Source organism: Janthinobacterium sp. EB271-G4-3-2, from assembly GCF_020858035.1.
GTDB classification, from domain to species: domain Bacteria; phylum Pseudomonadota; class Gammaproteobacteria; order Burkholderiales; family Burkholderiaceae_D; genus Janthinobacterium; species Janthinobacterium aestuarii.
In genome coordinates this window covers 506-52,156 of the sequence record NZ_JACYMG010000021.1, presented here as the reverse complement: position 1 = coordinate 52,156, position 51,651 = coordinate 506, and the positions used below count along the sequence as shown (strand labels likewise).

General features: G+C 64.2%; 53 protein-coding genes. 26 read left to right on the top strand and 27 right to left on the bottom strand.

All coding sequences use genetic code 11. From position 1 onward, the window contains the following. Positions 1-160: 160 nt before the first annotated feature. Positions 161-1,624, bottom strand: coding sequence for a cryptochrome/photolyase family protein (locus tag IGS55_RS27535; protein WP_230519435.1), 1,464 nt, complete (start codon positions 1,622-1,624; stop codon positions 161-163). A gap of 386 nt (positions 1,625-2,010) precedes the next feature. Between IGS55_RS27535 and IGS55_RS27530 the strand changes: the two genes are divergently transcribed. The 6 genes from IGS55_RS27530 (at position 2,011) to IGS55_RS27505 (ending at position 6,749) form a co-directional block, all read left to right on the top strand. Continuing rightward, complete coding sequence (locus IGS55_RS27530) at positions 2,011-2,613, top strand: YqgE/AlgH family protein (RefSeq protein WP_230519437.1); 603 nt, start codon at positions 2,011-2,013, stop codon at positions 2,611-2,613. Further along, positions 2,610-3,008 (top strand): Holliday junction resolvase RuvX, encoded by a 399-nt coding sequence (gene ruvX / locus IGS55_RS27525; protein ID WP_230519434.1) that lies wholly within the window; start codon positions 2,610-2,612, stop codon positions 3,006-3,008. The genes IGS55_RS27530 and ruvX overlap by 4 nt, the downstream gene beginning before the upstream one ends. A 39-nt stretch (positions 3,009-3,047) precedes the next feature. Next, positions 3,048-3,572: a bifunctional pyr operon transcriptional regulator/uracil phosphoribosyltransferase PyrR gene (gene pyrR, locus IGS55_RS27520; protein ID WP_034746692.1), complete on the top strand. Its 525-nt coding sequence runs from the start codon at positions 3,048-3,050 to the stop codon at positions 3,570-3,572. Beyond that, positions 3,565-4,530, top strand: coding sequence for an aspartate carbamoyltransferase catalytic subunit (locus tag IGS55_RS27515; RefSeq protein WP_034746695.1), 966 nt, complete (start codon positions 3,565-3,567; stop codon positions 4,528-4,530). The genes pyrR and IGS55_RS27515 overlap by 8 nt, the downstream gene beginning before the upstream one ends. 24 nt (positions 4,531-4,554) lie before the next feature. After that, positions 4,555-5,856 carry a dihydroorotase gene (locus IGS55_RS27510; RefSeq protein ID WP_230519433.1) on the top strand — a complete coding sequence of 434 codons (1,302 nt, stop codon included), beginning with the start codon at positions 4,555-4,557 and terminating at the stop codon, positions 5,854-5,856. A 146-nt stretch (positions 5,857-6,002) separates the two neighbouring features. Next, positions 6,003-6,749, top strand: coding sequence for a lysophospholipid acyltransferase family protein (locus IGS55_RS27505; RefSeq protein ID WP_230519432.1), 747 nt, complete (start codon positions 6,003-6,005; stop codon positions 6,747-6,749). Here the strand turns inward: IGS55_RS27505 and IGS55_RS27500 are convergent. From IGS55_RS27500 to IGS55_RS27470, 7 genes are all read right to left on the bottom strand, one after another. Next, the gene (locus IGS55_RS27500) at positions 6,746-7,510 is read right to left on the bottom strand and encodes an ABC transporter permease (RefSeq protein WP_230519431.1); all 765 of its coding nucleotides are present in this window, start codon (positions 7,508-7,510) and stop codon (positions 6,746-6,748) included. The two genes, IGS55_RS27505 and IGS55_RS27500, sit on opposite strands and share 4 nt — an antisense overlap. 2 nt (positions 7,511-7,512) lie before the next feature. Beyond that, positions 7,513-8,757, bottom strand: coding sequence for an ABC transporter substrate-binding protein (locus IGS55_RS27495; RefSeq protein WP_230519430.1), 1,245 nt, complete (start codon positions 8,755-8,757; stop codon positions 7,513-7,515). A gap of 17 nt (positions 8,758-8,774) precedes the next feature. Beyond that, a complete protein-coding gene (locus IGS55_RS27490) occupies positions 8,775-9,569 on the bottom strand; it encodes an ABC transporter ATP-binding protein (protein WP_230519429.1) in 795 nt (264 codons plus the stop codon). Further along, complete coding sequence (locus IGS55_RS27485) at positions 9,566-10,651, bottom strand: acyl-CoA dehydrogenase family protein (RefSeq protein WP_230519428.1); 1,086 nt, start codon at positions 10,649-10,651, stop codon at positions 9,566-9,568. Before IGS55_RS27485 ends, IGS55_RS27490 begins: the two co-directional genes overlap by 4 nt. Position 10,652: 1 nt before the next feature. Further along, entirely contained in the window at positions 10,653-11,207 is a 555-nt protein-coding gene (locus IGS55_RS27480; RefSeq protein ID WP_230519427.1) for a carboxymuconolactone decarboxylase family protein, read from the bottom strand. A 129-nt stretch (positions 11,208-11,336) separates the two neighbouring features. After that, positions 11,337-12,257, bottom strand: a complete 921-nt coding sequence (locus IGS55_RS27475) for an AraC family transcriptional regulator (RefSeq protein ID WP_230519426.1) — start codon at positions 12,255-12,257, stop codon at positions 11,337-11,339. Between the two features lie 93 nt (positions 12,258-12,350). Further along, on the bottom strand, positions 12,351-13,190 hold the full coding sequence (locus IGS55_RS27470) for a symmetrical bis(5'-nucleosyl)-tetraphosphatase (protein ID WP_230519425.1): 840 nt from the start codon (positions 13,188-13,190) through the stop codon (positions 12,351-12,353). A 408-nt stretch (positions 13,191-13,598) separates the two neighbouring features. Here IGS55_RS27470 and IGS55_RS27465 point away from each other — a divergent pair, with 408 nt between their 5' ends. The 4 genes from IGS55_RS27465 to waaA all read left to right on the top strand — a co-directional run bounded on the left by IGS55_RS27465 (position 13,599) and on the right by waaA (position 17,706). After that, positions 13,599-13,907: an H-NS histone family protein gene (locus IGS55_RS27465; protein ID WP_077408468.1), complete on the top strand. Its 309-nt coding sequence runs from the start codon at positions 13,599-13,601 to the stop codon at positions 13,905-13,907. Between the two features lie 96 nt (positions 13,908-14,003). Then, positions 14,004-15,386 carry a phosphomannomutase/phosphoglucomutase gene (locus tag IGS55_RS27460; protein ID WP_230519424.1) on the top strand — a complete coding sequence of 461 codons (1,383 nt, stop codon included), beginning with the start codon at positions 14,004-14,006 and terminating at the stop codon, positions 15,384-15,386. Positions 15,387-15,390: 4 nt separating this feature from the next. Further along, on the top strand, positions 15,391-16,413 hold the full coding sequence (waaC, locus tag IGS55_RS27455; RefSeq protein WP_230519423.1) for a lipopolysaccharide heptosyltransferase I: 1,023 nt from the start codon (positions 15,391-15,393) through the stop codon (positions 16,411-16,413). Between the two features lie 18 nt (positions 16,414-16,431). After that, a complete protein-coding gene (gene waaA / locus IGS55_RS27450) occupies positions 16,432-17,706 on the top strand; it encodes a lipid IV(A) 3-deoxy-D-manno-octulosonic acid transferase (protein ID WP_230519422.1) in 1,275 nt (424 codons plus the stop codon). A 112-nt stretch (positions 17,707-17,818) separates the two neighbouring features. On the opposite strand, the gene IGS55_RS27445 is transcribed toward waaA, so the two are convergent. The 11 genes from IGS55_RS27445 to miaB all read right to left on the bottom strand — a co-directional run bounded on the left by IGS55_RS27445 (position 17,819) and on the right by miaB (position 29,393). Continuing rightward, positions 17,819-18,742 (bottom strand): M48 family metallopeptidase, encoded by a 924-nt coding sequence (locus tag IGS55_RS27445; RefSeq protein ID WP_230519421.1) that lies wholly within the window; start codon positions 18,740-18,742, stop codon positions 17,819-17,821. 44 nt (positions 18,743-18,786) lie between these two features. Continuing rightward, on the bottom strand, positions 18,787-19,527 hold the full coding sequence (locus IGS55_RS27440) for a lysophospholipid acyltransferase family protein (protein ID WP_034746739.1): 741 nt from the start codon (positions 19,525-19,527) through the stop codon (positions 18,787-18,789). A 16-nt stretch (positions 19,528-19,543) separates the two neighbouring features. Continuing rightward, complete coding sequence (gene gmhB, locus IGS55_RS27435; RefSeq protein ID WP_152253092.1) at positions 19,544-20,131, bottom strand: D-glycero-beta-D-manno-heptose 1,7-bisphosphate 7-phosphatase; 588 nt, start codon at positions 20,129-20,131, stop codon at positions 19,544-19,546. Then, positions 20,131-22,233, bottom strand: a complete 2,103-nt coding sequence (gene glyS, locus IGS55_RS27430; protein WP_230519420.1) for a glycine--tRNA ligase subunit beta — start codon at positions 22,231-22,233, stop codon at positions 20,131-20,133. Before glyS ends, gmhB begins: the two co-directional genes overlap by 1 nt. Positions 22,234-22,270: 37 nt before the next feature. After that, complete coding sequence (gene glyQ / locus IGS55_RS27425; protein WP_230519419.1) at positions 22,271-23,185, bottom strand: glycine--tRNA ligase subunit alpha; 915 nt, start codon at positions 23,183-23,185, stop codon at positions 22,271-22,273. 146 nt (positions 23,186-23,331) lie between these two features. After that, a complete protein-coding gene (lnt, locus tag IGS55_RS27420) occupies positions 23,332-24,921 on the bottom strand; it encodes an apolipoprotein N-acyltransferase (RefSeq protein ID WP_230519418.1) in 1,590 nt (529 codons plus the stop codon). Between the two features lie 16 nt (positions 24,922-24,937). Then, a complete protein-coding gene (locus IGS55_RS27415) occupies positions 24,938-25,816 on the bottom strand; it encodes an HlyC/CorC family transporter (RefSeq protein WP_034746750.1) in 879 nt (292 codons plus the stop codon). 117 nt (positions 25,817-25,933) lie between these two features. Continuing rightward, on the bottom strand, positions 25,934-26,362 hold the full coding sequence (locus IGS55_RS27410) for a DUF4259 domain-containing protein (protein WP_230519417.1): 429 nt from the start codon (positions 26,360-26,362) through the stop codon (positions 25,934-25,936). Positions 26,363-26,510: 148 nt separating this feature from the next. Further along, positions 26,511-26,981, bottom strand: coding sequence for an rRNA maturation RNase YbeY (gene ybeY, locus IGS55_RS27405; protein ID WP_230519416.1), 471 nt, complete (start codon positions 26,979-26,981; stop codon positions 26,511-26,513). Next, positions 26,965-28,029, bottom strand: coding sequence for a PhoH family protein (locus tag IGS55_RS27400; protein ID WP_034746759.1), 1,065 nt, complete (start codon positions 28,027-28,029; stop codon positions 26,965-26,967). The genes ybeY and IGS55_RS27400 overlap by 17 nt, the downstream gene beginning before the upstream one ends. Further along, positions 28,026-29,393 (bottom strand): tRNA (N6-isopentenyl adenosine(37)-C2)-methylthiotransferase MiaB, encoded by a 1,368-nt coding sequence (miaB, locus tag IGS55_RS27395; RefSeq protein WP_230519415.1) that lies wholly within the window; start codon positions 29,391-29,393, stop codon positions 28,026-28,028. Before miaB ends, IGS55_RS27400 begins: the two co-directional genes overlap by 4 nt. Positions 29,394-30,055: 662 nt before the next feature. Here miaB and IGS55_RS27390 point away from each other — a divergent pair. Then, the gene (locus tag IGS55_RS27390) at positions 30,056-30,382 is read left to right on the top strand and encodes a hypothetical protein (protein ID WP_034746769.1); all 327 of its coding nucleotides are present in this window, start codon (positions 30,056-30,058) and stop codon (positions 30,380-30,382) included. A 152-nt stretch (positions 30,383-30,534) separates the two neighbouring features. Here the strand turns inward: IGS55_RS27390 and IGS55_RS27385 are convergent, their stop codons facing one another. Together IGS55_RS27385 and IGS55_RS27380 are read right to left on the bottom strand one after the other, a co-directional pair. Beyond that, positions 30,535-31,380 carry an HDOD domain-containing protein gene (locus tag IGS55_RS27385; RefSeq protein ID WP_070301229.1) on the bottom strand — a complete coding sequence of 282 codons (846 nt, stop codon included), beginning with the start codon at positions 31,378-31,380 and terminating at the stop codon, positions 30,535-30,537. Then, entirely contained in the window at positions 31,377-31,715 is a 339-nt protein-coding gene (locus IGS55_RS27380; protein WP_230519414.1) for a hypothetical protein, read from the bottom strand. The genes IGS55_RS27385 and IGS55_RS27380 overlap by 4 nt, the downstream gene beginning before the upstream one ends. Before the next feature lie 207 nt (positions 31,716-31,922). Here IGS55_RS27380 and IGS55_RS27375 point away from each other — a divergent pair, with 207 nt between their 5' ends. Genes IGS55_RS27375 through IGS55_RS27360 form a run of 4 tightly spaced genes read left to right on the top strand, consistent with a single transcriptional unit; the run spans position 31,923 to position 34,666 of the window. Continuing rightward, positions 31,923-33,488 (top strand): sensor histidine kinase, encoded by a 1,566-nt coding sequence (locus tag IGS55_RS27375; RefSeq protein WP_230519413.1) that lies wholly within the window; start codon positions 31,923-31,925, stop codon positions 33,486-33,488. A gap of 13 nt (positions 33,489-33,501) precedes the next feature. Next, positions 33,502-34,089: a DUF1697 domain-containing protein gene (locus IGS55_RS27370; RefSeq protein WP_230519412.1), complete on the top strand. Its 588-nt coding sequence runs from the start codon at positions 33,502-33,504 to the stop codon at positions 34,087-34,089. Further along, positions 34,089-34,490: a DUF3224 domain-containing protein gene (locus tag IGS55_RS27365; RefSeq protein WP_230519411.1), complete on the top strand. Its 402-nt coding sequence runs from the start codon at positions 34,089-34,091 to the stop codon at positions 34,488-34,490. Before IGS55_RS27370 ends, IGS55_RS27365 begins: the two co-directional genes overlap by 1 nt. Then, on the top strand, positions 34,487-34,666 hold the full coding sequence (locus IGS55_RS27360; protein ID WP_034746783.1) for a hypothetical protein: 180 nt from the start codon (positions 34,487-34,489) through the stop codon (positions 34,664-34,666). The genes IGS55_RS27365 and IGS55_RS27360 overlap by 4 nt, the downstream gene beginning before the upstream one ends. 70 nt (positions 34,667-34,736) lie before the next feature. On the opposite strand, the gene IGS55_RS27355 is transcribed toward IGS55_RS27360, so the two are convergent. Beyond that, on the bottom strand, positions 34,737-35,144 hold the full coding sequence (locus IGS55_RS27355; RefSeq protein ID WP_128141959.1) for a PEP-CTERM sorting domain-containing protein: 408 nt from the start codon (positions 35,142-35,144) through the stop codon (positions 34,737-34,739). 334 nt (positions 35,145-35,478) lie between these two features. On the opposite strand from IGS55_RS27355, the gene IGS55_RS27350 reads away from it, so the two are divergent. From IGS55_RS27350 to IGS55_RS27335, 4 genes are read left to right on the top strand one after another with little or no spacing between them, the layout of a single operon-like run. After that, positions 35,479-35,832: an ArsR/SmtB family transcription factor gene (locus IGS55_RS27350; protein WP_230519410.1), complete on the top strand. Its 354-nt coding sequence runs from the start codon at positions 35,479-35,481 to the stop codon at positions 35,830-35,832. Between the two features lie 7 nt (positions 35,833-35,839). Beyond that, positions 35,840-36,265 (top strand): YeeE/YedE family protein, encoded by a 426-nt coding sequence (locus IGS55_RS27345; protein ID WP_230519409.1) that lies wholly within the window; start codon positions 35,840-35,842, stop codon positions 36,263-36,265. Next, a complete protein-coding gene (locus tag IGS55_RS27340) occupies positions 36,262-36,693 on the top strand; it encodes a YeeE/YedE family protein (protein ID WP_230519408.1) in 432 nt (143 codons plus the stop codon). The genes IGS55_RS27345 and IGS55_RS27340 overlap by 4 nt, the downstream gene beginning before the upstream one ends. A 42-nt stretch (positions 36,694-36,735) precedes the next feature. Next, positions 36,736-37,593 carry a ChaN family lipoprotein gene (locus tag IGS55_RS27335; RefSeq protein WP_230519407.1) on the top strand — a complete coding sequence of 286 codons (858 nt, stop codon included), beginning with the start codon at positions 36,736-36,738 and terminating at the stop codon, positions 37,591-37,593. On the opposite strand, the gene IGS55_RS27330 is transcribed toward IGS55_RS27335, so the two are convergent. After that, positions 37,594-38,421 carry an IclR family transcriptional regulator domain-containing protein gene (locus tag IGS55_RS27330; protein WP_230519406.1) on the bottom strand — a complete coding sequence of 276 codons (828 nt, stop codon included), beginning with the start codon at positions 38,419-38,421 and terminating at the stop codon, positions 37,594-37,596. Positions 38,422-38,586: 165 nt separating this feature from the next. Here IGS55_RS27330 and IGS55_RS27325 point away from each other — a divergent pair, with 165 nt between their 5' ends. From IGS55_RS27325 to IGS55_RS27295, 7 genes are all read left to right on the top strand, one after another. After that, positions 38,587-39,285 (top strand): 3-oxoacid CoA-transferase subunit A, encoded by a 699-nt coding sequence (locus IGS55_RS27325; protein WP_230519405.1) that lies wholly within the window; start codon positions 38,587-38,589, stop codon positions 39,283-39,285. A gap of 11 nt (positions 39,286-39,296) precedes the next feature. After that, positions 39,297-39,938 carry a 3-oxoacid CoA-transferase subunit B gene (locus tag IGS55_RS27320; RefSeq protein WP_268992078.1) on the top strand — a complete coding sequence of 214 codons (642 nt, stop codon included), beginning with the start codon at positions 39,297-39,299 and terminating at the stop codon, positions 39,936-39,938. Between the two features lie 73 nt (positions 39,939-40,011). Next, complete coding sequence (gene pcaF / locus IGS55_RS27315; protein WP_230519404.1) at positions 40,012-41,214, top strand: 3-oxoadipyl-CoA thiolase; 1,203 nt, start codon at positions 40,012-40,014, stop codon at positions 41,212-41,214. Positions 41,215-41,367: 153 nt separating this feature from the next. Beyond that, positions 41,368-42,663: an MFS family transporter gene (locus IGS55_RS27310; RefSeq protein ID WP_128141967.1), complete on the top strand. Its 1,296-nt coding sequence runs from the start codon at positions 41,368-41,370 to the stop codon at positions 42,661-42,663. Positions 42,664-42,739: 76 nt separating this feature from the next. After that, positions 42,740-43,435 (top strand): fumarylacetoacetate hydrolase family protein, encoded by a 696-nt coding sequence (locus tag IGS55_RS27305; RefSeq protein WP_230519403.1) that lies wholly within the window; start codon positions 42,740-42,742, stop codon positions 43,433-43,435. Between the two features lie 21 nt (positions 43,436-43,456). Beyond that, on the top strand, positions 43,457-43,777 hold the full coding sequence (locus tag IGS55_RS27300; RefSeq protein ID WP_442908222.1) for a thioredoxin family protein: 321 nt from the start codon (positions 43,457-43,459) through the stop codon (positions 43,775-43,777). Between the two features lie 588 nt (positions 43,778-44,365). Then, entirely contained in the window at positions 44,366-45,652 is a 1,287-nt protein-coding gene (locus IGS55_RS27295; protein ID WP_230519401.1) for an MFS transporter, read from the top strand. A 60-nt stretch (positions 45,653-45,712) separates the two neighbouring features. Here IGS55_RS27295 and IGS55_RS27290 read toward each other — a convergent pair whose 3' ends face one another. From IGS55_RS27290 to IGS55_RS27275, 4 genes are all read right to left on the bottom strand, one after another. Beyond that, entirely contained in the window at positions 45,713-47,281 is a 1,569-nt protein-coding gene (locus IGS55_RS27290) for a histidine phosphatase family protein (RefSeq protein WP_230519400.1), read from the bottom strand. Positions 47,282-47,390: 109 nt separating this feature from the next. Continuing rightward, entirely contained in the window at positions 47,391-49,877 is a 2,487-nt protein-coding gene (locus IGS55_RS27285) for a TonB-dependent siderophore receptor (RefSeq protein WP_230519399.1), read from the bottom strand. Between the two features lie 80 nt (positions 49,878-49,957). Beyond that, positions 49,958-50,944 carry a FecR family protein gene (locus IGS55_RS27280; protein ID WP_230519398.1) on the bottom strand — a complete coding sequence of 329 codons (987 nt, stop codon included), beginning with the start codon at positions 50,942-50,944 and terminating at the stop codon, positions 49,958-49,960. Continuing rightward, entirely contained in the window at positions 50,941-51,468 is a 528-nt protein-coding gene (locus tag IGS55_RS27275; protein ID WP_230519397.1) for a sigma-70 family RNA polymerase sigma factor, read from the bottom strand. The genes IGS55_RS27280 and IGS55_RS27275 overlap by 4 nt, the downstream gene beginning before the upstream one ends. Positions 51,469-51,651: the final 183 nt, after the last annotated feature.

The window sequence follows — 51,651 nt, the reverse complement described above, 5'->3', positions numbered from 1 at the left end:
TCGGCGTGCTCAGGTCGGGAAAAATATTTGATCCGGCCTTGCACGCCGCTTGACGGGGATAACAGTATCTACGCCTGTTGACTGACGGCGCATGCCGGGTAGGTCGGGTTAGCGCGCAGCGCGTAACCCGACATCACCGTAATGCCAATCAATTACCTGATTACGCCGCCACCTTCACCACGGCATAACGCTCAAGGGTCTCCTTGCGCGCCTCGTCGTGCCGCACCAGCGGTTCCGGATAATCGCGTCCCAGCACGATGTTTTTTTGCTCGAGCAGCATGCGCGGCACCAGCCAGGGCGCGTGAATTTCCTTGTCGCCCAGCGCCTTCAACTGCGGCAGGTAGCGGCGGATGAAGCGTCCGCTGGCGTCGAATTTTTCCGACTGCGTGACGGGATTGAAGATGCGGAAGTAGGGCTGGGCGTCGCAGCCCGACGACGAAGCCCATTGCCAGCCGCCGTTGTTCGAGGCCAGGTCGAAGTCGTTCAGGTGCAGCGCGAAATACGCTTCGCCGCGGCGCCAGTCGATGCCCAGATCCTTGATCAAAAAGCAGGCCGTGACCATGCGCAGGCGGTTGTGCATATAGCCCGTCTGGTTCAGCTGCGCCATGGCCGCGTCCACCAGCGGATAGCCGGTGCGCCCTTCGCACCAGGCGGCAAACGCGGCATCGGCGTCAGGCCCCGTTTCCCAGGCGATGGCGTCGTAGGCCGGTTTGAAGGCGCCGCCTTCCACATGCGGGTTCTGGTACAAAATCATGGCGTAGAAATCGCGCCAGATCAGTTCTGCCAGCCACACGGGCGCGCCATCGCCGCCACCACCCCGGTCCATCAGGTCGACGATGGTGCGTACCAGGTAGCGCAGCGAGACGGTGCCGAAGCGCAGATGCATGGACAGGTAAGATGGTCCCTTCAGGGCGGGAAAATCGCGCGCCACGTCATAGCGGGCCACGCGCGGCAGGAAATCCTCGAACAGTTGGCTGGCGCCCGACATGCCGGTGGGGATGGCCAGTTCGGCCAGGTTGCCGGCCTCGAAACCCAGATCGTCCAGGGCGGGCAGTGGCGCGGGCGTGCCGGCGCGCGGCGGCGCCAGGCTGGCCGCATGCGGCTCGATATCGAACGGCGCCAGGCAGGCAGGTTCGGCGCGCATTTTCTTCAGCCAGGCATTCTTGTACGGCGTGTAGACGGTGTAGGGCTTGGCCGAGAGCGTCAGCACTTCGTCCTTTTCAAAAATCACCTGGTCCTTGAAGCTGAACCACAGGCGCGCGTCGCGCGTGAGCGCCGCCGCCACCGTGGCGTCGCGGGCGATCGCTTGCGGCTCGTAGTCGTGGTTGGCAAAGACGGCGTCGGCGCTCAATTCGGCGGCCAGGCGCGGGATGGCCTCGGCCGCGTCCGCGTGCAGCACGATCAGGTCGCCGCCGAGTTGGCGCAGCTCATTGGCCAGCTCGGCCACGCTGGCATGGATGAAGTCGACACGCCGGTCGCGGCGCGGCAGCGCAGCCAGGATGGCGGTGTCGTATATGAAGACGCAATGCACGGCCTGGCTCTGGCGCAGGGCGTGATGCAGTGCAGCATGGTCAAACGCGCGCAGATCGCGCCGGAACCACACCAGGGAAGTCTTGATTGTCATTATTTCGCGTGTTCAGGGTCAAAGATAGGCTATTTTTTGCCGCCAACAGGGCTTTATGGCCGCTCGCGTCGTGCCTTTGGCGTCGCTGCGGCGGTAATTCAGTGTAAACTAGCGGGTATGTTCGCGGTACTTTATGTGCGACAGCGATTTTGCAATCAATTTTACAATTGGCATTGAAATGCGCCGGCAGGCATAGCGAATTGATCATTAATTTATAAGATAACAAGAATAACGCCTGGCACCACGGTGCGCGCCGCCCAAGATTCGCGGCAGCTTGCGCCAGGCGTACGATAGCGGGGTAAGCGAGACTTGCCAGCAAGCCCACAGAGAGAGCATCGCGTATGAAAAAGAGTAAAATCGACCAGACTCTACCAGGACATCGTCTGATGCAGGGTGTGGGAGAACCGGCCGCGACCGGTTCCTCCACCCTGAATCTGGCCAACCATTTCCTCATTGCGATGCCGGCCATGCAAGATCCGATCTTCGGCGGCACGGTCGTGTACGTGTGTGAACACAATGAAAACGGCGTGCTCGGCGTCGTCATCAACAAGCCCACCGACATGACCATGGAAGTGCTGTTCGACCGCATCGACCTGAAACTGGCGGCCGGCAGCGACACGCCCATCATCAACGAACCGATCATGTTCGGCGGCCCCGTGCAGGACGACCGCGGCTTCGTGCTGCATACGCCGGGCGCGCGCTATTCCTCGTCGCTGACGGTGACCGATGAAGTGGCGTTTACCACCTCGATCGACGTGCTCGAAGCCGTCGCCAAGGGCGATGGTCCCGAGCGCATGCTCGTCTCGATCGGCTACTCGGGCTGGAGCCCGGGCCAGCTGGAAGAAGAGATCGGCCGCAACGGCTGGCTGACGGTGGGCGCCTCGGCCGACATCCTGTTCGATTTCCCCATCGAGCAGCGCTACGTGGCGGCCATCAAGCTGCTCGGTATCGATCCCCTCATGCTGGCGAGCGAGGCTGGCCACGCATGAGCGGTGAGGCCATCGACACCATCCTTGCCTTCGATTTCGGCTTGAAACGCATCGGCGTGGCCATCGGCAATACCATGATTTGCCAGGCCAAGCCGCTCAGCGTGATCACGGCCACGGCGAACGAGCCGAAGTTTGCCGCCATCGATAGCCTGATCAAGGAGTGGGGCGCCAGCCGCATCGTGGTGGGCTTGCCCAGCCATCCCGATGGCACGGAACACGAGATGAGCGCGCGCTGCCGCCGGTTCGCCAACCAGGTGCATGGCCGCTTCAACCTGCCCGTAGAGCTGGTCGACGAGCGCTATTCCTCGGCCGTCATCGCCGCCAAGCGCGGTGAAGTCATCGACGACCGCGCCGCCGCCATCATCCTGCAACAGTATTTCGACGCGAATTATTAATCTGACCCTAGACTCCCTCCCTGAATGATTAAGAACTCTATGCCGCATCCTACGAATCCATCCCAACTCGACGCCGAGGCCCTGTACGGGGTCTTGCTGCAGCAAGTGCAGAGCGGCCTGGCGGGCATCCCCAACGTGGCCATCGTCGGCATCCATTCGGGCGGCGCCTGGCTGGCCGAACGCCTGGCGCGCGACCTGAACCTGCTCGACCGCCTGGGCGTGCTCGATGTGTCCTTCTACCGCGACGACTTCGCCCAGAAGGGCCTGCATGCGGACGTCAAGCCGACGCAAATCAGCTTTGACGTGGCCGGCGCCACCATCCTGCTGGTCGACGACGTGCTGTACACGGGTCGCACGACGCGCGCGGCCATCAATGAATTGTTCGACTATGGCCGCCCGGCGAAGATCATGCTGGCCGCCCTGGTCGACCGCGGCGAACGCCAACTGCCGGTGGCCGCCGATTTCGTGGCCGCCTTCACTGCCGTGCCGCCGGGTCAGGCCCTGGTCCTGAAGCAAGCCGACGATGGAAAATTCACGCTCACCATAGATACCCACCATGCTTAATCCGCAACTGAATAAACACGGCGAACTGCAACATCTGCTGACGATTGAAGGCTTGCCGAAGTCTATCGTCAACCACATCCTCGACACGGCTTCCTCGTTCGTCGGCATTTCCGACCGCGACGTGAAAAAGGTGCCGCTGATGCGCGGCAAAAGCGTTTTCAACCTGTTCTTTGAAAACTCCACGCGCACCCGCACCACCTTTGAGATCGCCTCGAAGCGCCTGTCGGCCGACGTCATCAACCTGAACATCCAGGCCTCGTCGGCCAGCAAGGGCGAGTCGCTGCTCGACACCATCGACAACCTGTCGGCCATGCATGCCGACATGTTCGTCGTGCGGCACGCGCAGTCGGGCGCGCCCTACCTGATCGCCAAGCACCTGATCGACACCAAGCAGCCGCACGTCCACGTCGTCAACGCGGGCGACGGTCGCCATGCGCACCCGACCCAGGGCTTGCTCGACATGTACACGATCCGTCACTACAAGAAGGATTTCACCAATCTGACGGTGGCCATTGTGGGCGACATTTTGCACAGCCGCGTGGCCCGTTCCGACATCCACGCGCTGACCACCCTGGGCGTGCCCGAAGTGCGCGCCATCGGCCCGCACACCCTGCTGCCGGGTGGCCTGGAACAGATGGGCGTGCGCACCTTCACCAACATGGATGAAGGCTTGAAAGGCGTCGACGTGATCATCATGCTGCGCCTGCAAAATGAACGCATGAGCGGCGCGCTGCTGCCGTCGGCGCAGGAATATTTCAAGAGCTACGGCTTGACGCCCGAGCGCCTGGCGCTGGCGAAACCGGACGCCATCGTCATGCATCCGGGCCCGATGAACCGCGGCGTGGAGATCGATTCGGCCGTGGCCGACGGTCCACAGGCGGTGATCCTGCCGCAGGTGACGTTCGGTATCGCCGTGCGCATGGCGGTGATGAGTATTTTGGCTGGTAATCAGGGCTGATAGCCCAAGGACGAGTAAGCGAGCATGACGACACTACATATCAAGAACGGCCACCTGATCGACCCTGCCAACGGCATCGATGGCTTGCAAGACCTGTTTATCGCCGATGGCAAGGTGCTGGCCGTGGGCAGCGCCCCGGCCGGCTTCAAGGCTGACACGACGTTTGACGCGGCCGGCCTGGTGGTTTCCCCCGGCCTGGTCGACCTGTCCGCGCGCCTGCGCGAGCCGGGCTACGAATACAAGGCGACCCTGGAATCGGAACTGCAGGCGGCGCTGCAAGGCGGCGTCACAAGCCTGGTCTGCCCGCCCGACACCGATCCCGTGCTCGATGAGCCGGGCCTGGTGGAGATGCTGAAATACCGCGCCAAGACGCAGAACAAGGCCCACGTGCACCCGCTGGGCGCACTGACCATGGGCTTGAAGGGCAAGTCGCTGACGGAAATGGCGGAACTGACGGAAGCGGGCTGCATCGGCTTCGCGCAGGCGGAAGAGCCGATCGAGGACACGACCGTGCTGCTGCGCGCCATGCAGTACGCGAACACCTTCGGCTACACGGTCTGGCTGCGCCCGCAAGACCCGCACATCGGCCGTGGCGGCATCGCCCACAGCGGCCCGCTGGCGTCGCGCCTGGGCTTGTCCGGCGTGCCGGTGATGTCCGAAACCATCGCGCTGCACACGATCTTTGAACTGATGCGCGCCAGCCGCGCGCGCGTGCACCTGTGCCGCATTTCGTCGACGGCGGGCCTGGAACTGATCCGCGCTGCCAAAGCCGAAGGTCTCCCCGTCACCTGCGACGTGGGCGTGCACCACGTGCACCTGACGGACGCCGACATCGGCTTTTTCGACCCGAACGCCAGGGTCACGCCGCCGTTCCGCAGCCAGCGCGACCGCGATGCGATCCGCGCCGGCCTGTTCGATGGCACGGTCGACGCCATGTGCTCGGACCATACGCCCGTCGACGACGATGAAAAACTGCTGCCGTTCGGCGAAGCGTCGCCCGGCGCCACGGGCCTGGAACTGCTGCTGTCGCTGGCCCTGAAATGGGCCGACGACTATGCACTGGAGCAGCCGCAAGCGGGCGCACGTCCGCTGGCGCGCGCCGTGGCCAAGGTCACGGCCGACGCGGCCCGTGTCGCCGGCATCCCGGCCGGCAGCCTGGCCGTGGGCGAAGCGGCCGACATCTGCGTCTTCGACCCCGCCGCGCGCTGGACCGTGTCGTCGGCGTCGCTGGCCAGCCAGGGCAAGCACACGCCTTTCCTCGGCTATGAGCTGAGCGGCATCGTCAAGGCGACCATCGTTGCCGGACAGGTGGCGTTTCAGCGTTAATTGTTGTATCGGAGCCGTAGGTCGGATTAGCGGTACGCGTAATCCGACAAGTCCATGGCGGCTCCTGTCGGCTGACGCAGCGCCTCGCCGGCGCAGCTAAGCCGACCTACGCGGCTGTATGGATCTGCTTCCAACCTTGGTGTCATTTGAAACTTCTGCTTACCTACCGCCTCGCGCGCATCGCCATTCACCTGAGCTGCGGCATGGCCAAGAGCGCCGTGCTCTTTCCCTGGCTGGACCTGGAGGGACGCAACCGGCGCATCCGCCGCTGGTCGACGCAGCTGCTTGACATTTGCGGCGTGCATGTGGCGCAACCGGCGGGCAGCGTGCCGGCCCTCGACCATGCGATGGTGGTGGCGAATCACGTTTCGTGGCTCGATATCTTCGTCATCAATGCCGTCCACCCGTGCCGTTTCGTCGCCAAGGCGGAAATCCGCGCCTGGCCGATCCTGGGCTGGCTGGCCGGGCGCGCCGGCACCATCTTCATTTCGCGCGGCAGCAAGCGCGACTTGCGTTTGATTTTCCAGGGACTGGTGGATAAATTGACGGCGGGCGAACGCATCGCATTCTTCCCCGAAGGCACGACCGCCGCGCAAGGGCAGATCCTGCCGTTTCACGCCAATCTGTTCGAGGCGGCCATCGACGCGCAAGTGCCGGTGCAGCCGTTCGCGCTCGTGTATGTGGATGACAAGGGGGCTTTGCATCATGCCGTCGACTTCATCGGCGACATGAGTTTTGCGCAAAGCATGGTGGCGATCTTGAGCGGCCCGCCCATCACGGCGCGCCTGACCTGCCTGGCGCCGGTGGCGACGCTGGACGCGCACCGGCGCGAGCTGGCGGCGGCAACGCAGGCGGCCGTGGCCGCTACGCTGCCGCTGGAGACGGCCGCTTAATTCTTCACATGCAGCCAGCGCGCATGCGCGGCGCGGGCCAGGTAGTCGAGAGTGAAGCCGAGTATGCCGATCAGCACGATGGCGGCCATCAGTTCCGAATACGCGAGGCGGTCGCGCGTGTCGAGGATGAAGTAGCCGAGGCCCGCCGATACGCCCAGCATTTCCGCCGGCACCAGCACGATCCAGATGATGCCGATGGCCAGGCGCACGCCCGTCAAAATGTCGGCCGTGATGCCCGGCAAAATCACCTTGAAGACGATTTCGCTGCGCGTGGCCGACAGGCTGCGCGCCAGCAGCAGCCAGTTCGGGTCGAGCCGCGCCACGCCGGCCGCCGTATTGAGCAGGATAGGCCAGACGGCCGCAAACGCCAGCAGGAAGTACACGGGCGCGTCGCCGACGCCGAGCACCATCACGGCGATCGGCATCCACGACAGCGGCGAAATCATGCGCAGCAGCTGGAACAGCGGCATGGCCGCGCCGGAAAAGCTTTTCGACATGGCCACCAGCACACCGAGCGGCACGCCGATGACGATGGCCAGTCCCAGGCCCACGGCCACCCTTTGCAGGCTCAAGACCACGTGCAGCCAGATATCCGCACCGCCCACCATCTCCCTGAACGCCAGCGCCGTGGGCAGCGGCGCAAATGCGGTGGCAATCGGCGTGGACTTCTCCAGCGCCGTCACGCCCATGGACCACAGCAGCAAGGCACAGGCCAGCCCCACGAGGGGCAGGCCGAACTTCGTGAACAGCTTGCTCGCCATCGTCAGACCGCCACGGTTTCGCTGCGCAGCAGGTTGGCCGGCAAGCCGAAGGCGGCAGGGCCGCCGACCGCCGTGATGGCCTTGCGCACGAAGCGGTCATCGACCAGGTCGCGCGCGGCGAACTTCGGATCGAGCTTGGACAGGAAGCGCGTATCGCCTTCGACCTTGGTGCGGCCGATGGCGCGCACCAGTTCTTCCGTGTACGAGGCAAACGGGTACGGCTGGAAGTCGATGCGGCGCTGCTGCCAGTTCTTGTGCACGATCAGGCCCTGCTTTTCGTAGCCGGCGTAATCGGTGGTGGCCAGCACCTTGGTCAGCACCTGCAGCGGATGCGGCGTGTAGCGGTGCTCGCCCGTGTTCGACAGCAGCTTGGCCGTGTCGACCTGGTTCGAGCGCGTCCACAGCTGCGCCTTGACGATGGCGTTGGTGACCTTTTGCGCCCATTCGGGACGCGTGTTGATGTCGCGCTCGGACAGGAAGGTGACGCAGCACGCATGGTTTTTCCATACGTCGCCCGAGAAGCGCAGGATCTTGCCGATGCCGGCGTTTTCCGCCGCCGCATTGAACGGCTCTGCCACGATGTAGCCGGCGATCGACTTGCTGGCCAGGGCCGAGACCATTTCGGCCGGCGCCAGCACGATCAGGTTGACTTCATTCGCCTTGATGGCCGCGTTGCGCGCGCGCGTGACCGGCATCAAGCCGTTCGAGGACAGGATCTGCTGCAGCAGGATGTTGTGGATCGAGTACCAGAACGGGATCGCGACCGTGCGCCCGCCCAGGTCGGAGACCTTGTTGATCTCGTTGGCCACCGTCAGCGCGGACCCGTTGACGTGGTTCCAGGCGACGACCTTTGCGGGGAACTTGGCGCCGTAGCGCACCCACAGCGTGGCCGGCGACAGCAGGTGGATGACGTTGACCTGGCCGGCGACGAAGGCTTCGATGATCTGCGCCCAGCTGCGGAACAGCCGCGGCGTTTCCGCCTGCAAGCCTTCCGCTTCGAACAGCTTGCGGGCGTGGGCGACGAGCAGCGGGGTGGCGTCGGTGATCGGCAGGTAGCCGATTTTGACGGGCTGGTCGTCGCCCTTCGGTCCTTGCTGGGCCATGGCGTCGCCGGCGAACAGCAGCGGCGAGGCGACGCTGGCCGTGGCCAGGGCCGACATGCGCAGGAAGTCGCGCCGCGTCAGGCCGCAGTCGCAATCGGACGAGGCGCAGATGTGCAGGGGTTTGTTGTGGTCTTCGAATGTCATGGGAAAGTTCCGGTCGATTAATTGGGGGCAAAGGCGGGCGCTTGGTCCTGCTTTTGCAGCGCCTGCAGGGCGTCGAGGATGTCCATCTTCAGGGCGATGACGTCGGCGCTGTGGCCGATGCGCGGCTGGTCGATGGCGACGGGCCATTCGCGCACGATGTTGCCCGGCTTGCCGCCCATGAGCAAGATGCGGTCGGCCACGAGGATCGCTTCATCGATATCGTGCGTGACGAGCAGCACGGCCGTGTGCCAGCGGTGCACGACGTCGACCAGCAGCGATTGCATCTCGGCGCGCGTGATGGCGTCGAGCGCGGAAAACGGTTCGTCGGCGAACAGCAGTTCCGGTTCGCGCGCCAGCGCGCGGGCCAGGGCCACGCGCTGCGCCATGCCGCCCGACAGCGCGGACGGATACAGTTTTTCGCGGCCCTTCAAGCCGACCGCTTCGATGGCTTGCGCCACGCGCGCCTGGTGCGCCTCGCGCGTGAGCTGCGGCTGGTGTTTGAAGTCCAGGCCGAAGCCGGCATTGCCCGTGACGTTCAGCCAGGGTAGCAAACTGGCTTGCTGGAAGACGAGGGCGCTGCGCGGATCCGGTTCGCGCATGGGAGCGTCGAGGAACTGGATCTCGCCAGTCGATGGCGGCTGCAAGCCGGCCAGCACGCGCAGCAGGCTCGATTTGCCGCAGCCGCTGCCGCCCAGCAGGCAGACGATTTCGCGCTTGCGCACGCCCAGCGAGACGTGCTGGAACACGGGCGCGGCCCCCGGATAGGAAAAGCTCAGGTCCTGCGCCTGCAAGGCCCAATCGGCAACGCTCATGCCTGCGCTCCCGCCGCCTTGGCCGCCCGCTGGCTGTCGAACAGCTGCAAGGCCGCCTGCAATTGCGTCAGGCTGGGGGTGACGATGGGGATGAACGACGATTCGCGCCAGCGGCGGGCAAAGCCCTGCTGCTCGGCGTTCAGGTAGGCGCGTCCGCCCATGGCTTGCAGTTCCAGCATCAGCGCCTGCTGCAGCACGTCGGCCAGCTGTATGCGCAGGCGGAACATGGCTGGCGCCTGCGTCTTGAAGCGGCCATCGTGCACGCCGGCCAGCAAGGTGGCGACGGCGCTTTCCAGTGTCGCTTGCAGCGCTTCGATGCGTGGCGTGAGCTGGTTGCGCGAGCCGGCGGAAATCTGCGCCGCTTTGGCCAGGCTGGCGCGGGCCAGGCCGATCGACAGGCCGCACTGCATGCCGAGGAACGATGGGCGCACCTGCGGCAGCCAGGCTGGCGCATTGTCGCTGATGATGTCGGCGGCGGGGATGTGCACCTGCGCCAGCTTGACGGAGGCCGTATTGCTGCCGCGCAGGGCGATCAGGTCCAGGTCGTCGCTGCGCGTGACGCCTGCGCTGCCGCTGTCGAAGGCGATGATGACGGGTGGCGCGCCGTCGTCCGGCGCCACGGCGGCCGCCGCGACAAAGCCCGCCTTGCGCAAGTTCGTCACCCAGGCCAGGCCGCCATCGACGAGCAAGCCGTCATCGTGGCGCGCGCCCGTGATTTGCAGCTGCTCGATGCCGGACAAGAATTTCATGGCGTTCGACAGGCCGCTGGCGCCCGCCTGCGTGCCTGCCAGCAGGCGGGGCAAGCGGCGCTCGGCCAGGGCGCGGTTCTCGCTTTGCAGCAGGAATTCGATGAAGCAGCGCTGGCCCCAGAAGACAAAGGCCGCCGTCACCGATTGCTCGGCCACTTTGGCGATGGCGTCGATGGCGTCGCGCACGTCGCCGCCCGCGCCGCCGTATTCCTGCGGCACGCCGATGGCCAGCAACTTGTCGCCAGCGAGGGCAGGTAAAACGGTTTCAGCCAGTTCCGGTGATTGGTCGAGCTGGTCGGCATGCATGTGCAGCCAGTGAGTGAGGTTCGCCATGTCAGACGGCGCCAGGCAGGTAGGGCGTCAATTGCGGATTGACGGGCGTGCCGGCCAGGCTGTTGGAGAAATTGCACAGGGTGGCCAGGCTGATGCCCAGCACGACTTCGAGCGCCTGCTGTTCGTTGTAGCCGGCGGCCAGGAAGGCTTGATATTCGCTGTCGCTGACGGCGCCGCGCGTGGCGATGACTGCCGTGGCGAAGGCGGCGACGGCGTCCAGCTTGGCGTCGTTCGTCGGCTGGCCGTGCTGCAGGGCGCGTACCGTGTCGGGCGTCTGGCCCGCTTTTTTCAGCGAGACGGCGCTATGGCCGGCGATGCAGAAATCGCAGCCATGGATGCGCGCGGCCGTGATCTGCACCACTTCGCGTTCCATTAACGTCAGGCTGGCGCGCGCATTGATGCTTGATACGGTCAGATAGGTTTCCAGTGCCAGCGGGGCATTGGCCAGCACGCCGATCAGGTTGGGCAGGAAGCCATTGTTGGCGATGGCCTTTTCCACGAAGGGGCGGCTATCGGCCGGGGCGGTATCGAGAGTGTGCAGCGTCAGACGGGACATGGGGTACCTTGCTAAGTTAGTAAGTCACCCGGTCATTATATCGGCCATGCCGTGCAGGCAACAGACGTCAGCGTCGTCCTTTTGTGCTCGTTCGTCTGCGATTGTGCGATCCTTGATTTCAGCTGGCGCTTAGCTGGCCAGCTGGCGCAATCGCTGGTCGCGCCGGTAGGCGCCCGGCTGCTCGCCCGTGACCCTTTTGAAGGCGCGCGTGAAGGCGGCGTGCGAGCGGTAGCCCACCAGTTCGGCCGCGCGTTCGACGGAGACGCCGTCGTGCAGCCGGCGCGCGGCGATCTTCATGCGCAGCAGGAGCAGGAACTGGGCCGGCGAGTGGCCGCTGGCGCTGGCGAAATGCTTGCAGAAGCTGGCGCGCGACATGCACGCCGCCTTGGCCATGTTCTCGATCGACCAGTCGGCGGCGGGCGCGTCGAGCATGCGTTCGAGCAGCGGCGAAAATGCGGGCTGGTGCAGCAGCGACAGCAGGCCGGCCGCCACCTGCTCGCCCTGCGCCACATGGCGGATCAGGTAAAAGAACAGCAGTTCGATCAGGCGCGCGATCAGCGGCGACGGCTGTTCCGGATCGCCGCCGGCCTCCGCCAGGATCAGGTCGAACAGGGCGGCGGCCGCGCTGAAGGCGGGCGCGTCGCCGCGTATCAGCAGATACGGCGGAAACGAGTCGACGATCAGCGCGGAGAGGGCGCCGCGAAATTGAAAGAAGCCGCAGGCCAGCGCCGTCGCCGGCTGCTCCGTGGGCGTTTGCAGCGGCAGCATCGCTTGCGCGCTGACCGCCTGCAGCGGGTCGCTGTGGGGGCTGAGAAAGTGCGGCAAGTCGCGCAGCAGGAAGACGCCGTCGCGCGGGCCGAGCGCGATCGGCGCCGCCCCGTCGAGGTGCAGATAGCAGTGGCCATCGAGCACCAGATGAAAGCTGCCCAGTTCCCGGCCCGCCGTGGACGCGCGCCAGCGGCCGCAGTACTGGCCCACATGCAGGACGGCGGTGTCGAGTTCCAGGCTGCCGAGCAGCCAGCGCGCCAGTCTGTCGGTATCAGGATGCATGGGATGGCAAAGGCAAAAGCTCCATCATACGGGCCAGGCGCGGCAAGGCCAACGACCGATTTCGACTAAGCATATGCGCGCCATGGTTGCCACTTAGCGTTTGCCGCTGTGCTGCTGGAACGTGGGGCAGTCGACCTGCAGCAGCGAGCGGTCTTCCAGGCACACGGCCGACAGTTTTCCGCCCCACACGCAGCCGCTGTCGAGGCCGATCAGGTGCGGCCGCAATTGCAGTCCCAGCGCCGACCAGTGGCCGAAGACGATGGTGTCGCCGGCGCTGCGCCGGCCCGGCACGTCGAACCAGGGCAGCAGGCCGGAACCGGGCGGCGGGCTGCCGCTTTCCTTCATCTTGAAGTCCATCACGCCGTCCGGCGTGCAAAAGCGCAGCCGCGTCATGGCGTTGACGATGCAGCGCAGCCGGTCGGCGCCCTGCAGGTCGTCGCGCCAGGCGGCTGGCTCGTTGCCGTACATGGTGCGCAGGAACGCCACCCAATCGTCGCTGCGCAGCATGCTGGACACTTCCCCGCTCAGGGACAGGGCCTGGGCCGCGCTCCATTGCGGCAGCAAGCCCGCATGCACGAGCACATGGCCATCGTGCTCCAGTGCCAGTGGCCGCTGGCGCAGCCAGTCGATCAACTCCGCGCGGTCGGGCGCATCGAGGATTTCGGCGAGGGTGTCGGACGCATGCTCGGGCCGGATGCCGTTGGCCACGGCCAGCAGGTGCAAGTCATGGTTGCCCAGGACGCTGTCGGCCAGGCCCTGCCGCGCCAGCGCGTGAATGTGGCGCAGGGTGGCCAGCGAGGCCGGGCCGCGATTGATCAAGTCGCCCGCGAACAGCAGGCGGTACGGGCCATCCGCTGCCGCCTGGATCCGTTCGATCAGTTCAACGGTTTGCTCATGACAGCCTTGCAGATCGCCGATAAAATAAGTTTTCATATGTGCCGGGGTGAAGTGGACTACGCGCCTGCATTATAAGCATGCAGGCCTTTGGCGTTGGTGCATTTCTGGCAGGTGCCCGATTGCACGCATGGCCGGCGGGAAGAAAAACACGGGCGCCGATTATTCCGCATGGGGATTTGATTCGGCTGCATGTCACGCCGCCCTATATCGGCAATAATCGGCCGGCATGCCGCACAGGCACGCGGGAATGCCATTCCATTTGCGTTTATTCACCTCCATGCATGCTTGCGGCATATTCTTCATTGAATCTTAATGTTGGTTCGCTAAATAAATCGGGGAGCATAATGAAATTGACGATGGATTATGCAATGGTGCGCAAATGTTTATGCAATGTAGTATATTCCACGTGATTTTATTATTTAAATGAATATAAAGGATGTACCAATGGATCTGTCTACGATGACGATGCTGGAATTGCGCAAACTGGAAGATAATGTCAAACAGGAATTGAACAGCCGCGAGCGCGAAGACTTGAACAAGGCGCGCGAACAGATCATGGCCATCGCGCAGCAGGCGGGCATTCCGCTGAAACAGCTGATACTCGATGGTTTGCACCCGCGCACGGGCAAAGTCGCGGTGCGTTACCGCCATCCTGACAATGCGACCGAGCAGTGGACAGGCCGTGGCCGCCAGCCGCTGTGGGTCAGGCAGTGGGTGGAATCGGGCAAGTCGATCGATCTGCTGCGCGTATAATTCGGTATACTCTTGGCGCAGCAGCAAGCTGCCAGCCGCGCGCTGCACCTTGCCAGGAACCTTATTGACCCTACTCCTACTTATACCGGCCACACCATGCTTCCATTGTCCAGAACGATCTTCAAGGCCTACGATATTCGCGGCATCATCGCTAAAACCCTTGATGCCAGCGTGGCCCACAAGATCGGTCAGGCATTTGGCCAGGCCGCCCTGGCCAAGGGCGAGCAGCGGGTCGTGATCGGCCGCGATGGCCGCCTGTCGGGACCGGAATTGACGGCGGCGCTGGCGCAGGGCTTGCAAGCGGCAGGCGTCGACGTGATCGACCTGGGCGTGGTGGCCACGCCGATGGTTTATTTCGGCACGAATGTGCTCGACACGCGCTCCGGCATCATGGTCACGGGCAGCCACAATCCACCCGACTACAATGGCTTCAAGATGGTGCTGGCCGGCGAAGCGATCCACGGCGAAGCGATCCAGGCGCTGTACCACAGCATCGTCGCGCACGACGGCAGCGCCGGCGCCAAACCGGGCACCTATGCCACGCACGATATCCGCACCGCCTACCTCGAGCGCATCCTGGGCGACGTCAAGCTGGCGCGCCCGATCAAGATCGCCGTCGATTGCGGCAATGGCGTGGCCGGCGCGTTCGCGGGCGACCTGTTCCGCGGCATGGGCTGCGAAGTCATCGAACTGTTTTGCGAAGTCGATGGCAATTTCCCGAACCACCATCCCGATCCGGCGCACCCGGAAAACCTGCAAGACCTGATCCGCTGCCTGGCCGAGACGGATGCTGAAATCGGCATCGCCTTCGACGGCGACGGCGACCGCCTGGGCGTGGTCACCAAGGATGGCCAGATCATCTACCCCGACCGCCAGATGATGCTGTTTGCCGCCGACGTGCTGACCCGCCACCCAGGCGCGCAGATTTTGTACGACGTGAAATGCACGCGCCACCTGGCGCCGTGGATCAGCAAGCATGGCGGCGTGCCGCTGATGTACAAGACGGGCCACTCGCTGGTGAAAGCCAAGCTGCGCGAGACGGGGGCGCCGCTGGGCGGCGAAATGAGCGGCCATATCTTCTTCAAGGACCGCTGGTACGGTTTCGACGACGGCATGTATTCGGCCGCGCGCCTGCTGGAAATCCTCACGCGCGAAGCCGACCCTTCGGCTTTGCTGAACTCCCTGCCGCAGTCCGACAGCACGCCGGAACTGCACTTGGAACTGAAAGAAGGCGAGAACGTCGCGCTGATGGACATGCTGCGCCGCGACGCCGTTTTCCCCGGCAATGAACAGATCATCACCATCGACGGCTTGCGCGTGGAATACGCGGACGGCTTCGGCCTGGCGCGTTCTTCTAACACCACGCCGGTGATCGTCATGCGCTTCGAAGCGGAAACGCCGGCAGCGCTGGCGCGCATCCAAGGGCAGTTCAAGAGCGTGATCCTGGCCGCCAAACCTGACGCCGTACTGCCGTTCTGACAGCATGGCCGCTCAACCTGGCGCACAGGCGCCCTTGAAAATCCTGCTGGTGCGCGTGTCCTCGCTGGGCGACGTGCTGCATAACCTGCCGATGGTGGCGGACATCGCCCGCCATTTCCCGAACGCGACCATCGACTGGGTGGTCGAAGAGGGCTACACCAGCCTGGTGCGCCTGAACCCGCGTGTCAATACCATCTTCCCGTTCGCGCTGCGGCGCTGGCGCAAGAGCCTGGGCAAGAAAGAGACGCGCGCGGAAATCGCCGCCTTCTTCCGCAGCCTGCGCCAGACGCACTACGATTATGTGTTCGATACCCAGGGCTTGCTCAAGACGGGCATCATCATGGGCGCCGCGCGCCTGGCGCCGGGCGGACAGAAGGTCGGCCTGGCCAATGGCAGCGAAGGCTCGGGCTACGAAGGCATCTCGCGCATTTTTCACACGAAAAGCATCCCGCTCGATCCGCGCACGCATGCGGTAGCGCGCGGCCGCCTGGTGGCCGCCGCGGCGCTCGGCTACACGGTCGACACGCCGGCCGATTTCGGCTTGCCGGAAGTGTCAAGCAGCGAGCCGCGCCCGGACTGGATGGGGGCAGCGCCCTACTGCGTGTATTTCCACGGTACGGCGCGCGATGCCAAGAAATGGGCGCCGGAAAACTGGATCGCCCTGGGCCAGGCGCTCGCACCGATGCCGATTTTGCTGCCTTGGGGTTCGCCCAAGGAAAAGGCGGAAGCGGAACAACTGGCGGCCGGATTACCGAACGCGCGCGTGCTGCCGAAGCTGTCGATGGGCGATGCCACCCTGCTGGCGCGCCACGCGGCGCTGGTGGTCGGCGTCGACACGGGGCTGACGCATATCGCGGCCGCCTTCGTGCGCCCGACGGTGGAAATCTATGCCGATTCGCCGCTGTGGAAAACGGAAGGCAACTGGTCGCCGAAAATCATCAACCTGGGCGATAAAGGCGCGCCGTCCGGCGTGCCGGAAGTGCTGGCCGCGGCACGGCGCCTGCTGGCAGACTATCCTCCCGCCTGACTTTAACATTCAATCATCATGCGACTTCTTTATACCCTCGCCTGGTGGCTGGCCTTGCCCCTGGTGCTGGCGCGGCTGTGGCTGCGCGGACGCCAGGAACCCGGCTACCGCCAGCACTGGGGCGAGCGCCTGGGCTTTTACGGGCGCCAGCCGGCGCCTGCTACAAACACCATCTGGCTGCACGCCGTCTCCGTCGGCGAGACGCGCGCGGCCGAGCCCCTGATCGATGCGCTGCTGGCCGCCTGGCCCGCGTGCCGCATCGTCCTCACGCACATGACGCCGACGGGGCGCGCGACCGGCAAATCCCTGTTCGCCAAACACGGCGCGCGCCTCGTGCAAAGTTATCTGCCCTACGACACGGGTGCCATGCCGGCCCGTTTCATCCGCCATTTCGCGCCGCGCATCTGCATCCTGATGGAGACGGAAGTGTGGCCGAATCTGATCCACCAGTGCAATCGCTACAAAGTGCCCGTGGTGCTGGCCAACGCGCGCCTGTCGCAGCGCTCGCTGGGCAAGGCGCAGCGCCTGGGCAAGCTGATTGCCGATGCGGCGCGCGGCATCACCCTGGTGGCGGCGCAGACGCAGGACGACGCCGATCGCGTGCGCCAGCTGGGCGTGCAGGACGTCGTCGTCACGGGCAGCATCAAGTTCGACGTCGTCGTGCCCGAGGCGGCGCTGGCGACGGGCACCTGGCTGCGCAACGCCATCGGCCAGCGTCCCGTGCTGCTGTGCGCCAGCACGCGTGAAGGAGAAGAGCAGCTGATCCTCGATGCGTATATTCGTGCCAGCTTGCCGGCGAATGCGCTGCTGCTGATCGTGCCGCGCCATCCGCAGCGCTTCGACGAGGTGGAAAAATTGATCGCGGCGCAGGGCCTGGCCGTGCAGCGCAGGTCCGGCCTGGCGCAGGACGCAGCCGTTGCTGCGGGCACGCAGGTGCTGCTGGGCGACTCGATGGGCGAAATGTTTGCGTATTACGCGGCCTGCGATTGCGCTTTCGTCGGCGGCAGCTTGCTGCCGCTGGGCGGGCAAAACCTGATCGAGCCGGCCGCCCTGGGCAAGCCTGTGCTGATCGGCCCCCACACCTTCAACTTTGCGCTGGTGACGGAGCAGGCGATTGCCGCTGGCGGCGCCGCGCTGGTGGAGGACGCCGATGCGCTGATGGCGCAGGGGGCGGCATTGCTGCAGGATCCCGCGCAGCTGGCGTCGATGGGGCAAAAGGCGCTGGCGTTTGCCAACCAGCACCGGGGCGCCACACCGCGTACCATCGCGGCGATTCAACCGCTGCTGCGGTGACGGCGGCGCGGCCAATAATGTTGTCGGATTACGCGCTAGCGCTAATCCGACCTACTTCCATCATGGCAGCTGTAGGTCGGATTAGCGCGCGAGCGCGTAATCCGACAGGCGCCTACGTGAACAGCGCCGGCAATTCCTGCGAGCGCTTTCTGAGCGCCTGCTTGGCGCCATCGTAATCGGGATAAATCGATTCCACGGTGGCCCAGAAGCGGGGGCTGTGGTTCATTTCCAGCAGGTGCGACAGCTCGTGTGCCACCACGTAGTCGATCAGCGGCAGGGCGAAGTGGATCAGGCGCCAATTCAGGCGGATCTTGCGCTCGATGGTGCAGCTGCCCCAGCGCGTGCCGGCCGACGATAGCGACAGCGAATCGTAGCGCACGCCCAGCTTGTCCGCATATACGTCCAGGCGCGCCTCGAACAGCTGGCGCGCTTCGTGCTGGAACCAGCCTTTCACTTTTTCCTTCAATTGCTGCTCGCTGCCCGTGGGCGTGACCCATACGTGCAGCTCATTCGTGTCGCGCTGGAAGCTGGCGCGGTGGCGCGGCGCCTGGTGCAATCGCAAGGTGATCTCGCCACCGAGGTAGGGCAGCACGGCGCCATCGACCCAGGCCACGGGCGGGCGCTGCTGGCGCTGCACCTTGCGCTCGCCCCGTTCCAGCAGCTTCGAGACGATCCAGCTTTGCTTGGCGCGGATGGCGTTGTCGATTTCGGCCAGGGTGACGCGCTTGGGTGCCGTGACGCGCAAGCCGTTGTCGTCGATCATGAAGCCGATGGAACGGCGCGTGGAGCGGCGCAGCGCGAATTCGACGAGGTGGCTGCCCAGCTGCAGCTGGCGCAATGGCGGGCCATCGGCGGTGCGTGGCGGGGAAGGCAGGGGAGGCGGGGCGGGACGAACGATGGGCGGCGCGGGCGCCACTACCGGTGGCGCCACGGGCGGCGCTGGCGGTGCCGTGGGGCGCACCGCCGGGGGCGTGCTGGTCGAGACGTCATGCGCGAACAAATCCAGTTGCTGGTCGCCGACCTTGATGGTCTTCATCTGCTGGCGCAGTGTCGGCTCCTGGATGACCGCGCTGATGCCGTCTAGCCAGCGTTGTAGGCGTGAGGCGAAATGACGCGCATTTCTGATTCTATCCAATTTTCCACCTGTTGCATCATGCTGTCCGGGGTTTGCCCTTCCGGCGAAATCGGTTTGCCTATCGAGACGGTGATCAGTCCCGGGCGTTTGAGGAATGACTGCTTGGGCCAGCACTCGCCTGAATTGTGCGCAATCGGCACCACCACGGCACCCGTGGCAATGGCCAGACGCGTGCCGCCGCTTTTGTACTTGCCCGCCTGGCCCACGGGAATGCGGGTCCCTTCAGGGAACATGATAATCCATTGGCCATCGGCCAGGCGGCGCTTGCCATGCGCGACGACGCTCTTGAACGCATGCTTGCCCTGTTTGCGGTCGATGGGGATCATGCGCAGCAGCGCCATGGCCCAGCCGAAAAAGGGGATGTACAAAATCTCCTTCTTGAACACATACACGAGCGGGCGTGGCAGGCTGGGAAGCAAGAAGATGGTTTCCCATGCCGACTGGTGTTTCGACAGCACGATGGCCGGCGCGTCGGGGAAGTTCTCGGCGCCCTTGACTTCATAGCGGATGCCGCAAATGACCTTGGCACACCACAGGATAAACACGTTCCAGCGCGAGGTGACCCAATAGCGCTTGTTGTAGCTCAATGGCGCGGCAAAAAAGCACACGCAGGCCCAGACGATGGTGGCCACGATCATGATGATCATGAACAGCAGTGATCGCAGGAACAGGGAAATATTACGCAATGCGGTTCTCCGAAAATTAGATACTCAATGCCACGGTGGGCGCCGGTGCGGCTGGCGCCTTGAGCAGGTGGCTGACCACGGCGGCCAGGTCGGGGAAGACCTGGGTGCCCGGCGGCAGGCCACCCGTCTCGTTGGTTTTTTCGCCCTTGCCCGTCAATACAAGGTAGGGCACGCAGCCGCTGATGAAACCGGCCTGCAGGTCGCGCAGCGAATCGCCGACCGTGGGCACGCCTTTCAGGCTGGTGTTGTAGCGCTGCGAGATTTCATGGAACATGCCCGGTTTCGGCTTGCGGCAGTCGCAATTGTCCGCGCCCGCGTGCGGGCAAAAGAAGATGGCGTCGATATCGGCGCCCACCTGCTGCGCCAGGGTGTGCATCTTCTGGTGGATCGCGTTCAGCACCGTCATGTCGAAGTATTCGCGCGCGATGCCCGACTGGTTCGAGGCGATCACCACGCGATAGCCGGCCTGGTTCAGGCGGGCGATCGCTTCGAGCGAGCCGGGGATCGGCAGCCATTCGGCCGGCGACTTGATGAAGTCCGGCGAGTCATGATTAATGACGCCGTCGCGGTCGAGAATAATCAGTTTCAGCGCCGGAGTACCCATTATGCCGCCAGCTTGGAAATGTCGGCCACGCGGTTCATCATGCCGTGCAGGGACGACAGCAAGGCCAGGCGGTTGTTGCGCAGGGCGACATCCTCGGCCATCACCATTACATCATTGAAGAAGCCATCGACGTCGTCGCGCAGCTGCGCCAGGGTTTGCAGGGTGCTGGTGAAGTCGCCCTTGGCAAAGGCCGCGTCGACTTCCGGCTGCACGCGCGAGACGGCGGCGGCCAGTTTTTTCTCCGCTTCGTCCTGCAATAGCGCCACGTTGACGCCGCCGGCGGCGACCTGGCTCACGGCTTCCTCGTTCTTTTTCAGGATATTCGTGATGCGCTTGTTGGCAGCCGCCAGCGAGGCGCTTTCCGGCAAAGCGGCAAATGCCTGCACGGCTTCCAGGCGCTGCACGATGTCGTCCAGGCGGTCCGGATTCTGTGCCACGACGGCTTCGATTTCATTCGGCGAGAAACCGCGCTCGCGCAGGATGCCGCGCAGGCGGTCCAGCATGAAGGTGGTCACATCCGCGATCGGGTCCTTGAAGCCGGGGATGGACGCGAACTGCGCTGCCGCATCCGCCAGCAAGCCCTGGATCGACAATGGCAGGCGTTTTTCCAGCAGCATGCGCAGCACGCCCAGCGCGTGGCGGCGCAGCGCGAACGGGTCCTTGTCGCCCGTCGGCGCCAGGCCGATGGCCCAGATGCCGACCAGGGTTTCCAGCTTGTCGGCCAGGGCCACGGCGGTGCCGGTGGCGGTGGACGGCAGGCTGTCGCCGGCAAAGCGCGGCTGGTAGTGTTCGGAGGCGGCCAAGGCCACTTCTTCCGGCTCGCCATCATGGCGCGCGTAGTACGTGCCCATGATGCCTTGCAGTTCGGGGAATTCGCCGACCATGTCGGTCAGCAGATCGGCCTTGGCCAACAGGGCGCCGCGTTCGGCCAGTGCCACGTCGTACTGCAGCTTGGCGGCGATGGCGCCGGCCAGCGACTTGACGCGCTCTGTGCGTGCCGCTTGCGTGCCCAGCTTGTTGTGGTAGACGACGTTGGCCAGCAGCGGCAGGCGCGATGCCAGGGTTTTCTTCTTGTCCTGCTCGAAGAAGAACTTGGCGTCGGACAGGCGCGGGCGCACGACGCGCTCGTTGCCGCCGATGATGTGCTCGGGCGTTTCCGTCTCGATGTTCGAGACGATCAGGAAGCGCGAACGCAGCTTGCCTTCGCTGTCGGTCAGCGCGAAATACTTCTGGTTCGTCTGCATGGTGAGGATCAGGCATTCCTGCGGCACGGCCAGGAATTCTTCCTCGAAGTGGCATTCATACACGACCGGCCATTCGACCAGGGCCGTCACTTCATCGAGCAGCGCTTCGGGCATCAGCACCTGGTCGGCACCGGCCTTGTCCAGCAGCTGGGCGCGGATGCGTTCCTTGCGTTCCTCGTTGCTGGCGATGACGCTGGCGTTGAGGATCAGCGATGGCGCATAGTTTTCCGCGTGCGCGATGGCGATCGGTTCGCCGTCGGTCAGGAAGCGGTGGCCCAGGGTGGTGCGGCCGGCCGTGAGGCCCAGCAGGGTCAGTGGCAGGATATTGATGCCGTGCAGGGCGATCAGGCTGTGGGCAGGGCGCACGAATTGCACGGTGGTGCCGTCCGGACGCTGATAGCTCATCAGCTTTGGAATCGGCAGCTTGGCGGCCGATTCGGTCAAGGCAGCTTGCGCGCCGGCGACGAGCTGGCTGCCTGGCGCCGTGTAGGTGTAGAAGAAGCTTTCGGCCTTGCCGTCGGCGGCGCGTTCCAGGTCGGCTACCGTCAGGTCGGGGAAGCCCAGCGCGGCCAGTTTCTTGGCCAGCGGCGGCGTGCCGTTGCCGTTCGCGTCCAGCGCCACGGAGACGGGCAAGACTTTTTCGCGGATCGACTTATCGGGCGAGACTTCGCGCACATTGGTGATGGAGACGGCCAGGCGGCGCGGCGAGGCGTAGCTGGTGGCGACGCTGTCGGCTTCGAGGAAGTCGCGCGCTTTCAGGCCGTTGACGATGCCGGCCGTGAAGGCGGCGCCCAGTTTGGCCAGCGCTTTCGGCGGCAGTTCTTCGGTCAGCAGTTCGATGAGCAGTGTTTGGTTCATGGTGTTCTTGTCAGGTACGGCGGTGTAGAGGCTCGAATTAGGCGGCGGTTTGGTCTGCGGCGGGCAGCATCGGGAAACCGAGGCGCTCGCGCGAGTCGTAATACGCTTGCGCCACCAGGCGCGACAGAGTGCGCACGCGGCCGATGTAGGCGGCGCGTTCCGTCACCGAGATGGCGCCGCGCGCATCGAGCATATTGAAGCTGTGCGACGCCTTCATGATTTTCTCGTAGGCGGGCAGGGTCAGTTGCAGCTCGATCAAACGCTTGGCTTCCGCCTCGTAGTTGCCGAACTGTTCGAACAGCAGGTCCGTATTCGCGTGCTCGAAGTTGTAGGTCGATTGCTCCACTTCGTTCTGGTGGAAGACGTCGCCGTAGGTCAGCTTCTTCGTCACACCATTCTCTTCCCATTCGGTCCACACCAGGTCATACACGTTTTCCACGCCTTGCAGATACATGGCCAGGCGTTCGATGCCGTAGGTGATTTCGCCCAGCACGGGCTTGCAATCGAGGCCGCCCACTTGCTGGAAGTAGGTAAATTGGGTCACTTCCATGCCGTTCAGCCAGACTTCCCAGCCCAGGCCCCAGGCGCCCAGGGTCGGGCTTTCCCAGTCGTCTTCGACGAAGCGCACGTCATTCTGCTTCAAGTCCAGGCCCAGCGCGGCCAGCGAACCCAGATACAGGTCGAGGATGTTTTCCGGCGCCGGCTTCAAGACCACCTGGTACTGGTAGTAATGCTGCATGCGGTTCGGGTTTTCGCCATAGCGGCCATCTTTCGGGCGGCGCGACGGCTGCACATACGCGGCGCGCCAAGGCTCCGGGCCGATCGCGCGCAGGAAGGTGCCGGTGTGGAAAGTGCCGGCGCCGACTTCCATGTCGTAAGGCTGGAGCAGGGCGCAACCTTGCTTGTCCCAATAGGTTTGCAAGGTCAGGATAATTTGTTGAAATGTGAGCATCGTATGAGTTCGCCGCGCGGGAGGCTGCGCTTTGTTAAGGTTTGCTTGAAGCCCGCACGCTGCTAACAAGCGCGTCCGGGCCGGGGTTTTGCTAATTTTAGCGGTTTTTACGGGCCCACTGTGACTCTTCGGGCAATATCGGCCGCTTATTGCTGCGCGGCGCGGCCACGGCGGGTGGCGCGTGACAGCAGGAAGGCTGTCAGCAGGGCCAGCGCGGCCAGGGCCAGCACCAGTTTATTGCCGTACAGAATGTATGGCGTCATGCCGCCCATGCCTTGCACCTTGGCCGCCAGCGTGGCTTGCTGCTCCGGCGGCAGCAGGCTTTGCACGACGCCCTTGCCGTCGATGACGGCGGTGGCGCCCGTGTTCGTCGAGCGCAGCATGGGGCGGCCCGTTTCCAGGCTGCGCATCTGCGAAATCTGCAGATGCTGCGGGATGGCGATCGAGTCGCCAAACCAGGCCAGGTTCGAGATATTGAGCAGCACGGACGCCGACTGCTTGCCATGGCGGTGGGCACTGGCCAGCTGGCCGGCGATTTCTTCGCCAAACAAGTCTTCGTAGCAGATATTCGGCAGCACCAGCTGGTCGCGCACGGGCAAAGGCGCTTGTACTTCCGCGCCGCGGCCCATGTCGCCCAGCGGGATGGCCATCATGGCGACAAACCAGTGCAGGCCGGGCGGCACGAATTCGCCGAACGGCACCAGATGGTGCTTGCGGTACTGGTAGTAGGGGCCCGGCGTGCCGTTGGGCGTGATCCCCACGGCCGCATTGTAGAAGCGCTGCTGCTCGTCGAGCACGGGCATGCCGACCAAAATCGTGCTGCCCGTCTGCTGCGCATAGGTGCCCAGGCTATCCAGATAGCCTGGCGGCAGCTGGTGCGGCAGCACGGTGACGGCCGTTTCCGGCGTGGCGATCAGGTCGGCCGGCGCGCTGGTGATGGCGCTCTGGTACATCTGCAGGGCGCCCAGCACGAAGCCGGGGTCGAATTTCTGCTGCTGCGGCACGTTCCCTTGCAGCAGGCGCACGGTGATCGGGCGTCCGACAGGGTGGGTCCACGCCACGTACTGCAAGCCGATGCCGGCCGCGTACAGCGCGATGACGCCACCCAGCGCAAACCAGCGCGTGCGGTGCAGGGGGTGGACTAGCAAGAGCAGGGCGCCGGCGGACAACGCCGCCAGCCAGCCCAGGCCATACGAGCCGAAAACAGGGGCAAAGCCGCCCAGCGGGCTGGTATTGTGGGCGTAGCCGGTGGCCAGCCACGGGAAACCCGTAAACAGCCAGCCGCGCGTCCATTCGAACAGGGTCCACGTGGCGGGCAATACCAGCAAGGTCATGGCGGGCAGGGACAGCACCCAGCGCTGGCGCAGCCAGGCGGCCGCACCCATGGCCAGGGCCACGTAAATGGCCATCAAGAGGGCCAGCAAGGCCACGGCGATGGCGGCCAGGGGCGCGGCCATGTCGCCATAGCGGTGCATGGAAATATACAGCCAGTGCGTGCCGGCCGCGCACCAGCCGAAGCCATAGGCCCAGCCGATCAGCGCGCCGGCCTTGACGTTCGCCGCGCGCAGCACCTGGTAGAACAGCACGCCCAGGCTGAGGATTTGCAGCGGCCAGTAGCCGAAAGGGGCGAACGCCAGCACCGCGACGGCGCCGGCGATGGCGGCAGTCAGCATGCGCGCCCACGTGCTGCGGGGCGGTTTGGCGGGGGCGTTGGGATCGACGCGTCTGAAACGCATTTACAGCACGCGCATGTCAGAGTTCCAGTTCCGGCACGTTGGGCAGGCGCTCGACGAGCAGCACGTGCACCTGGCGCGCATCGGCGCGCAGCACCTCGAAACGCAGATTGCCCAGGTCGAAAATATCGCCCTTGTGCGCCATGCGGCCCAGGTACTTCGACACGAGGCCGCCGATGGTGTCGACGTCGTCGTCGACCAGGTGGCTGCCCACTTCTTCGTTGAACTGTTCGATCTCGGTCAATGCCTTGACACGCCAGCGAGGGCCGAACTGGCCTTCCTTGAGCGAGAGGATATTGTCCTCGGCTTCGTCGAAGTCGTATTCGTCTTCGATGTCGCCGACGATCTGTTCCAGCACGTCTTCGATGGTGATCAGGCCGGCGACGCCGCTGTATTCATCGACGACGATGGCCATGTGATTGTGGTTGGCGCGGAAATCGCGCAGCAGCACATTCAGGCGTTTCGATTCGGGGATGAAGATGGCGGGGCGCAGCATGTCGCGCACGTCGAAAGTTTCCTCTGCGTAATAACGCAGCAAGTCTTTCGCCAGCAGGATGCCGATGACCTTGTCGCGCTCGCCCTCGATCGCGGGGAAGCGCGAGTGGGCGGTGGACAGGACTTCCGGCATCCATTCCTCGATCGGCTTGCTGATGTCGATGACATCCATTTGCGAACGGGGAATCATGATGTCGCGCGCGCAGAGATCCGATACCTGGAACACGCCTTCGATCATCGACAGGGCGTCGGCGTCGATCAGCTTGCGTTCATGCGCATCGTGTAGAACTTCGAGCAATTCTGCACGGTTCTCTGGCTCGGGGGAAATGAGTGCGGTCAGGCGTTCAAACAGTGACCGGTGGGGCTTGACGTCAGTTCTGACGCCACTAGGGTGCTCGGGCATAGGAGGCGTGAGCCGTTGTTGCGAAGGGATATAGGATACACCAAAAGTGGGGCAATACCGGATTTCCCCGCTTTTGATGTAAATTTAATACGTTGAAGTGCGCCGTTGCGCGATGTTTTACGCCGCTTCCTGGCCCAGCACGCGCGCGCGCAAGGCCGCCACGTCGGCCTGCCAGTCGGCGAAATGCTCGCTGTCCCGCCACAGCTGGCGCAGTTCCGACGATTCGGCCGTGATGCGCTCGAAGGCCAGGCGCGCTTTTTCCAGCAGCTGCGGCGTCACCTTCTTCTTGCAGGCGGCCACCCATTCGTCCACCTCGGCGGTGGCAGGGTCATCCTCGCCCTCGCCAGGCTGGCCCTGCAGGCGCGCGATCACTTCCAGCGCGGCCAGCGCTTCGGCGGCAAACGGTGCTTCCAGTTCCGCTTCCTGGCTGTCGATGACGTTGTCGAGCGTCGTCTCGACCAGTTCCAGGGTTTTATATTCGTGCAAATCCTGCGCCCAATCCATGGCGTAGTCGTTGCCGAAGGCGTCAGTGGCCCAAGTGCCCATAGTGTGTCCTTGTGTGTGCGCGTTGGCGCTATTTGTACGTAGGTCAGATTAGCGCAGCGTAATCTGACACTGTGGTGCTCCGCTTACGTTGACGGGTGTTGTCGGGTTACGCCCTGCGGGCTAACCCGACCTACCCGGTCTGTGCGGTTTATTTTTGGTCGGCGTAGGGATCGCTGATGCCGAGTTTTGCGAGGATGTCCGTTTCCAGGCCCTCCATCTCGGTGGCTTCCTCGTCATCCATGTGGTCGTAGCCTTGCGCATGCAGCACGCCGTGGACGATCAAATGGGCCGTGTGCTCTTCCACGCTCTTCTTTTGTTCCGCCGCTTCCTTTTCCAGCACGTCCGTGCACAGGATGATGTCGGCGCGCGTCGGCTCGTCGTCGCCCGGTTCTTCGCCTTCATTGTAGGCGAACGTCAGCACGTTGGTGGCGTAGTCCTTTTCGCGGTAGTCGCGGTTCAGGGTGCGGCCTTCTTCCGCGTCGACGAAGCGGATCGTGAATTCGGCTGGCGCGAACAGGGCCGCCTTGACCCAGCGGCGCACTTTCGGGCGCGTGATCAGGGTTTCCAGGCGGGTGTCCGGGTATTGCACGGACAGGGACAGTTTATTTTTTTCGGACATTTTTGGCGGCGGCTGGTTTCAATAAGGAGGGCAGGTGGGCGGCGTCGGCATTGGCCGCCTGCGCCGTTTCATAGGCGTCGACGATGCGCGCGACGAGCGGATGGCGCACCACGTCGGTGCTGTTAAATTGCGTGAAGCCGATGCCGCGCACGTCTTTCAACACGTGCACTGCGTCGATCAAGCCGCTCGTCTGGCTCTTGTGCAGGTCGACTTGCGTCACGTCGCCCGTCACCACGGCCTTGCTGCCAAAGCCGATGCGCGTCAAGAACATCTTCATCTGTTCGACGGTGGTGTTTTGCGCTTCATCGAGGATGACGAAGGCGTGGTTCAAGGTGCGTCCGCGCATATAGGCCAGCGGGGCGATCTCGATCACCTGTTTCTCGAACAGCTTCTGCGTGCGGTCAAAACCGAGCAAGTCGTACAGTGCGTCGTACAGGGGACGCAGATACGGGTCGACCTTTTGCGCCAGGTCGCCCGGCAAAAAGCCCAGGCGCTCGCCCGCTTCGACGGCGGGGCGCGTCAAAATGATGCGCTTGACGGCATCGCGTTCGAGCGCGTCGACGGCGCAGGCGACGGCCAGATAGGTTTTACCCGTGCCGGCAGGACCGACGCCGAAGCTGATGTCGTGTTCAAGGATGTCGCGCAGGTAGGCGATCTGGTGCGGCGTGCGCCCGCGCAGGTCGGAGCGCCGCGTTTTCAGCACGGGGCTGGCGATGTCCGGCTCGACGAAGGTGCTGGCGGGCGCGTTGGCATGGTGTTCGGAGGCGGCGGACAGGCCCGCGCGCTGTTCCACCAGGGCCAGCTGCACTTCTTCGAGCGGCACGACCTTGTTGGCGATGGCGTAGAACTGCTCGAGGATTTCCACGGCGCGTTCGGCATTGCTGCCGCCGACGATGAATTTCTCGCCGCGGCGGAAGATCGTCACGTCGAGGGCGGCGGAAATCTGGCGCAGGTTTTCATCGAGCGGCCCGCACAGGTGCGCCAGGCGCGTGTTATCGAGCGGCTCGGGGATGAAGTAGTGCGGCTGTATCGGGGCTTTAGTTTTCAACTGACTCTTTTCAATGCGGGTGCGCTGGCGACCAATTCGCCGCGCAGGGTGTAGGAATGGCTTTCGGTGATGCGCACGTCGACCAGCTGGCCGATCAATTGCAAACCGTCCGGGCCGGCGTCGAAGTTGACCACGCGGTTGTTCTCGGTGCGGCCTTGCAGTTCACTGTCATCGGTGTCCTTTTTGGAGCGGCCTTCGACGAGGATGGTTTGCACGCTGCCCACCATGGCCAGGCTGTATTTGCGCGTATTGGCGTCGATGGCCGCCTGCAGCTGCTGCAAACGGGCCAGCTTGACTTCATGCGGCGTGTCGTCTTCCAGGCTGGCGGCCGGCGTGCCGGGGCGCTTGCTGAAGATGAAGCTGTAGCTGTTGTCGAAGCCGACGTCCGCGATCAGCTTCATCATGGCGTCGAAGTCGGCTTGCGTCTCGCCGGGGAAACCGACGATGAAGTCGGACGAAATGGCCATGTTCGGGCGCACGGCGCGGATGCGGCGGATGATGGACTTGTATTCGAGGCCCGTGTAGCCGCGCTTCATGGCGCCCAGTACCTTGTCGGAGCCATGCTGCGCCGGCAGATATAAATGGTCGACCAGCTGCGGGATTTTTGCGTAGGCGTCGATCAGGCGCTGCGTGAATTCCTTCGGGTGGCTGGTGACGAAGCGCATGCGTGCTATGCCGGGAATGTCGGCCACGTATTCGAGCAGCAGGGCGAAGTCGGCGATCTCGCCGCCTTCCATCGCACCCCGGTAGGCGTTCACGTTTTGCCCCAGCAGGGTGATTTCCTTGACGCCCTGGGCGGCCAGGCCCGCCACTTCCGTCAGCACGTCCTCGAAGCGGCGCGACACTTCCTCGCCGCGCGTGTAGGGTACGACGCAGTAGCTGCAGTATTTGCTGCAGCCTTCCATGATGGAGACGAATGCCGAAGCGCCTTCCACCTTGGCCGGCGGCATGTGGTCGAACTTTTCGATTTCCGGGAAGCTGATGTCCACTTGCGCATCGCCGCTGGCGCGGCGCAGTTCGATCATCTGCGGCAGGCGGTGCAGGGTTTGCGGGCCGAAGACCATGTCGACATACGGCGCGCGCTTGACGATGGCGTCGCCTTCCTGCGACGCCACGCAGCCACCCACGCCGATCAACAGGTGCGGCTTGGCCAGTTTCAGCTCGCGCAGACGACCCAAGTCGGAAAACACTTTTTCCTGCGCCTTTTCGCGCACGGAGCAGGTATTGAGCAGGATCACATCGGCATCTTCCGGCGTGTCGGTGCGTACCAGGCCATCGGAGGCGCCCAGCACGTCGGCCATCTTGTCCGAGTCGTACTCGTTCATCTGGCAGCCGAAGGTTTTAATGAATACTTTTTTCTGCATGGAGTCGGGCGCTTATCGGTAAATGTGGCTGCAAATAAGTGTGGCGGAAAATAAGCTGGGCAGGCGGCTTGCGCCGTGCGCCGCTCGGGGCGGGAGGCGGTGGATGACCGGCCGGGCGCCTCTGGCTGCCCGGTGGCAGGCTCGCTGCAAGTTCAGGCCATAGTTTAGCGTAAATCGCGGGCACGGGCCATGTCGTGCTGACCTTGCCGACAAGGTTGCCGCTTGTATATGCCGCCATGTGCCGTGATGCTCAAAAGCATTTATTGCCGTACGTCACCATTGATTTGTAACAAGTTGCTGCAAAGCCTTGTGTGCGCCCGCTGGCATCCTAATGTGTTGAAATAGCATCGTTGCCAAGCCAACCAGCAGCTTGATTGATATTTAACAATCAGGAAGTTTGCGCGAGGCGTAGATGCCGCGTGTTTGGGCTAGTATATTGTCTTATATGCAATTCATTTTGGTGGATTGCAGTGCTTTTTACTCACGCGGCAAGTTGCGTACGTTGGCTGGGCGTGGCTGTGCGAGTCCTGTGCGGGCAGTGCGATAAGGAGGAAGGGCGGGGGAAGGCTGAATCAGTGGGAAAGACGTTTATTTAAACACTCTAAGCCAGCCTTAAGTTCGTATCGGCATTATTTTCTACATTCACCAGACGAGGAAAAATCATGGCACATCATGCATTAGCATCGCAAGAGAGTTACAACCCGAACCACCTGCTGGATATTCTGCTGAGCAAGATGCAGCTGAAGAACGATGCAGCCCTGTCGCGTCTGCTTGAAGTGGCGCCACCGGTCATCAGCAAGATCCGCCACCACCGCTTGCCGGTTGGCGCCTCGCTGCTGATCCGCATGCACGAAGTAACGGGCATGAGCATCCGCGACCTGCGCGACTTGATGGGCGACCGCCGCACCAAGTATCGCCTGTCCGACGCCCAGGGCCGTCCAAAAGCGGAAGACCGCGGCGATGCGCAAGAATCGAATTACGCGCACTGATGTGGCGGTTGTACGCTGACTGTGCCGCTTGCGTAGCTGCTGGCGGCAACAGGCTGGCGTGGGCCGGGCAGCATGGATCGACCGTAGTACCCCTAACGGCTTTCGCTTCGCAGCGGGGGCCGTTTGCGTTTGCGGCGTTGTGAAGGCATTGTTTAGCTCAGCAGGGCCGAGGTGATTTCATCGTAGCGCAGCTCCGTTTCGCGGAACAGCTGCAGATACGCGTCTTCGCCCAGGCCCAGCGCATCCCAGGCCACCGGCGAGACGCGCGGCACCATGTCGTCGCCCGCCTGCGCCAGGTCGAGCGCGCAAACAACCGCATTGGCCACGTGGATCAGCGACGCGAGAAAGCCTGCCCCCGGCGTTTCCGGCTGCAGGTAGTTACCCAGCGCCAGGCGCATGGTGTCGGAAAAATTCCAGTGTTCGGCCAGGGCCACGCCCGCCTGCACGTGGTCCACGCCCAGCACGGCCTGCTCCGCTTCGAGCAGGCTGCAATCGTGCGCGGCCTGGTGCGCGATGGCTTGCGCGTAGTGCGCGGGAAAGCTGCTGACCAGCACCAGGCGGCCGATGTTGTGCAGCAAGCCGGCCGTGAACGCGTAATCCTGGTTGAAACGGATCTGCCGCGCCAGCACCTTGGCGCAGGCGGCCGTCGCCACCGAATGACGCCAGAAGGCCTTGTCGTCGAAACCGGGGCAGCGTCCTTCCGGGAAGCAACCGGTGATGGCGGCCGACGTGATCAGGCTGCGCGTCGTCTGGAAGCCCAGGTAGGTGATCGCCTGCTGGATGGTGGTGGCCTTCACTTGCAAGCCATAGTGGGACGAGTTGGCCAGGCGCAGGGTTTTTGCCGTCAATGCCTGGTCGTACGACACTTTTTTGGCCAGCACGGAAATATCGACGTCTTCCTGGTCGATGCTGTTGAGCAGTTCCATGACGACGGCGGGCAACGAAGGCAGGTCATCGAGATGGGCGACGATATCGTCGAGCGTCAGCTGCGTGCTCATGCGGCCTCTCCCGTGTCCAGGCGGTAAGCCGTGACATAGCTGCGCAGCAAGGTGGTGGCCGCGTCCAGAGGATCGTCGGGATCATGCTTGCGGAACAGGTAGGCCAGCCGTTCGCTGTCGGCCGCCTGCTGCGCGGCGATTGCTTCCGGTGAAGGGGGCGGCGCCTGGATGGGCAGCATGTCGATGTTGTGGCGGGGCATCAGGGCCAGCATGTTTTCCGTCAATACCGCGCCTTGCGGCAACAGCACTTGTCCATGCGCATCGAGCAAGACATCCGACAAGATCATGCCGGGACGAACTTGTTCCAGGGGTAGATGTTGATGCGTGACCGCCATGACGACTCCTTAGATGATTGCGGGATATTACCATTGCCATGCCGCAATGTCTCAACCTGCATCAAAGTCTCTATCGAAAGTGGGAATACTGTAAATCTTGCCAATAAGCATGTCATACCGTACATTTGATTCAGGCCCTTGTATTGCCGACGTATCTGCGCCCGCGCCGCGGGCCGGCGGCTGGCCTGGCCCCGGGAGTGTTGATTGATGGCGAGTATCCAAGTCCGGCTGACCCTGCTTTTTGTCGTGATCGTCACCTTGGTGCTGGGTATTTCCGGCAGCTATACCCAATATACACTGAGCCAAGAACTCGAATCGGGCAGCGCGCGCCTGCGCAGCGGCGTGCTTACGCGCTTGCAGACCAGCTTGCCTTCGGCACTGTGGGACCTCGACAAATCCAAGGTCGACAGTATCGTCGCGGCTGAAATGCTGCCGCCGGAACTGGTTGGCATCCGCGTCTACGACGCCTCGGTCGGCCTGTTCGCGGGCGAGGTGCGCGATGCGGGCGGGACCCTGGTGCCTTTGAGCGCCGACGTGGCCATGGGCGGCACGCCCGTCGAGGCGCCGCTGGTGTTTCGCGACGCCGTGGCGGCGGCCACGGGCGGCAAGCCGGTGATCGTCGGCAAGGTCATCGTCAATTTCAGCCGCGCGCAGATCGATGCGGCCCTGCATGCCGAAGTGCGGCGCAAGGTGCTGGAAGTGTTGCTGCTGGATATCATCCTCGTGGGCGCCCTGGCGCTGAGCCTGCGCATCGTCTTCGAGCCACTGAAACAGTTGCGCGACGGCTTGTTCGACCTGGCCACGCGCGGCAGCGATGACGTCGAAGAGCTGCCGGAAAACCGGCGCGACGAACTGGGCGACGTGATCCGCGGCTTCAATGCCGTGCAGCGCAAGCTCAAGTCCATCATCGAGGGCAGCCGCGAGGCGGAAGACATGGCGCGCCGCTCCCAGCAGGCAACGGCGCAGGCCATGGACGAGCTGCGCCGGGCGCAGGAATCGTTGCTGCAATCGGAACGCCTGGCTTCGCTGGGCAGCCTGGTGGCCGGCGTGGCGCATGAAATCAACACCCCGGTCGGCATCGCCCTGACCAGCGCCTCGGTGCTGAAGGAAGCCACCGATGACATCAGCGCGGCCGTGGCCGGCGGCAGCGTGAAGAAGACCGACATCGTGCGCTACCTGGAAACGGCCGGCGAAAGCGCGCGGCTGATCATGAACAATGCCTACCGCGCCGCCCATCTGATCCACAGCTTCAAACAGATCGCCGTCGACCAGGTCAGCGAGGCGCGCCGTTTGTTCGAATTGCGCGACTATATCGGCGAGGTGATCTCGAGCCTGCAGCCGACCCTGAAAAAGACGCGCATCAGCATCGATATCGACTGCCCGCCTGACATCATGCTCGACAGCTATCCGGGCGCATTGGCGCAGGTGCTGACCAACCTGGTGTTGAACTGCGTCGAGCATGCGTTTGATGCGGACATGGCCGGCAACATCCATATCGGCGTGCGCCGCGATGGCGACGCGATCGCCATGCAGGTGCGCGACAACGGCCGCGGCATCGCGCCCGACATGCTCGACCGCGTGTTCGATCCGTTTGTCACCACGCGGCGCGGGCAGGGCGGCACGGGACTGGGCTTGAATATCGTGTTCAACTTGATTGCCAAGCAATTTGGCGGCACCATCACAGTCAGCAGCACCTTGGGGCAGGGTGCGACGTTCCTGCTGCGCCTGCCCACGGTGACGCCGTTGCCGGAAAGCACCAGCAGCCAGGCATAGGCAAGGAGACAGCATGGCACAAATAGAAAACAGTCAGCAAGTGGCGCTGTTGCGCGGGATTAATGTGGGCCGCGCCAAGCGCGTGGCCATGGCCGACCTGCGCAAGCTGCTGGGCGACCTGGGTTTTGCGCAAGTGCGCACGGTACTCAACAGTGGCAACGTCGTGTATGACGGCGGCAAGGTAGCGCCGGCCGAGGCAGCTTCCCGCATCGAGGAAGCACTGGTGCTGAAACTGGGCGTGGCAGCCAGGGTGACGGTGCTGTCGGCCAGCCAGTTTGCCGAGCTGGTCGAACAAAACACCCTGGCGCCGGCGGCCGATGCGGCCCGCTTGCTGACCCTGGTGCTGAACAATCCGGCCGACGTCAAGCGCCTGGCGCCGCTTTTGCGGCAGTCGTGGCAGCCCGAAGCGCTGGCGCTGGGGCGCTGGGCCGCATATGCCTGGTGTCCCGATGGCGTGCTGGCCAGCAAGGTGGTGGCGGCGCTGGGCGTGCTGCTGGGCGACGGCGTCACGTCGCGCAACTGGGCCACCATGCAAAAACTGCATGCGCTGCTGAGCGGACCCGATGCGGCAGCCACATCTTCATTTTCCAAGGAGCACTGATGCCTTCCATTGCCGGTACCTTCGACGTCACCATTACCCCGGAAACCTTGTCGGACACGGCCGCGCAATCGGGGCTGGGACGCTTGTCGCTCGACAAACGCTACCACGGCGCCCTCGAGGCCAGCGCGCAGGGCGAGATGCTGAGCGCGCGCGCCAGCGTGACGGGCTCGGCAGGCTATGTGGCGCTGGAACGGGTGGAAGGCAGCCTGGACGGGCGCCACGGCAGTTTTTATTTGCAGCACAGCGGCACGATGACGCGCGGCGCGTCCGCCTTGTCGGTGACGGTGGTACCCGATACGGGGACGGAGCAGTTGCAAGGACTCAGGGGCAGCCTGGCCATCCGCATCGAGGACGGCAAGCATTATTATGATTTTACGTATGACATTGTTGAGGCGCAATGAACTGGGATATCGTCAAGGGTGTCTTGATCGTGCTTGTCGCCATCAGCGTGGTGGTGACGGCCTTCGTGCTCATTTCCGCCTCGGGCCCGGACAAGGCGGGCTGCATCGCGCGGGCCCTGAAGTCCGGCATTCCGGTGGGGAACATCGAACGGGTCTGCCGCCTGCTGGACAAATGATGGCGCCATAACAAAACATTCCGCACCAGGCGGAATGTTCTTCAGCAGCGCCTTGCCAGTGCAGGCGCCGTCAGTTATCGAATTTTTCCTGTTTTTCGCCGTGCAGGCTCAAGGCCACCAGGCCCAATCCCACCAGCAACATCGAGTACATGCTCGCTTCAGGCACGGGGGCCGGCACGTTGGCTTGCTGTGCGGGTGCGGCCGTCATGGGCCTCGGCGGCGCCAGGGCCACATGGCGCGCGCCACTGGTACTCCAGTGCGGTGCCGCCGTCGCGCTGCTGCTGGCCAGCAGGCGTGCATACGGCAAGTCCGGCGTTTCCCAGCCGGGATTATTATTCAAGCTGATGCTTTCATCGATCGTCACGCGTTCGCCGGCTTCCTGCAGCTTGCCGGCTGTCGTGTCGCTGACTGCCGCCATGCTCCATGTGCTGGCCGACAGCGCCAGCAAGGCCATGCATAGCGACTGATAAATTCTCATCGTGCTCTCCCTGTGGTTCACCGTGCGGCGCAGCCGAAACCGGCTAGCGCATGGACGGACAATTCGCCCGTACGGGGGCGTATCATGGTTTTTCTGCTGTTCTCCCATTACAGCATAGATCGTGACAATTTTGATACGTTTATTTCCTCTTTATTACGAATATTTGTCATTTTGATAGCGTAAACATGATCGTTGCCGCACACTTTGCATAAGGATGCTATCGACTAAAAAACACTGTTGTTTTTTTGTGCGAATCGCCAGCACGAAAACAATATATTGATTAGTATATTGTTTATCGCACGCTATTCAACATGACCGCCTGTGGGAGGGCAAGATGGAGACAGTCGCAACACAACACGCCGAATACAACCTCGACGCCATGCGTGGCTCGGCCTACAAGGCCAGCTCGCTGCTCAAGGCCATGGGCAATGCCGACCGGTTGATGCTGCTGTGCCAGCTATCGCAGGGCGAGCATTGCGTCAGCGACCTCGAACAAAAAGTGGGCATCGGCCAGCCGACCCTGTCGCAGCAGCTGGGCGTGCTGCGCGAAGAGATGCTGGTGGCCACGCGGCGCGACGGCAAGCAGATTTATTACCGCGTCGCCAGCGCGCCCGTGCTGGCCGTGCTGCAAGTGCTGTACGCACAATTTTGCGCGCCGCGCCCCCAGTTCAACGACGAGGCGGACTGACCCTGCCATGACCATAGATTGGCAGCACTTCACGCCGTGGGCCTCGCTGGCCGGCGGCATGCTGATCGGCCTGGCGGCTGCGCTATTGATTCTGTTCAATGGCCGCATCGCCGGCATCAGCGGCATCGTCGGCGGCCTGCTGCGTCCGCGCAGTGGCGACCTCGGCTGGCGCATCGCCTTTCTTGCCGGCCTGATCGGCACACCCTTGCTGTACCCGTTGTGGCAAGCCTTGCCGCCCGTACAGATCGACGCAGGCATGCCGGCCCTGATCGTGGCGGGCTTGCTGGTGGGCGTGGGTGTGCGCTATGGCGCCGGCTGCACCAGCGGCCACGGCGTGTGCGGCCTGTCGCGCCTGTCGCCCCGTTCGCTGGCGGCCACCTGTGCCTTCATGGCGGCCGGATTCCTCACCGTCTATCTGTTGCGCCACGTATGAGTAAACTATTTCTTTCCCTGTTGAGCGGCCTCGTCTTTGGCCTGGGCCTGATCGTCTCCGGCATGGGCAACCCGGCCAAGGTACTCGCTTTCCTCGACCTGGCCGGCGCCTGGGATCCGTCCTTGGCGCTGGTGATGGGTGGCGCCATCGGCGTGGCCTTGCCGGCCTTCTGGCTGGCGCGGCGGAGAACCAGGTCGCTGCTGGGCGAGCCCATGCAGTTGCCGGCATCGCGGCGCATCGACCGGCGCTTGCTGCTGGGCAGCCTGGCCTTTGGCGCGGGCTGGGGTATCGCCGGTTTCTGTCCCGGTCCCGCCCTCGTGTCGCTGCTGGCGGGTCAGCCGAAAGCGTGGATGTTTGCCGGCGCCATGCTGGCCGGCATGGCCGTGTTTGAAGTGCTGGAGCGCCGCAAGCAGCCCGCGCCGGCCTGAGACGGTACAATCTGGCGCATCGCCACTTTGGATACCGCTTACATGAAGACCGTGATTTTCCGTGCCGGCGCGCGCGCCGCCCTGCTGTGCAGCATGCTGGCGCTGGCCGCCTGCGGCAGCCTGCTGAAGAAGGAAGCGCCGCCCGCTCCCGTGCCCGTGGCCGACGCCTTGCCCAATCCGCAAGTGCTGCTGCTCGGCGAAGTGCATGACAATGCGCAAGGCCAACGCCTGCGCGTCGCAGAATTGCAGCGCCGCCTGGCGGCCGGCTGGCGTCCCGTGATCGTCATGGAACAGTTCGACCGCGAAAACCAGGCCTTGCTGACGCGCGCCGCGCGCGAATGCGCCGACCCCGATTGCATCATCCGCGTGATGGAACAGCCGCGCTGGGACTGGAGCGTCTACCGGCCCGTGCTGGACCTCGTCATCAGCTACCAGCTGACCCTGGTCGCCGGCAATTTGTCGCCGGCCGATGCCTCGCGCATCGTGCGCGACGGCATCCAGTGGTCGATGCCGCCCGCCATGGCGGCCACTTACCTGGCCGCCCCCGTGCCGGCCGATATTCTGGAAGGGCAAAAAAAGGAAGTCCAGGCGGCCCGCTGCAATATGCTGCCCGACATGATGGTGGGTGGCGTCGTCAACGCGCAAGTGGCGCGCGATATCTGGATGGCCAAGCTGATCCGCGACCAGGCGCCGCGCGACGTGGTGCTGATCGCCGGCAATGAGCATGTGCGCAAGGATATCGGCGTGCCCCGCTGGCTGAAGCTGGCCGACCCGCAACTGAACGTGCGCAGCATCGGCTACCTGGAGCAGGGCAACACCGGCTACCAGGGCACGTTCGACCTGACGCAAACGATGCCGGCGCAGCCGCGCCCGGATCCGTGCGCCAAGTTCAAGAAATAATCACTGCTGCACCCGCACCAGGGCGCTGACCCGGCTTGCCGTATCGAGCAGTTTCGGCAAGCTGTGTTCCAGCAGATGCGCCACGGACGGCCCCGCCGTCTGGCCGCTGACGTTGATCGCCGCCACCACCTTGCCGGCCCGGTCGAACACGGGCGCGGCCAGGGCGATCAAGCCCTGTTCCAGCTCTTCCTGCACCAGGCACCAGCCCTGGCGCCGCACTTGCGCAATCTCTTCCATCAAGACGTCGATATCGACCTTGGTCGCCGGCGTGATTTTCAGCAGCGCCATCTTCGACAGCCGTTCGCGCAGCGCGTCGGGCGCCAGGCCCGACAGTAAAACCCGTCCCATCGAGGTGCAGTAGGCGGGCAGGCGGCTGCCGATGCCCAGGTTGATCGACATGGTGCGGTGCGCGGACAGGCGCACGACATACACGATGTCGTCGCCGTCGAGCACGGTAGCCGAGCACGACTGGCGCAAGGTCTGCATCAATTCTTCCAGCAGCGGCTGCGCCTGCGTCCACACGGGCAAGGATGACAGATAGGCGTACCCGAGATCGAGCACCTTCGGCGTCAAACGGAACAGCCGCCCATCCGCTTCCACGTAACCGAGATGCAGCAAGGTGTGCAGGATGCGCCGCGCGCCCGCGCGCGTCAGCTGCGCCCGTTCCGCCACTTCGCTCAAGGTCTGTTGCGGCGCGTCCGCGCCAAAGCTGCGCAGCACGGCCAGGCCCCGCGCGAACGATTGCACATAGCTGTCGCCGGGACGCGGCGCGCCGTCGGCATCGACAGTTTCTTCGGCGGAAAGGGAGGTGCTGCTGCGTGCGGTCATGGCAATTCCAATTGGTCAAGGTGGCAATTATAGCCATGGCGCTGGCGAAAACGGCAAATTGACAAGCGCCCAGATCAGGCATATTCTCACGAATAAGTTCTAAATGCGAATATTTGTTCGTTGTGCGAACAAATGACAGATGGATTTGATTGGGAGGAGACCGCAATGATCGACAAACTGCGTTCCAGCGTGCTTGATGCGCTGGCCGATATCCACGATGGCGCCACCGTCATGATTGGCGGCTTTGGCGGCGCGGGCCAGCCGGCCGAGCTGATCGACGGCTTGATCGCCCAGGGCGCGCGCGACCTCGTCATCGTCAACAACAACGCGGGCAATGGCGACACGGGCCTGGCGGCCCTGCTGAAAAACGGGCAAGTGCGCAAGATCATCTGCTCGTTCCCCCGCCAGGCCGATTCCCACGTCTTCGACGCCCTGTACCGCGCGGGCAAGCTGGAACTGGAACTGGTGCCACAGGGCAATCTGGCCGAGCGCATCCGTGCCGCCGGCGCCGGCATCGGCGGCTTTTTCACGCCCACGGGCTATGGCACGGACTTGGCCAAGGGCAAGGAAACGCGCGAGATCGACGGCCGCATGTATGTGTTCGAGTCGCCGATCCACGCCGATTTCGCGCTGATCAAGGCGGAGCAGGGCGACCGCTGGGGCAACCTGACTTACCGCAAGACGGCGCGCAACTTCGGCCCGATCATGGCCATGGCCGCCAAGGTCAGCATTGCTTCCGTGCATGAAGTTGCTGAGCTGGGCAGCATCGACCCCGAGCACGTCATCACGCCGGGCCTGTTCGTGCGGCGCATCGTGCAAGTGCCGCGCACGGCCACCGGCCCCGCCGGCTTCAAAGCAGCCTGAGGAATATCAACATGAATAAATGGAATCGAGACCAGATGGCGGCCAAGGTGGCGGCCGACATCCATGAGGGCGCCGTCGTGAACCTGGGCATCGGCTTGCCGACCCTGGTGGCGAACCACTTGCCGGCCGGCGCGGACATCATCCTGCACAGCGAAAACGGCGTGATCGGCATGGGCCCCGCGCCTGTGCCCGGCGAAGAAGACTACGACCTGATCAACGCGGGCAAGCAGCCCGTCACTCTGCTGCCCGGCGGCAGCTATTTCCACCATGCCGACAGTTTCGCCATGATGCGCGGCGGCCACCTCGACATTTGCGTGCTGGGCGCGTTTCAAGTGTCCGCCACGGGCGACCTGGCCAACTGGCACACGGGCGCACCCGACGCCATTCCCGCCGTGGGCGGGGCCATGGACCTGGCCATCGGCGCGAAAAAAACCTGGGTCATGATGGAATTGCTGACCAAGGGGGGTGAAAGCAAGCTGGTGCAGGCGTGTTCGTACCCGCTGACGGGCATTGCCTGCGTCAGCCGTATCTACAGCGACTTGGCCGTGCTCGACCTGGGACCAAACGGCGCCACGGTCGTCGAGCTGGCCGATGGCTTGAGTTTTGAGCAACTGCAAGCGTTGACGCCGGTTTCACTGCGGGACGGACGTTAGCAAGCCAGCGATGTCGGCTTACGCGCTTGCGCACTAAGCCGACCTACATAAATATTTCTTGGAGGAAAACAATATGACTGCAGCGTTTATCTGCGATGCCCAGCGTACACCGTTTGGCCGCTATGGCGGTGGCCTGTCCGGCGTGCGCGCCGATGACCTGGGCGCCGTGCCCATCCGTGCCTTGATGGCGCGCAATCCCGAGGTGGACTGGACCGCCGTCACCGACGTGCTGTACGGCTGCGCCAACCAGGCGGGCGAGGATAACCGCAACGTGGCGCGCATGGCCGCCTTGCTGGCGGGCTTGCCCGACAGCGTGCCGGGCGCCACCCTGAACCGCCTGTGCGGTTCGGGCCTGGACGCCATCGGCAGCGCGGCCCGTTTCATCAAGAGCGGCGAGGCGGGATTGCTGATCGCCGGCGGCGTGGAAAGCATGAGCCGCGCGCCATTCGTCATGGGCAAGGCCGACAGCGCTTTTTCGCGCGGCATGAAAATGGAAGACACGACCATCGGCTGGCGCTTCATCAACCCCTTGATGAAGGCGCAGTACGGTGTCGACTCGATGCCGGAAACGGCGGAAAACGTGGCCGTCGACTTCGGCATCAGCCGCGCGGACCAGGATGCGTTCGCCCTGGCCAGCCAGGTCAAGGCCCTGGCGGCGCAGCAGGCTGGCGTGTTCGACAGTGAAATCTGCCCCGTCAGCATCGCGCAAAAGAAAGGCGAGCCCGTCGTTGTCAGCCGCGACGAGCATCCGCGCGCCACCACCCTCGATACCCTGGCCAAATTGAAACCCGTCGTGCGCGCGGACGGCACGATTACCGCCGGCAACGCATCGGGCGTCAACGATGGCGCGGCGGCTCTGCTGCTGGCCGACGAGGCGAACGCGGCACGCTTTGGCCTGACGCCGCGCGCCCGCGTCGTGGCCATGGCGACGGCCGGCGTGGCGCCGCGCATCATGGGCATCGGCCCCGCGCCCGCCACCCTGAAAGTGCTGGCCATGACGGGTTTGACCCTGGCCGACTTCGACGTCATCGAATTGAACGAAGCGTTTGCCGCCCAGGGCCTGGCCGTGCTGCGCCAGCTCGGTGTGCGTGACGACGATGCGCGCGTGAACCCGAACGGCGGCGCCATCGCCCTCGGTCACCCGCTGGGTGCCTCGGGCGCGCGCCTGGCCATGACGGCCGTCAACCAGCTGCACCGCACGGGCGGCCGCTATGCGCTCTGCACCATGTGCATCGGCGTGGGGCAGGGCATTGCATTGGTGCTGGAACGGGTCTGATTCCACACGCCCGCAGGCGAAAAATAGTTGCCGGCGATACGTATTAACGCGTATGCCGGGCGGCTTTTTGACTCTGATCCAGGGCGTATGATGCAAAACCAGTCCGGGCAACCGGGCTGGCGTTGGCTTTTTCACACGAACAAAAAGACTGATATGACATCCCACGATACTCCGCATGACGTTGCGCAGCTGACTTCCCAGCAGCGCATCAAGGCCATCATTGGCGCTTCCTCCGGTAACCTGGTCGAATGGTTCGACTTCTACATTTACTCGTTCTGCGCGCTGTACTTTTCGCACGCCTTCTTCCCTTCCGGTAACCCGACGACGCAGCTGCTGCAAACGGCCGGCATCTTCGCCGCCGGCTTCCTCATGCGCCCGGTGGGCGGCTGGCTGTTCGGCCGCATCGCCGACAAATACGGCCGCCGCCAGTCGATGATGATTTCCGTGCTGATGATGTGCGGCGGTTCCCTGATGATCGCCGTCCTGCCGACCTATGAAACCATCGGCGCCTTCGCGCCGTTCCTGCTGCTCGTGGCACGCTTGTTCCAGGGCTTGTCCGTGGGCGGCGAATACGGTACCAGCGCCACCTACATGAGCGAAGTGTCGGAATCGGGCAAGCGTGGCTTCTTCGCCTCGTTCCAGTACGTGACCCTGATCGGCGGCCAGCTGCTGGCCTTGCTGGTGCTGGTGGTCTTGCAGCAACTGTTGACCCTGGAAGAGCTGCGTGCCTGGGGCTGGCGCATCCCGTTCGTCTTTGGCGCCCTGGCGGCTCTGGTGTCGCTGAACCTGCGTAAATCCCTGACGGAAACGACCACCGCCAGCGAGCGCAAGGACAAGGATGCGGGCAGCCTGCGCGGCTTGCTCAAGCATAAGCGCGCCTTCATCACGGTGCTGGGATTTACGGCCGGCGGCTCGCTCGTGTTCTACACGTTTACCACCTACATGCAGAAATACCTGGTCAACACGGCCGGCATGGATACCAAGACGGCCAGCGCCGTCATGACCTGCGCGCTGTTGGTGTACATGATTTTGCAGCCGGTGTTCGGCGCCTTGTCCGACCGCATCGGCCGCCGTACCTCGATGCTGTTCTTCGGCGGCCTGGCCACCTTGTGCGTGCTGCCGATCATGCATGCCCTGAAAGACATCACCAGCCCGTACGCGGCGTTTGGCCTGATCGTCATTGCGCTGGCCATCATCAGCTTCTACACGTCGATCAGCGGCTTGATCAAGGCGGAAATGTTCCCCGTCGAAGTGCGCGCGCTGGGCGTGGGCCTGTCGTATGCGGTCGCCAACGCCATGTTCGGCGGTTCGGCCGAATACGTCGCGCTGCAGTTCAAGGCCTGGCACGTGGAGGAGTATTTCTACTGGTACGTGACCATCATGTGCCTGATTTCCTTCATCGTCGCCATCCGCATGCCGGATCCGAGCCGCTCGGGACTGCTGAAGTAAGCTTGCCGTAAAATGGGGGACACTGCGGTGTCCCTTTTTCATCGCCGCCTTTTTATCGTGCCGATCAGGAGTTTTCATGTCGTATGTCATTCCCGCAGCCATCCAGCCCAGCGTTCCCGTTACGGGCAGCGCCGACAGCTTTCCCGTCCACCGCATCTATTGCGTGGGCCGCAACTACGTCGACCACGCCAAGGAAATGGGCCACACGGGCCGCGAGGCGCCGTTTTTCTTCATGAAACCGAACGATGCCGTGCTGCCCGTGCCTGCCGGCACGACGGGCGAACTGCCGTACCCGGCGCAGACGCAGGATTTCCAGCACGAGATGGAACTGGTGGTGGCCATCGGCAAGGGCGGCAGCGATATCGGCGTGGCCGATGCGCTGAGCCACGTGTGGGGCTATGCGATCGGCCTGGACATGACGCGCCGCGACGTGCAGGGCGCGGCGAAAAAGCAGGGCCGTCCATGGGACACGGGCAAGGCTTTCGAGCACTCGGCGCCCATCGGTTCCATCACCCCGGCCGCGCAGGCGGGTGACATTGGCCATGCCGCCATCACCCTGCACGTGAACGGCGAGCTGCGCCAGGCGAGCACCATCGACATGCTGATCTGGAACGTGGCCGAAACCATCGCCGACCTGTCGACTTATTTCACTTTGCAGCCGGGCGATCTGATCTACACGGGTACGCCGGCCGGCGTGGCGGCCGTGCAGCGCGGGGACGAGCTGGTGGGCGCCATCGATGGCCTGGATACCTTGCGCGTGAAAGTGGTCTAAGTTCTCAAGGAGACTGACATGATGAACGACACATATTCCGTAGCGCAACCGACGCGCGCCGAGATCGACGCCTTGACCGGGCCGGCCCTGCTGGAATTCGGCACGGGCTGGTGCGGTCACTGCCGCGCCACCGAGGCGCCGCTGGCCGCCGCGTTTGCGCAGCACCCCGGGGTGCCGCATATCCGCGTGGAAGACGGCCCCGGCCGCGCCCTGGGGCGCTACTTCCGGGTGAAGCTGTGGCCGACTCTGGTTTTTTTGAAGGATGGCCAGGAAGTGGCGCGCCTCGTGCGCCCGCTCGACAGTCGTGAGATCGAGCAGACTTTTGCATTGATCGATGCGTAGGCCGGCATAGGCCCGGCGTAGGTCGGCGTAGGTCGGCTTAGCGCAGCGTAAGCCGACACCACCGTAAGACATGCTCCATCACAACTTCTTGCCGCACCGCACCACTGCGCGTATCATAAGCCGCTTACAGCAAGATCAACCGCATCCTGAGTGATGCAGCGCGATCATCGCCGGCCGCTCCACCCGGAGGGGCCGCAGGCAAGGACTCACCACAAATGACCGATGCCGCGATGCCGACGCGCGGGTCTGGTACGGAATGCCTGGCGATACGCCGGGCCTGATACACGTCGCCCATCCCCTGACGCCTTTCCTGCCGTGCCCCGGGTAACCGGATGGCGCACGACCGTTGTTTCTCTAAATCAGCACTGATCACGGCGCGATAGCGCGCGTTGGTACACCGTTGTCTGCCGTTAACAACGGCGTGTTACGGCGTGGAATTTGTTTGCGAATTTCATAGCAAATTCGCAGCAATTACGCCCGAGCACAGCTATGATATGTGAACCGCGCGCCTAGACAACGTGCTGTGCTGCTGCCTGAAAAAACATCCAGAGAATGGCCTTTAGACACCCTCCCCAAGGAGCGCAGTAAATGAGCACCCCCCCCAAGAAAAATTCCCCCGGCACGGTGCTGTTCGCCAGCCTGATCGGCACCACCATCGAGTTCTTCGACTTTTATATTTACGCCACCGCCGCCGTGCTGGTGTTCCCGAAACTGTTCTTCCCCGCCGGCGATCCGTCGGCCGCCGTGCTGCAGTCGCTGGCCACGTTCGCCATCGCCTTCTTCGCCCGCCCCATCGGTTCGGCCGTGTTCGGCCACTTCGGCGACCGCATCGGCCGCAAGGCCACCCTGGTCGCAGCCTTGCTGACCATGGGTATCTCCACCGTCATCATCGGCTTGCTGCCGACGTATGCCGCCATCGGCACCCTGGCGCCGCTGCTGCTGGCGCTGTGCCGTTTCGGCCAGGGTCTGGGCCTGGGCGGCGAGTGGGGCGGCGCGGTGCTGCTGGCCACGGAAAACGCGCCACCGGGCAAACGCGCCTGGTACGGCATGTTCCCGCAGCTGGGTGCGCCGATCGGCTTTTTCCTGTCGGGCGGCATCTTCCTGCTGCTGAGCGAAACCATGACCGATGAGCAGTTCTTCAGCTACGGCTGGCGCATCCCGTTCCTGGCCAGCGCGCTGCTGGTTATCGTCGGCCTGTACGTGCGTCTGAAGATCACGGAAACGCCGGACTTCCAGAAAGTCATCGACAAGAACGAAGTCGTCAAACTGCCCGTGGCCACCGTGTTCCGCCAGCATGGCCGCATGCTGTTCCTGGGCACCATCATCGCCCTGGCCACCTTCGTGCTGTTCTACCTGATGACGGTGTTCGCATTGAGCTGGGGCACGACCAAGCTGGGCTTCACGCGCAAGGAATTCCTCATCGTGCAGCTGTTTGCCGTGCTGTTCTTCGCCCTGACGATTCCTTTCTCGGCCGTGCTGGCCGACCGCCGCGGCCGCCGTACCACCCTGATCTGGGTCTCCGTCGCCATCGCCATCTTCGGCCTGGTGCTCGCGCCGATGTTCGGTTCGGGCGTGACCTGGGAAGTGACCGTCTTCATGGCCGTCGGCCTGGGACTGATGGGCATGACCTACGGACCGCTGGGCACGATGTTGTCCGAGCTGTTCCCGCCCGAAGTGCGCTACACGGGCGCTTCGCTGACGTTCAACCTGGCCGGCATCCTCGGTGCCTCGCTGGCGCCGTACATCGCCACCTGGCTGGCCACCAACTACGGCTTGCAATACGTGGGCTACTACCTGTCGCTGGCGGCGGTGCTGACCCTGGGCGCGCTGCTGATGGTGGGCAAGCCACGCGCGGGCAAGGAAGCCTGGCAGTAACTGCTTGCTACACGATGGTCGAAAGCCGCCAGTTGCATAAGCTGGCGGCTTTTTTTGTGCCTACGGCGTTGCCACGTGGCCGTAGCAGGCTTTCAGTCCCGCATAGTCGTAGAAAACGCTGCCGGGCGCGATGCGCGCGCCGTCGCAAGCGGCCTGGAACGGCGTTTCCTCTTCGTTATACAGCAGGCGCACGATCAGCTGTCCTGCGCCGTTGCGGTACACATCCCACTGCATATTGGCCGCCAGCGGCGAGATGCTCTGGCCGCGCCATCGAGGGCCGGCATGGCTGTCGCCGGCCGATGCCGGCAGCGGTGCCAGCGCCTCTTTCAAGCCCATGGCCGAAGCGAGCGGAATGATCATTTCGGCGTGCGTGAAGCGCAGCTTGGCCGCGTGGCGCACATCGCCGCTGGCCAGCGCATCGACTTCCTTGAAAAAATCGTCGCGCAAGGCCAGCGCGAAGCGCCAGGTCACGCCTGGGCTGGTCGTGCTGCCCGGTCCTTTCTGGTAAAAATCCTCGTGGTCGGCGATATCGGCATAGTAGCGCGCATCCTCGGCGGGCATGTAGCGGCTGAAATCGGCCGGTACTTCATGGCGCATGCCGGCGGCGATCGCATACAGTTCATATAGTTTTGTCGCGGCCGCATTCAGGCTGCGGATGACGGTCTTGCCGCTGCCCGTCATGGTGCGCGTGAGCCGGCCGTCCGCGCTGGTGAAGCTGTAGCTGCCCGTGTCCGCATAGCTGGCGGCGCCGCGCTCGAGCTGGTCGAGGAAGGCGGGTGCGAACAGCCGTTCGAGCACGTGGCGCGCATGCGCGGCCGCCGCAGGCAGCCTGGCGGGGGCGTCCATCAGCGCATGCAGCTGCTTGGTTCTCTCATAGTACTGGTAGGCCTGGCTGGCGGCATAGGTGGCGTAGTACGGGTTGGCGCGATCGGCGACAAGATCCGTCCGCGGCGCCAGCTTGTGCGCGTACAGCAGGAAGCGGTTGACGCCATCCGCTTGCGGTACCGCCTTGCGTCCCTGAGGATACGGCGCCGGGGCGGGCGGCAGGTAGAGCAAGGGCGCCAGCGCGGGCGCGTGCTCGAGCAGCGACTGCGTGAAAAAACGGGCGCTGTCGCGCGCGCGGTCCACGCCGGAATCGATGGTGACGAGCTGGCGCGGCGCCGTCGCCGCGTCCTGGCCCACTTGCGCGAACAGGGCGGGCAGGCGCGCCAGCATGCGCACGGCCAGTTGCCGGTGTTCCTCGATGCCCGTCTGCGACAGATTGCCGTAGCCGGGTTTTTCGATGCCGGCCACGCCATAACCAAGCAGCGCGTTGGCCTTCATCAGGGCCAGGATGTCGGGGCCCAGTTCGCGCCCCAACGGCGTGAGCGCATCCTGCGCGGCGGCCTGCCGCCACATCGCATACAGGGCCGCGTCGCTCTTCATGCCGGTCAATCCGCGCGACCCGTGGCGCGCCACCAGCTGCGTGTAGATGGGCTGGAAGCCGGCCGGCGGCGCGGCATAGGTGGCCGGGTCCTGCTGCGGCGCGTAGGGCGTCTTGGTCTGGTAGTGGCCGTCGAAGGCGAGGGCCGGACTGGCGCAGGTGGCCAGGATCAGCGCCATGCGGGACAGGGAGAGTGGTGGGAGCATGGTTTTTTCTGAGGGAATAATTTCTTAACTGCAAGCCTAGCACTGAACGAAAAAAAAGCGGGCACGGCTGAATGCCGGCCCGCCTGTGCTGTCAGCGCAGCGCGTCAGCCTACCACTTCGGCGTGTACTTCAAGGTGAACTGCACGTTGCGCGGGTCGCCATAGTAGTTGTTCGAACCGGTGGTGTTGTAGGCCGGGATGATGTAGCGCTTGTCGAGCACATTGTTGACGTTGAGCGACAGGGCCACCTGCGGCGTGGCTTGCCACGCCAGGCGCGCGTTCCAGATCGAGAAGCCGGCAACCTTGAACTTGTACGCGGTATCGAGCGTATGGCTTTGCAGGTTGGCGCCGGCGCCCACGCTGAACTTGTCCCAGGCGCCGGGCAGGGTGTAGCTGGACCACACGCGCAGCATGTGTTTCGGCGTCCAGGTGGAAAAGACCTTGTCCTGATTGTCCGGGTCGTTCAGATACGTCGTCGTCGTATAGGCGTAACCGGCCGACAACTGCAGACCGCGCGCCACTTCGCCGGACACTTCCGCTTCCAGGCCCTGGCTGCGGACCTTGCCCGAAGCACGCGAGCAGTACCCGTCGGGGCACACCATGCCCGCCTCATAGTCGGTGACGGCACGGTTCTTGTGGTCGTAGCGGAACACGGCCAGCGAGGTGTTCACCTTGCCATCCATCAGCTCTCCCTTGATGCCCGCCTCGTAATTGCTGCCCGTGACGGGTTTGAGGACCTTGTCTTGCGCATCGCGGATGCTTTGTGGCGTGTAGATGTCGGCATAGCTGGCGTAGGCCGACCATTGCGGATCGAGCGCGTAGATCAGGCCTACCGATGGCGTAAACTTGGCGCTGGCGTTGAGCTGTTCTTCGGGACCTTTGGGCGTCGCATACACGAAGTCGTACCAGCTGAAGCGTCCACCCAGCACGGCTTTCAGCTTGCTGGTCAGTTGGCCGTTCCAGCTGCCATACAGGCCTTTCTGGCGTATTTCATAGGTGCTGACGGGACGCACGCCGTTCGGGCGCGCGGCGATGCTGTCGATATCTTGCCATGGGCGGTTGTGCCTGATGTTGAAGACGTCCGCACCGGATTCCCAGGCGCGGGCGTAGACGTCGTCCGACGCCAGCGTGACATAGCTGGCGCCCACGAGGACTTCCTGCGCGATGCCCAGGGCGTCGAATTTGCCGCGCACGTAGGCATCGATACCGCGCTTGCGGTTGTCGAAATCCATGCCAAAGTCGCCATAGCTCGCACCGCTGCCGTCGGGATTGATGGGCAAGGCCACGCGCTGGTGCACGGAGCTGGTGTTTTCTTTTATGTTCACGGCGGATGCCTTCAGGCTCCACTGGCTGTTGAAATGGTGTTCCAGATCGAGATACACGTTGGTTTGTTTGGCCTCGCTGCGGTTCCAGTCGGCGCCCGTGAAGGTGGAGCGGGGCAGGTTCAGCGCGCTGCCGTCCGCATAGCGGGGCAGGCCGATGAAGGTAGGGCGGCCATGGTCGTTGACGTTGCTGACGGCCAGGCCCAGGGTGGTGGCCGGTCCCAGGTCGTAGTCGAGCGCCGCGTACAGGGTGCGGTTCTTGCTCCATACCTGGTCGACGAAGGAGTGGGTATCTTCTTCATCGACAATCACGCGTCCGCGCAGGCTGGCGTCCGCGTTCAAGGGGCTGCTGACGTCGAGCTGGGCGCCAACATGGTCCCACGAACCGGCGCGCGCCGTTATGCTGACACTGCGCGTGGCGGTCGGGCGCTTGCGCACCAGGCTGACGGAGCCGCCGGGGCTGCCCGTGCCGACCAGCATGCCGGAGGCGCCGCGCAGCACTTCCAGGCGGTCGTAGATGACCATGTTTTCCTGGCCCCAGTTACCTAGCGCATAGGTGTTGCGGTCGATCGGCACGCCATCGTACTGCCATTGATCGATCTGGAAGCCGCGCGCCGTGATCACCACGCCCGGTCCCACGCCATGCACGCCCACCACGCCGGTGACGTTGTTGACGGCTTCGCGCAAGTCCGTGATGCCCTGGTCGTCCAGGCGCTGGCGCGTCAGCACGCTGACCGATTGCGGCATGTCCTTCATCGACTGCTCGCCCTTGCCGAGGGTGATCTTGCGCGCCGTGTAGGAGCCGCTGCCTTCCGTGGTGGCGCCTTGCCCGGCCTGGCCAACGATGGTAATCGAGGGCATGGTGCGCTCGGCCGTCGAGGCGGCGCTTGCCGCTGCCGTGGGCGCGGATGCCGGCGCGGCCACCAGCACATAGCCGGTCGCCGTCTTGCCGATGGCGTAGCCGCTGCCGCGCAGCAGTACGGCAAAGCCGTCGTCGATGGCATAGCTGCCCTGCAGGCCGGCCGTCTGCAGTCCCTGCACCTTGGCTGCATCGACGACGATGGATACGCCCGCCTGCTGCGCATAGCGGTTCAGGGCGCCGGCCAGCGGACCGGCGGGGATGGCGTAGCTGGCGGTGGCAAGGCTGGCCTGCGCCTGGGCGGCTGCCTGGACGTGCATGCCGGCGCCAGCCAGCAGGAGGGCGGCCAGGGCCAGGGGATGCAGCCGCGTGCGCAGCGCGCGCGGCGAGGAAACGGTAAGGATACGAGCGGACATGGTGACAGCCTTTTTTGATTGATCTCAGCTGCCTTGACGCACGAGATGCGCAAAGTGGAACCGCGAATGCAAAAAAACATTTACTTTTTGGCGGGGGCGTCCACCATCACCAGGTAGCGCGTCAGCATGCGGATGCGCAGCTGGGGGAAATTGTCGATCAGCAGCTGCAGCGCCTTGTCCGTGTCGTCCAGCGGCAGCACGGCCGCCACGCGGATGCCGGCGATCTGCGCGCGGTCGTAGTGCAGCTGGCCGTGACGGTGGCGCGCCAGCTCGTCGAGCACGTCGGCCAGCGGCAAGTCGTCGACCACCAGCTGGTGCGCGCGCCACGCTTGCTGCACGCTGGCCGCATCGATGCTGGTCAGTGGCCCGACGCCATCGTTCGTGATGCGCGTGCGCTGGCCTGCCCGCACCACGACGGCCCGATGTTGCGGCACCTGTGCCGATACTGTCGATTCGAGCATGCTCAGGATGGTGGCGCCGTCTTCCCTGCGCACGGCAAAACGCGTGCCCAGCGCGCGGATCGCCGCCTGGCCGCTGTCGACGATGAAGGGGCGCTGCGCATCCTTGGCCACGTCGACGAGGATGTCGCCACGCACCAGCTCCACATGCCGTTCACCCGCGTTGAAGCGTACGTTGACGGCGCTGCCGCCGGCCAGGGTCAGGCGGCTGCCATCGGCCAGGGTGTGCGTCTGCCATTGCCCCGTGGGGCTGCGCAGGTCGGCCAGCAGGTAGGCGGGGCGCTCGCCGAGGACCAGCGCGCCGGTCAGTACCAGCACGGCCACGGCGCTGGCCGCGGCCAGCTGGCGCAGACGCTGGCGCTTGGGCGCGATGGCGGCCAGGGCGGCCCGCGCGGGGCGGTGGTCGCCGCCGGCCGGCTCGCGCACGGCATTCAATTGGCGCAGCAGGTTTTCCATGCCGGCGGCCACTGTCGCGTGCAGCGGATCGGCCGCCTTCCATGCGGCGAAGCCGGCCCGCGCCATATCGCGCTCGGCCGGGTCGTCGGCGCTCAGGCGCACGATCCACTGCGCGGCCTGTTCGGCTGCCACGTCGGTGCGCGCGCCCTTCATGCCGCCATTGCCGGGCAGGCGTGGCGGCAGGCCAGCAAGGCTTGCACCAGGTATTTTTGCACCATGCGCGTGGAGACGTTCAATTGCGCGGCGACGGCGGCCTGCGGCTGCTCTTCCAGGTAGTGCAGCAAAAAGGCGTCGCGCGCCTTGGCGGATATTCCGTCCAGCGCCGTGGCGATCTGACCGAGCGCCTGCACGGCCATCAGGATCTCGTCCGGCGAGGGCGCGCCGGGCAGGCTGTCGGCCAGCAGGGCCAGTTCCGCCAGATAGCTGCGCTCGAGTACTTGCCGGCGCGCGCGGTCGAGCAGCAAGCGCTTGGCCGTCGTTGACAGATAGGCGCGCGGCTCGCGCATGCCGAACAGCGCGTCGCGCGAGGCGATGATGCGTAAAAAGGTGTCTTGCGCCACGTCGGCCGCGCCATGCGGGCAGCTGAGTTTCTTGCGCAGCCAGCCGACCAGCCAGCCGTGATGCTCGCTATAGAGCGTGTGCACTTGCTGTTGCAGGCTGGGCTGGATGGCGGACATGGGGGATGAACAATATAAATGAGAATTATTCTCATTGTAAGCGGCGGAGGCGGCTTGTCACAATCCCCGATTGCATGCGGAGGGGGCAGGTGTTGCGCGCAGGCCGCATGCGCGGTGTTGCCGGAAATGAAAAAACCCGCCGCTGCACGGGGCAGGGGCGGGTTCTTCATACTGCAAATTCTT

Coding starts and splice junctions, on each gene's coding strand:
- IGS55_RS27360 (WP_034746783.1), top strand. CDS start 34,487: ATGAACTGGGATATCGTCAAGGGTGTCTTGATCGTGCTTGTCGCCATC.
- lnt (WP_230519418.1), bottom strand. CDS start 24,921: ATGCGTTTCAGACGCGTCGATCCCAACGCCCCCGCCAAACCGCCCCGC.
- IGS55_RS27355 (WP_128141959.1), bottom strand. CDS start 35,144: ATGAGAATTTATCAGTCGCTATGCATGGCCTTGCTGGCGCTGTCGGCC.
- IGS55_RS27530 (WP_230519437.1), top strand. CDS start 2,011: ATGCAGGGTGTGGGAGAACCGGCCGCGACCGGTTCCTCCACCCTGAAT.
- IGS55_RS27480 (WP_230519427.1), bottom strand. CDS start 11,207: ATGTCCCGTCTGACGCTGCACACTCTCGATACCGCCCCGGCCGATAGC.
- IGS55_RS27535 (WP_230519435.1), bottom strand. CDS start 1,624: ATGACAATCAAGACTTCCCTGGTGTGGTTCCGGCGCGATCTGCGCGCG.
- IGS55_RS27465 (WP_077408468.1), top strand. CDS start 13,599: ATGGATCTGTCTACGATGACGATGCTGGAATTGCGCAAACTGGAAGAT.
- IGS55_RS27335 (WP_230519407.1), top strand. CDS start 36,736: ATGAAGACCGTGATTTTCCGTGCCGGCGCGCGCGCCGCCCTGCTGTGC.
- glyS (WP_230519420.1), bottom strand. CDS start 22,233: ATGAACCAAACACTGCTCATCGAACTGCTGACCGAAGAACTGCCGCCG.
- IGS55_RS27490 (WP_230519429.1), bottom strand. CDS start 9,569: ATGAGCGTTGCCGATTGGGCCTTGCAGGCGCAGGACCTGAGCTTTTCC.
- ruvX (WP_230519434.1), top strand. CDS start 2,610: ATGAGCGGTGAGGCCATCGACACCATCCTTGCCTTCGATTTCGGCTTG.
- IGS55_RS27325 (WP_230519405.1), top strand. CDS start 38,587: ATGATCGACAAACTGCGTTCCAGCGTGCTTGATGCGCTGGCCGATATC.
- IGS55_RS27340 (WP_230519408.1), top strand. CDS start 36,262: ATGAGTAAACTATTTCTTTCCCTGTTGAGCGGCCTCGTCTTTGGCCTG.
- waaA (WP_230519422.1), top strand. CDS start 16,432: ATGCGACTTCTTTATACCCTCGCCTGGTGGCTGGCCTTGCCCCTGGTG.
- IGS55_RS27385 (WP_070301229.1), bottom strand. CDS start 31,380: ATGAGCACGCAGCTGACGCTCGACGATATCGTCGCCCATCTCGATGAC.
- IGS55_RS27510 (WP_230519433.1), top strand. CDS start 4,555: ATGACGACACTACATATCAAGAACGGCCACCTGATCGACCCTGCCAAC.
- IGS55_RS27275 (WP_230519397.1), bottom strand. CDS start 51,468: ATGTCCGCCATCCAGCCCAGCCTGCAACAGCAAGTGCACACGCTCTAT.
- IGS55_RS27290 (WP_230519400.1), bottom strand. CDS start 47,281: ATGCTCCCACCACTCTCCCTGTCCCGCATGGCGCTGATCCTGGCCACC.
- IGS55_RS27390 (WP_034746769.1), top strand. CDS start 30,056: ATGGCACATCATGCATTAGCATCGCAAGAGAGTTACAACCCGAACCAC.
- IGS55_RS27330 (WP_230519406.1), bottom strand. CDS start 38,421: ATGACCGCACGCAGCAGCACCTCCCTTTCCGCCGAAGAAACTGTCGAT.
- IGS55_RS27350 (WP_230519410.1), top strand. CDS start 35,479: ATGGAGACAGTCGCAACACAACACGCCGAATACAACCTCGACGCCATG.
- gmhB (WP_152253092.1), bottom strand. CDS start 20,131: ATGGGTACTCCGGCGCTGAAACTGATTATTCTCGACCGCGACGGCGTC.
- IGS55_RS27475 (WP_230519426.1), bottom strand. CDS start 12,257: ATGCATCCTGATACCGACAGACTGGCGCGCTGGCTGCTCGGCAGCCTG.
- IGS55_RS27470 (WP_230519425.1), bottom strand. CDS start 13,190: ATGAAAACTTATTTTATCGGCGATCTGCAAGGCTGTCATGAGCAAACC.
- IGS55_RS27300 (WP_442908222.1), top strand. CDS start 43,457: ATGAACGACACATATTCCGTAGCGCAACCGACGCGCGCCGAGATCGAC.
- IGS55_RS27415 (WP_034746750.1), bottom strand. CDS start 25,816: ATGCCCGAGCACCCTAGTGGCGTCAGAACTGACGTCAAGCCCCACCGG.
- IGS55_RS27515 (WP_034746695.1), top strand. CDS start 3,565: ATGCTTAATCCGCAACTGAATAAACACGGCGAACTGCAACATCTGCTG.
- pyrR (WP_034746692.1), top strand. CDS start 3,048: ATGCCGCATCCTACGAATCCATCCCAACTCGACGCCGAGGCCCTGTAC.
- IGS55_RS27305 (WP_230519403.1), top strand. CDS start 42,740: ATGTCGTATGTCATTCCCGCAGCCATCCAGCCCAGCGTTCCCGTTACG.
- IGS55_RS27365 (WP_230519411.1), top strand. CDS start 34,089: ATGCCTTCCATTGCCGGTACCTTCGACGTCACCATTACCCCGGAAACC.
- IGS55_RS27460 (WP_230519424.1), top strand. CDS start 14,004: ATGCTTCCATTGTCCAGAACGATCTTCAAGGCCTACGATATTCGCGGC.
- waaC (WP_230519423.1), top strand. CDS start 15,391: ATGGCCGCTCAACCTGGCGCACAGGCGCCCTTGAAAATCCTGCTGGTG.
- IGS55_RS27485 (WP_230519428.1), bottom strand. CDS start 10,651: ATGGCGAACCTCACTCACTGGCTGCACATGCATGCCGACCAGCTCGAC.
- IGS55_RS27370 (WP_230519412.1), top strand. CDS start 33,502: ATGGCACAAATAGAAAACAGTCAGCAAGTGGCGCTGTTGCGCGGGATT.
- IGS55_RS27295 (WP_230519401.1), top strand. CDS start 44,366: ATGAGCACCCCCCCCAAGAAAAATTCCCCCGGCACGGTGCTGTTCGCC.
- IGS55_RS27375 (WP_230519413.1), top strand. CDS start 31,923: ATGGCGAGTATCCAAGTCCGGCTGACCCTGCTTTTTGTCGTGATCGTC.
- miaB (WP_230519415.1), bottom strand. CDS start 29,393: ATGCAGAAAAAAGTATTCATTAAAACCTTCGGCTGCCAGATGAACGAG.
- ybeY (WP_230519416.1), bottom strand. CDS start 26,981: ATGTCCGAAAAAAATAAACTGTCCCTGTCCGTGCAATACCCGGACACC.
- IGS55_RS27280 (WP_230519398.1), bottom strand. CDS start 50,944: ATGAAGGGCGCGCGCACCGACGTGGCAGCCGAACAGGCCGCGCAGTGG.
- IGS55_RS27310 (WP_128141967.1), top strand. CDS start 41,368: ATGACATCCCACGATACTCCGCATGACGTTGCGCAGCTGACTTCCCAG.
- IGS55_RS27495 (WP_230519430.1), bottom strand. CDS start 8,757: ATGACATTCGAAGACCACAACAAACCCCTGCACATCTGCGCCTCGTCC.
- IGS55_RS27345 (WP_230519409.1), top strand. CDS start 35,840: ATGACCATAGATTGGCAGCACTTCACGCCGTGGGCCTCGCTGGCCGGC.
- IGS55_RS27410 (WP_230519417.1), bottom strand. CDS start 26,362: ATGGGCACTTGGGCCACTGACGCCTTCGGCAACGACTACGCCATGGAT.
- IGS55_RS27285 (WP_230519399.1), bottom strand. CDS start 49,877: ATGTCCGCTCGTATCCTTACCGTTTCCTCGCCGCGCGCGCTGCGCACG.
- glyQ (WP_230519419.1), bottom strand. CDS start 23,185: ATGCTCACATTTCAACAAATTATCCTGACCTTGCAAACCTATTGGGAC.
- pcaF (WP_230519404.1), top strand. CDS start 40,012: ATGACTGCAGCGTTTATCTGCGATGCCCAGCGTACACCGTTTGGCCGC.
- IGS55_RS27380 (WP_230519414.1), bottom strand. CDS start 31,715: ATGGCGGTCACGCATCAACATCTACCCCTGGAACAAGTTCGTCCCGGC.
- IGS55_RS27320 (WP_268992078.1), top strand. CDS start 39,297: ATGAATAAATGGAATCGAGACCAGATGGCGGCCAAGGTGGCGGCCGAC.
- IGS55_RS27445 (WP_230519421.1), bottom strand. CDS start 18,742: ATGAAGACCATCAAGGTCGGCGACCAGCAACTGGATTTGTTCGCGCAT.
- IGS55_RS27500 (WP_230519431.1), bottom strand. CDS start 7,510: ATGGCGAGCAAGCTGTTCACGAAGTTCGGCCTGCCCCTCGTGGGGCTG.